This is a genomic window from Mycobacterium sp. IEC1808, from assembly GCF_002101935.1.
Classification (GTDB): Bacteria; Actinomycetota; Actinomycetes; order Mycobacteriales; family Mycobacteriaceae; genus Mycobacterium.
In genome coordinates, this window is record NZ_LQPV01000029.1 from 1 (window position 1) to 56761 (window position 56761).

At 68.3% G+C, this 56761-nt stretch carries 54 protein-coding genes and 1 pseudogene (1 of these 55 cut by a window edge); 24 read left to right on the forward strand and 31 right to left on the reverse strand.

The annotated features are described in order from the left end of the window. The 8 genes from AWB92_RS17400 to AWB92_RS17435 all read right to left on the reverse strand — a co-directional run. Positions 1–266: WXG100 family type VII secretion target (locus AWB92_RS17400; RefSeq protein ID WP_085187042.1), on the reverse strand; the 266-nt coding region annotated here is incomplete at its 3' end. Positions 267–493: 227 nt separating this feature from the next. Next, positions 494–793, reverse strand: coding sequence for a PE family protein (locus AWB92_RS17405; RefSeq protein ID WP_066912455.1), 300 nt, complete (start codon positions 791–793; stop codon positions 494–496). A 354-nt stretch (positions 794–1147) separates the two neighbouring features. Next, entirely contained in the window at positions 1148–2371 is a 1224-nt protein-coding gene (locus tag AWB92_RS17410; protein ID WP_142282150.1) for a PPE family protein, read from the reverse strand. A gap of 57 nt (positions 2372–2428) precedes the next feature. Further along, the gene (locus AWB92_RS17415; RefSeq protein ID WP_085187776.1) at positions 2429–3667 is read right to left on the reverse strand and encodes a PPE family protein; all 1239 of its coding nucleotides are present in this window, start codon (positions 3665–3667) and stop codon (positions 2429–2431) included. Between the two features lie 551 nt (positions 3668–4218). Continuing rightward, positions 4219–5430, reverse strand: a complete 1212-nt coding sequence (locus AWB92_RS17420; RefSeq protein WP_085187779.1) for a PPE family protein — start codon at positions 5428–5430, stop codon at positions 4219–4221. Between the two features lie 12 nt (positions 5431–5442). Beyond that, positions 5443–5742 carry a PE family protein gene (locus AWB92_RS17425; protein ID WP_066912455.1) on the reverse strand — a complete coding sequence of 100 codons (300 nt, stop codon included), beginning with the start codon at positions 5740–5742 and terminating at the stop codon, positions 5443–5445. A gap of 216 nt (positions 5743–5958) precedes the next feature. Continuing rightward, entirely contained in the window at positions 5959–7230 is a 1272-nt protein-coding gene (locus AWB92_RS17430; protein WP_085187782.1) for a PPE family protein, read from the reverse strand. A gap of 423 nt (positions 7231–7653) precedes the next feature. Beyond that, positions 7654–7848 (reverse strand): ferredoxin, encoded by a 195-nt coding sequence (locus AWB92_RS17435; protein WP_068103733.1) that lies wholly within the window; start codon positions 7846–7848, stop codon positions 7654–7656. Positions 7849–8099: 251 nt separating this feature from the next. Between AWB92_RS17435 and AWB92_RS17440 the strand changes: the two genes are divergently transcribed. Continuing rightward, the gene (locus AWB92_RS17440; protein WP_085187784.1) at positions 8100–9275 is read left to right on the forward strand and encodes a cytochrome P450; all 1176 of its coding nucleotides are present in this window, start codon (positions 8100–8102) and stop codon (positions 9273–9275) included. A 43-nt stretch (positions 9276–9318) separates the two neighbouring features. Here AWB92_RS17440 and eccCa read toward each other — a convergent pair whose 3' ends face one another. Together eccCa and eccB are read right to left on the reverse strand one after the other, a co-directional pair. Beyond that, complete coding sequence (gene eccCa, locus AWB92_RS17445) at positions 9319–13491, reverse strand: type VII secretion protein EccCa (protein ID WP_085187787.1); 4173 nt, start codon at positions 13489–13491, stop codon at positions 9319–9321. Continuing rightward, positions 13488–15008 (reverse strand): type VII secretion protein EccB, encoded by a 1521-nt coding sequence (gene eccB, locus AWB92_RS17450; RefSeq protein WP_068187773.1) that lies wholly within the window; start codon positions 15006–15008, stop codon positions 13488–13490. Before eccB ends, eccCa begins: the two co-directional genes overlap by 4 nt. Before the next feature lie 373 nt (positions 15009–15381). Here eccB and malQ point away from each other — a divergent pair, with 373 nt between their 5' ends. From malQ to AWB92_RS17470, 4 genes are all read left to right on the forward strand, one after another. Beyond that, complete coding sequence (gene malQ, locus AWB92_RS17455; RefSeq protein WP_085187925.1) at positions 15382–17547, forward strand: 4-alpha-glucanotransferase; 2166 nt, start codon at positions 15382–15384, stop codon at positions 17545–17547. Between the two features lie 25 nt (positions 17548–17572). After that, positions 17573–18466: an LLM class F420-dependent oxidoreductase gene (locus AWB92_RS17460; protein WP_085187790.1), complete on the forward strand. Its 894-nt coding sequence runs from the start codon at positions 17573–17575 to the stop codon at positions 18464–18466. Continuing rightward, positions 18463–18930 carry a nuclear transport factor 2 family protein gene (locus AWB92_RS17465; RefSeq protein ID WP_085187793.1) on the forward strand — a complete coding sequence of 156 codons (468 nt, stop codon included), beginning with the start codon at positions 18463–18465 and terminating at the stop codon, positions 18928–18930. The genes AWB92_RS17460 and AWB92_RS17465 overlap by 4 nt, the downstream gene beginning before the upstream one ends. A 116-nt stretch (positions 18931–19046) precedes the next feature. Then, positions 19047–19292 carry a hypothetical protein gene (locus AWB92_RS17470; protein ID WP_085187796.1) on the forward strand — a complete coding sequence of 82 codons (246 nt, stop codon included), beginning with the start codon at positions 19047–19049 and terminating at the stop codon, positions 19290–19292. A gap of 8 nt (positions 19293–19300) precedes the next feature. On the opposite strand, the gene AWB92_RS17475 is transcribed toward AWB92_RS17470, so the two are convergent. Both AWB92_RS17475 and AWB92_RS17480 read right to left on the reverse strand, forming a co-directional pair. Next, entirely contained in the window at positions 19301–19729 is a 429-nt protein-coding gene (locus AWB92_RS17475) for an SRPBCC family protein (protein WP_085187799.1), read from the reverse strand. A gap of 83 nt (positions 19730–19812) precedes the next feature. Continuing rightward, a complete protein-coding gene (locus AWB92_RS17480) occupies positions 19813–20370 on the reverse strand; it encodes a hypothetical protein (RefSeq protein ID WP_067158183.1) in 558 nt (185 codons plus the stop codon). 235 nt (positions 20371–20605) lie between these two features. On the opposite strand from AWB92_RS17480, the gene AWB92_RS17485 reads away from it, so the two are divergent. The 3 genes from AWB92_RS17485 to AWB92_RS17495 all read left to right on the forward strand — a co-directional run bounded on the left by AWB92_RS17485 (position 20606) and on the right by AWB92_RS17495 (position 23530). Continuing rightward, entirely contained in the window at positions 20606–22429 is a 1824-nt protein-coding gene (locus tag AWB92_RS17485) for a DUF4407 domain-containing protein (RefSeq protein WP_085187802.1), read from the forward strand. 119 nt (positions 22430–22548) lie between these two features. After that, positions 22549–22893: a DUF732 domain-containing protein gene (locus tag AWB92_RS17490; protein ID WP_085187805.1), complete on the forward strand. Its 345-nt coding sequence runs from the start codon at positions 22549–22551 to the stop codon at positions 22891–22893. 184 nt (positions 22894–23077) lie between these two features. Then, the gene (locus AWB92_RS17495; RefSeq protein ID WP_068112068.1) at positions 23078–23530 is read left to right on the forward strand and encodes a hypothetical protein; all 453 of its coding nucleotides are present in this window, start codon (positions 23078–23080) and stop codon (positions 23528–23530) included. A 79-nt stretch (positions 23531–23609) separates the two neighbouring features. Here AWB92_RS17495 and AWB92_RS17500 read toward each other — a convergent pair whose 3' ends face one another. Further along, on the reverse strand, positions 23610–24404 hold the full coding sequence (locus tag AWB92_RS17500) for a hypothetical protein (protein ID WP_085187808.1): 795 nt from the start codon (positions 24402–24404) through the stop codon (positions 23610–23612). Further along, positions 24404–25744 carry an FAD-binding oxidoreductase gene (locus AWB92_RS17505; RefSeq protein WP_085187810.1) on the reverse strand — a complete coding sequence of 447 codons (1341 nt, stop codon included), beginning with the start codon at positions 25742–25744 and terminating at the stop codon, positions 24404–24406. Before AWB92_RS17505 ends, AWB92_RS17500 begins: the two co-directional genes overlap by 1 nt. Positions 25745–25818: 74 nt before the next feature. Here AWB92_RS17505 and AWB92_RS17510 point away from each other — a divergent pair, with 74 nt between their 5' ends. Further along, a complete protein-coding gene (locus AWB92_RS17510) occupies positions 25819–26568 on the forward strand; it encodes an IclR family transcriptional regulator (RefSeq protein WP_142282151.1) in 750 nt (249 codons plus the stop codon). Between the two features lie 75 nt (positions 26569–26643). On the opposite strand, the gene AWB92_RS17515 is transcribed toward AWB92_RS17510, so the two are convergent. The 6 genes from AWB92_RS17515 to AWB92_RS17540 all read right to left on the reverse strand — a co-directional run bounded on the left by AWB92_RS17515 (position 26644) and on the right by AWB92_RS17540 (position 31233). Further along, the gene (locus tag AWB92_RS17515) at positions 26644–26910 is read right to left on the reverse strand and encodes an ANTAR domain-containing protein (RefSeq protein WP_085187816.1); all 267 of its coding nucleotides are present in this window, start codon (positions 26908–26910) and stop codon (positions 26644–26646) included. Positions 26911–27102: 192 nt separating this feature from the next. Then, positions 27103–28467 carry a wax ester/triacylglycerol synthase domain-containing protein gene (locus tag AWB92_RS17520; protein ID WP_085187822.1) on the reverse strand — a complete coding sequence of 455 codons (1365 nt, stop codon included), beginning with the start codon at positions 28465–28467 and terminating at the stop codon, positions 27103–27105. Positions 28468–28686: 219 nt separating this feature from the next. Further along, positions 28687–29052 (reverse strand): carboxymuconolactone decarboxylase family protein, encoded by a 366-nt coding sequence (locus AWB92_RS17525; protein WP_085187826.1) that lies wholly within the window; start codon positions 29050–29052, stop codon positions 28687–28689. Between the two features lie 6 nt (positions 29053–29058). Further along, on the reverse strand, positions 29059–29478 hold the full coding sequence (locus AWB92_RS17530; RefSeq protein ID WP_085187927.1) for a DUF302 domain-containing protein: 420 nt from the start codon (positions 29476–29478) through the stop codon (positions 29059–29061). Positions 29479–29509: 31 nt separating this feature from the next. After that, positions 29510–29779: a metal-sensitive transcriptional regulator gene (locus AWB92_RS17535; protein ID WP_085187829.1), complete on the reverse strand. Its 270-nt coding sequence runs from the start codon at positions 29777–29779 to the stop codon at positions 29510–29512. A 233-nt stretch (positions 29780–30012) separates the two neighbouring features. Further along, positions 30013–31233, reverse strand: a complete 1221-nt coding sequence (locus tag AWB92_RS17540) for a CaiB/BaiF CoA-transferase family protein (RefSeq protein WP_085187837.1) — start codon at positions 31231–31233, stop codon at positions 30013–30015. 221 nt (positions 31234–31454) lie between these two features. Between AWB92_RS17540 and AWB92_RS17545 the strand changes: the two genes are divergently transcribed. From AWB92_RS17545 to AWB92_RS17580, 8 genes are all read left to right on the forward strand, one after another. Then, a complete protein-coding gene (locus tag AWB92_RS17545) occupies positions 31455–32321 on the forward strand; it encodes a mycofactocin-coupled SDR family oxidoreductase (protein ID WP_085187840.1) in 867 nt (288 codons plus the stop codon). An 85-nt stretch (positions 32322–32406) separates the two neighbouring features. After that, positions 32407–33345, forward strand: a complete 939-nt coding sequence (locus AWB92_RS17550; RefSeq protein ID WP_085187843.1) for a thiamine pyrophosphate-dependent dehydrogenase E1 component subunit alpha — start codon at positions 32407–32409, stop codon at positions 33343–33345. Between the two features lie 4 nt (positions 33346–33349). Further along, positions 33350–34348 (forward strand): transketolase C-terminal domain-containing protein, encoded by a 999-nt coding sequence (locus AWB92_RS17555; protein WP_085187846.1) that lies wholly within the window; start codon positions 33350–33352, stop codon positions 34346–34348. Next, on the forward strand, positions 34341–34577 hold the full coding sequence (locus AWB92_RS17560) for a biotin/lipoyl-containing protein (RefSeq protein WP_085187849.1): 237 nt from the start codon (positions 34341–34343) through the stop codon (positions 34575–34577). Before AWB92_RS17555 ends, AWB92_RS17560 begins: the two co-directional genes overlap by 8 nt. Positions 34578–34594: 17 nt before the next feature. After that, positions 34595–35467: an enoyl-CoA hydratase-related protein gene (locus tag AWB92_RS17565; protein ID WP_085187852.1), complete on the forward strand. Its 873-nt coding sequence runs from the start codon at positions 34595–34597 to the stop codon at positions 35465–35467. A 7-nt stretch (positions 35468–35474) separates the two neighbouring features. Further along, entirely contained in the window at positions 35475–37010 is a 1536-nt protein-coding gene (locus tag AWB92_RS17570) for an acyl-CoA synthetase (RefSeq protein ID WP_085187855.1), read from the forward strand. A 14-nt stretch (positions 37011–37024) separates the two neighbouring features. After that, positions 37025–38398 carry an aromatic ring-hydroxylating dioxygenase subunit alpha gene (locus AWB92_RS17575; protein WP_085187930.1) on the forward strand — a complete coding sequence of 458 codons (1374 nt, stop codon included), beginning with the start codon at positions 37025–37027 and terminating at the stop codon, positions 38396–38398. Then, positions 38395–40095 (forward strand): FAD-binding protein, encoded by a 1701-nt coding sequence (locus AWB92_RS17580; protein ID WP_085187858.1) that lies wholly within the window; start codon positions 38395–38397, stop codon positions 40093–40095. The genes AWB92_RS17575 and AWB92_RS17580 overlap by 4 nt, the downstream gene beginning before the upstream one ends. Positions 40096–40146: 51 nt before the next feature. Here the strand turns inward: AWB92_RS17580 and AWB92_RS17585 are convergent, their stop codons facing one another. Together AWB92_RS17585 and AWB92_RS17590 are read right to left on the reverse strand one after the other, a co-directional pair. After that, a complete protein-coding gene (locus AWB92_RS17585) occupies positions 40147–40998 on the reverse strand; it encodes an enoyl-CoA hydratase/isomerase family protein (RefSeq protein WP_085187861.1) in 852 nt (283 codons plus the stop codon). Between the two features lie 108 nt (positions 40999–41106). After that, the gene (locus tag AWB92_RS17590; protein WP_085187864.1) at positions 41107–41652 is read right to left on the reverse strand and encodes a class I SAM-dependent methyltransferase; all 546 of its coding nucleotides are present in this window, start codon (positions 41650–41652) and stop codon (positions 41107–41109) included. A gap of 42 nt (positions 41653–41694) precedes the next feature. On the opposite strand from AWB92_RS17590, the gene AWB92_RS17595 reads away from it, so the two are divergent. The 4 genes from AWB92_RS17595 (at position 41695) to AWB92_RS17610 (ending at position 44410) form a co-directional block, all read left to right on the forward strand. Further along, positions 41695–42282, forward strand: a complete 588-nt coding sequence (locus AWB92_RS17595) for a TetR/AcrR family transcriptional regulator (protein ID WP_068189527.1) — start codon at positions 41695–41697, stop codon at positions 42280–42282. A gap of 53 nt (positions 42283–42335) precedes the next feature. Continuing rightward, entirely contained in the window at positions 42336–43001 is a 666-nt protein-coding gene (locus AWB92_RS17600) for a TetR/AcrR family transcriptional regulator (protein WP_085187867.1), read from the forward strand. A 135-nt stretch (positions 43002–43136) separates the two neighbouring features. Then, positions 43137–43559, forward strand: a complete 423-nt coding sequence (locus AWB92_RS17605) for a hypothetical protein (protein WP_173817441.1) — start codon at positions 43137–43139, stop codon at positions 43557–43559. 221 nt (positions 43560–43780) lie between these two features. Continuing rightward, positions 43781–44410 carry a cutinase family protein gene (locus AWB92_RS17610; protein WP_142282152.1) on the forward strand — a complete coding sequence of 210 codons (630 nt, stop codon included), beginning with the start codon at positions 43781–43783 and terminating at the stop codon, positions 44408–44410. On the opposite strand, the gene AWB92_RS17615 is transcribed toward AWB92_RS17610, so the two are convergent. Beyond that, positions 44407–46155 carry an amidohydrolase family protein gene (locus tag AWB92_RS17615; protein WP_085187938.1) on the reverse strand — a complete coding sequence of 583 codons (1749 nt, stop codon included), beginning with the start codon at positions 46153–46155 and terminating at the stop codon, positions 44407–44409. The genes AWB92_RS17610 and AWB92_RS17615 overlap by 4 nt on opposite strands. Before the next feature lie 132 nt (positions 46156–46287). Between AWB92_RS17615 and AWB92_RS17620 the strand changes: the two genes are divergently transcribed. After that, positions 46288–46743 (forward strand): nuclear transport factor 2 family protein, encoded by a 456-nt coding sequence (locus AWB92_RS17620; RefSeq protein ID WP_158090384.1) that lies wholly within the window; start codon positions 46288–46290, stop codon positions 46741–46743. Positions 46744–46750: 7 nt separating this feature from the next. Here the strand turns inward: AWB92_RS17620 and AWB92_RS17625 are convergent, their stop codons facing one another. From AWB92_RS17625 to AWB92_RS17635, 3 genes are all read right to left on the reverse strand, one after another. Then, a complete protein-coding gene (locus AWB92_RS17625; protein ID WP_085187876.1) occupies positions 46751–47398 on the reverse strand; it encodes a maleylpyruvate isomerase family mycothiol-dependent enzyme in 648 nt (215 codons plus the stop codon). 79 nt (positions 47399–47477) lie between these two features. Then, the gene (locus tag AWB92_RS17630) at positions 47478–47849 is read right to left on the reverse strand and encodes a DUF5073 family protein (protein ID WP_085187879.1); all 372 of its coding nucleotides are present in this window, start codon (positions 47847–47849) and stop codon (positions 47478–47480) included. Further along, the gene (locus tag AWB92_RS17635; protein WP_067158961.1) at positions 47849–48634 is read right to left on the reverse strand and encodes a heavy metal-binding domain-containing protein; all 786 of its coding nucleotides are present in this window, start codon (positions 48632–48634) and stop codon (positions 47849–47851) included. Before AWB92_RS17635 ends, AWB92_RS17630 begins: the two co-directional genes overlap by 1 nt. 184 nt (positions 48635–48818) lie before the next feature. Here AWB92_RS17635 and AWB92_RS17640 point away from each other — a divergent pair, with 184 nt between their 5' ends. Continuing rightward, positions 48819–49517 carry an ABC transporter ATP-binding protein gene (locus AWB92_RS17640; RefSeq protein WP_085187941.1) on the forward strand — a complete coding sequence of 233 codons (699 nt, stop codon included), beginning with the start codon at positions 48819–48821 and terminating at the stop codon, positions 49515–49517. Further along, the gene (locus AWB92_RS17645; protein WP_241523498.1) at positions 49514–52039 is read left to right on the forward strand and encodes an ABC transporter permease; all 2526 of its coding nucleotides are present in this window, start codon (positions 49514–49516) and stop codon (positions 52037–52039) included. Before AWB92_RS17640 ends, AWB92_RS17645 begins: the two co-directional genes overlap by 4 nt. A gap of 419 nt (positions 52040–52458) precedes the next feature. Here the strand turns inward: AWB92_RS17645 and AWB92_RS30595 are convergent. From AWB92_RS30595 to AWB92_RS17670, 5 genes and pseudogenes are all read right to left on the reverse strand, one after another. Continuing rightward, positions 52459–52941: pseudogene (locus AWB92_RS30595) on the reverse strand (PPE family protein); the annotation flags it as partial. A gap of 139 nt (positions 52942–53080) precedes the next feature. After that, positions 53081–54664 (reverse strand): PE family protein, encoded by a 1584-nt coding sequence (locus tag AWB92_RS31085; protein WP_085187882.1) that lies wholly within the window; start codon positions 54662–54664, stop codon positions 53081–53083. 242 nt (positions 54665–54906) lie between these two features. Beyond that, entirely contained in the window at positions 54907–55518 is a 612-nt protein-coding gene (locus AWB92_RS17660) for a class I SAM-dependent methyltransferase (RefSeq protein WP_241523499.1), read from the reverse strand. 14 nt (positions 55519–55532) lie between these two features. Then, positions 55533–56102, reverse strand: a complete 570-nt coding sequence (locus AWB92_RS17665; protein ID WP_085187953.1) for a DUF4389 domain-containing protein — start codon at positions 56100–56102, stop codon at positions 55533–55535. 41 nt (positions 56103–56143) lie between these two features. Next, positions 56144–56761, reverse strand: the 3' portion of a protein-coding gene (locus AWB92_RS17670) for an FAD-dependent monooxygenase (protein ID WP_085187886.1). 588 nt of this gene lie beyond the right edge of the window; the window shows 618 of its 1206 coding nt (coding positions 589–1206); its start codon lies off the right edge, out of view; the stop codon is at positions 56144–56146.

A 56761-nucleotide genomic window follows, 5' to 3' on the forward strand; every position in this document is an offset into this window, starting at 1 on the left:
TCTTGCTGCTCGTAGTTGTTCGCGTCGCGGATCAACCCGTCACGCACACCGTGCAGCATGTTCACGATGTTGCGGAACGCCTGATTCATCTGACCCATGGTGTCGTAGGAGGTCGCCTGGGCCTGGCCACTCCAGCCAGCACCGGCGATGTTCATCGACGACGCCCACATCTTGCGAGCCTCGTCCTCAACGGTCTGCGCGTGGACCTCAAAGCGGCCCGCCATCGCCCGCATCTCATGCGGGTCAGTCATAAAACGTGTTGCCATGTTGGCTTTCTCCTTAATTCTGAGTGACTTGTATTCAGTTGTGAGTGACGCTGGCCGAACGGGGACGCGCTAGCGCACCGTCAAGCCACATATAGAAAGACTTCCCCCCGTCCCGTGGCCGGCGCCTGACGTGCTGACCTCAGGCGCCAACCGCGGCGATTGAATCGACGTGAGTTCGGATCCCGGCCCAGCCGTCAGACCCGACATTCCAGAACCGCTGAACCTGATCAGCCGGCGGCCGCTGCGTTGGCGGCTTCGGTCGCGGCGTACGAGCCCGAGCTGATTCCCAGCGTGCTCACGAACTGCTCGTGAATCGCGGCTGCCTGGGCGCTGACGGCCTGGTACATCTGCGCGTGGGCGGCGAACTGGGCCGCGGTCAGCGCCGATACCTCGTCGGCCGCAGCGGGCACGACCCCGGTCGTCGGGGCGGCCGCGGCCGCGTTCTGCGCGCTCAGCGCCGAGCCGATCCCCTGCAGGCTCCCGGCCGCCGCAGCCAGGGCCTCCGGCTGTGTGGTCACGAACGACATGTTTTCCCTCCTAGATTGTCCCCCGCACTGCTCTGTGCAAGAGAGTAGATGACAGCATCCGTTTCAAGCTGATTCCGAGTCCACCTGTTCGCAATTGTTCACTGGATGGCACGGCGAATTCACTTTTAGTAACGACACAGTAACAGCGCCTGGCCGCTATCGCTGGCGTTCACAGGACCGTCACAGCAAACCTGAAAGGTCAACCCCTCCGGGTTGCTGTCGAAGGCCGGTTGGCCAGCACGTATGGAGCTTAGCACCGACGCCGTCAAATCGCGCCGGAGCAAATGTCTTTGCCGGGCCGGCGACGAGGTCCCGCCCGGGACGCGCCTGCGCACCATTGGCCTGTCCGCCCGGCTAGCCGGCCGCCGGCGGGCGGGCCATGACGACCGGTTTGAATCCGTACCGCGGTCCCGCGCCGGATCCGCCCGTGCCGGCCCCGGCCAGCGGCATGCCGCCCAGCAGGTTTCCGGGCGCCGCGTCGGGCGCCTCCCGGACGTTGCTCACCGGGATGGCCGTCGCGTGGCTGGTCGTCGAAACCGGCCCGGACCATGCGGCCGGCACCGACAGCTTGCCGATCGAGGTGGCGCTGCCCAGGTGCGCCGCCACCGGCGGGGCGCCGCCGCCGAGCAGCCCGCCCAGCCCGGGCAGCCCCTTGGGGACGGCGGCCGCGGCCGCCGGCACCGCGCCGCCGAGGGCCCCGACGGTTTTCGCGGTCTGCGTCATCGAGTTGGCCATGCCGATGCTGAAATATGGCAGACCCTCGGTGTTGTAGAGGACGCCGGCGTAGGGCGACCACGCCGACATGAAGGCGGACAGGCTGGCGCCCGGGAACGACGGTGACCCGAACAGGACCTGCCACACGGCGGACAGCGGCCCGTTTGCCGATGCCAGATACCACCATTCTTGTTGCAGCGGCGTATAGAAAGGCGACGCCAGGCTCGCCAGCTGCGCGCTGATCTGGCTGATGGCGGCGTTGATCTGGTTCTGGATTGAGCCGACCGACGTGGTCGCGGCGGACGTGGTCGCGGCCGCCTGGATCGTCGAAGCGGCGGGATTGGCCACCGTCGGTGCCGAGGTGAACGGCGTGACGTTGGAAGCCGCCGCCGAGTTGCCGGCGTAGCTGTACATCGTCGCGGCGTCCTGGGCCCAGAATTCGGCGTACTGGGCTTCCAGCTGCGCGATGATCCCGGTGTTTTGGCCGATGACATTGGTCGCCACCGCCTGGGCCAACTCGGCGCGGTTGGCCGCGATCAGCGGCGGGGGCACGATCGCGGCGAACGCGGCCTCGTAGGCCGCCGCGGCCGCGCTGGCCTGCGTGGCGGCCTGCTCGGCCTGCGCGGCGGTCGCGCTCACCCACTCCACATACGGTTGCACCGCGGCGGCCATGGACCCCGAGGCCGGCCCGAGCCACTCCTCGCCGGCCAGCTGCGTCACCACGTTCTCGTAGCCCAGGGCGGCCGCGTTCAGCTCCGCGGCCAGGGAGTTCCAGGCCGAGGCCGCGGTCACCAGTGGTGTCGAGCCCACACCGGTGTACAGGCGCGCCGAGTTGATCTCCGGCGGTAACGCACCGAAATCGATTGCCATGTCCTGACTCCTTCATCAGTCGCGGCCACGTTGGCCGCCTCGTACAGCTGGTTATCCGGCGGATGGTGGGCGGGCGAGCACGCTGCGCCTGAATCCGTATTCGCGGGGCGGAAAGGCGGAGCCCGAGCGTCGGCCGCCGGTGCCCATCGGCATGCCGCGCAGCAGCCCGTTGCCCGCACCCTGCGGGTCGGTGGCGTAGTCGACGGCGACCGCCTGGGCGGCCGATTCCTCGACCGGACCGGGAGAGCCGGCCCACCCCTGCGGCACGGACAGCCCGCCGATCTTGGTGGCCGAGGACAGATTCGCCGCGATCCCGCCATGGCCGGCGGCGCCGCTGCCGACGGCGCCCAGATGCAGGCCGGCAAACTGCGGTGTCGCGTACCAGGCGCCTTGCGCCCCGGCCGTCGTCCCACCGGGGCCGAAGGTGACCTGCTGCGCGATGGAGCCGAAGAATTGCATCAGCCCGGTGGAGAAATAGGCGAGACCCACGGTGGTGCGCGACAGCGCGGTTCGGTTCGACACGTTGAGGGCGACGACCTGCTGCACGATCCACCAGTTGTACGGGTTCAGCTGCGAAGCCAGCGCCCCGGCCGAAAGCTGTTGCAGCGCTTGGTTTATCGACGTGAAGACGGACGTAATGGAAACCGCGTCGGGGGTCAGCGCAAGCCCCGGGGTGGCCGCGGCCGCCTGGGGCGCACCGGTGCCCGCGGGCGTGGCGATGGCCTGACCGACTGCGACCGCCTGGGCGGCCAGCCCGCCTTGGTCGGTGGCCTGTGCCGGCTCGGTGAACGGGGTCAACTGTGTCGCGGTCGCCGAGGCAGCCGCGTAGCCGTACATCGCCATGGCGTCTTGGGCCCACATCTCGGCGTACTGGGCCTCGGTGGCGGCGATGGCCGGAAAATTCTGTCCGAAGAAGTTGGTCGCAATCAGCGTGGCCAACAAAACCCGGTTCGCCGCGATCAGCGGTGGCGGCACCGTCAACGTGAATGCGGTTTCGAACGCGGCGGCTGCGGCTCTGGCCTGGTTCGCGGCGTCCTCGGCGAGCGCCGCGGCGGCGCTGAGCCACGAGACATAGGGCGCGGCGGCGGCAAGCATCGATCGCGATGCCGGGCCCAACCAGGGTGCGCTGGTCAACTCGGTGATCACCGACGAGTAGCCCGTCGCCGCCAAACTCAGCTCGCTGGCCAGCCCATCCCAGGCCGAAGCCGCGGCCATCATCGAGCCGGAACCCGGGCCGGCATAGATCCGGCCCGAGTTGATCTCTGGCGGTAGCGCCCCGAAGTCCAACACCTATGAACCACCGGACTCGAACGACATGTTTTCTCCGCAAGTTCGGGCTAATGACGACTGATGCAAGGAATGTTTAGGAGGCTGTTCGCTAGAGAGGAGGCTAAGGCCCGTAATCCCCGCCCGGCGCCGGCCGAGTTGCCACGCCCAAGCGGCGACACCGGCCCGGCGGGTGGTCGGAGGGCGACGGGGGCCTCGCTCGGTGAGCGGCAGCTCGCCCCAAGCAGCGGTCGCTACCTGCGGAAATGAGTCGACGACGTGCCCAGCGCGCATCCCGAGCGGGCCCGTTTTCGGAGGGGTCGGCGGGCCGAAAGTGACGGGGCCGGGTAAAAATCCGGCCGCAGTTAAAGCCGCAGAAGGGGTTGCCAGACGGGCGGCTCAGCTAACGGGATCGCGTTAGCGGAGTCCGGATCGGCGCCCGATTGCCGGGCCGGCAGTCAACGCGTCGTCGATCGGCGAACGGGGCCGCGCGGCGACCGATCAGGCCCCAAAACGCCGTCGTGGGCGCAGGCAATGTGCCTGCGCCCACGACGCCAGTTGTGACGGAAAGGCGGCTAGCCACCCAGGGGCGGCCGGGCCATGACGGTGGGACGGAACCCGTACCGGGGTCCCGCACCGCTGGCGGCACCGGAGCCGACACCCGCCAGCGGCATGCCGCCCAGCAGGTTGCCGGGTCCCCCGGCCGCCTCCGGCGCAGCGCTGATGCTGCTGACCGGAATGGCGTGGGCTGCGGCCGCCGTCGGGGCGGTGGCCCCGGTCCACGAGACCGGCACCGACAACTTGCCGATCGACGTCGCGCTGCCGAGGTGCGCCGCCGCGCCGCCGGCGCCGCCGCCCAGCAGGCCGCCCAGCCCGGGCAGGCCCTTCGGGACGGCGGCCGCCGCCGCCGCCGGGCCGGTGATGGCGCCCAGGGTCTTGGCCATCTGAACACCGAAGTTGCCCATACCAACGCTGAAGTACGGCAGACCCTCGGTGTTGTAGAAGAAGCTCGCGTAGTTCGAGTAGCCACCCAGCGCGGTACCGATGTTCGACGGCAGAATCGTCTGACCGGTCAACAGGAACCAGACCTCGCTGATCAACGGGTTGGAGTTCGAGAACTGCGAGACAAACGAGTTCGTCGTGGCCGGAGAGCCGAGCGCGCCCAGCGCCTGCTGAATCTGGGTGAGATAACTCTGCAGGGTCTGCTGGATCGAGGCCGCCGGTGCCGCGGACTGAGTGACGGCCGCAGCTGCCGGGTTGGCAACGGTGGGCGCGTTTTGGAACGGCGTCACCTTGGCCGCCGCCGCGGACTGGTTGGCGTAGCTGTACAACGCCGAGGCGTTCTGCGCCCAGAACTCGGCGTACTGCGCCTCCAGCTGCGCGATGATCCCGTTGTTCTGACCCAGGATGTTGGTCGCCTGGGCCTGGGTCAGCATGGTGCGGTTGATGGCGATCTCCGGCGGGGGCACCACCGAGGCCAACACCGTCTCGTAGGCCGCCGCGGCCGACTGGGCCTGCGCGGCCGCCTCCTCGGCTTGACCGGCTGTCGTCGTCATCCACTGCAGATACTGCTGAGCGGCCGACGCCATCGACGCCGACGCCGGCCCCATCCACTCCTCGCTGGCCAGCGCCGTCACGATGTTGTCGTAGCCCATCGCCGCCGAAGTCAGCTCGGCGGCAACGCCGTTCCACGCCGAGGCGGCCGCCATCAGCGACGACGAACCCGGGCCCGAGTAGATCATCGCGGAACTGACTTCGGGAGGTAGTGCTCCGAGATCCATTGTCATGTCCTAAACCCCCTAGCCGGCCGCGGCCGCGTTGGCCGCCTCGGTCGCCGCGTAGGACCCGGAGCTGATGCCCAGGGTGCTGACGAACTGCTCGTGGATGGCCGCGGCCTGAGCGCTGACGGCCTGGTACATCTGGGCGTGCGCGGCGAACTGGGCCGCGGTCAGCGCCGACACCTCATCGGCGGCAGCGGGCACCACCCCGGTCGTCGGGGCCGCCGCCGCGGCGTTCTGGGCGCTCAACGCCGAGCCGATACCCTGCAAACTGCCTGCCGCCGCCGCCAAAGCTTCGGGCTGGGTAGTCACAAACGACATTTTCGTTTCCTCCTCAACTTTCAGGCTCGATGACCTTCAAGGAATGCTCTTCGCTGCTGAAGTTCACTTCAGACAGGGCTTGCTAGTGAGACTAATTGGATCCCGTCGGGTCGCGCCTCCTTAGCGCCAACTGTTCATTGCTGGACAACTGCTGTTCACTCGGGGCAGCCCTGGGCAGGTTTGCCGGCTGGAAGGTCATCGGTCGCCGCCTCTCGATCATCCGGCCGATGGCGGTCGGGTCAGGACGCTATAGCGGAAGCCGTACTTGGTGGTGTAGCCGTAGCCGGCGCTGCGCCGTCCGACGGCCCCGGTCGGGATGCCGCGCAGCAGGGCGTTCCCCGGTACGGCGCCGCCACCCGCGTTGACGGGCGGCGTCTCTTCGGACACGGCGCTGACCAGTGTTGCCTGCGCGGCCGGGTTGCTCCAGTTCGCGGGAACCGACAGTCCCCCGATCCTGCCGGCCTCGCCGGCGCTCGCCGAAACGGCGCCGGCGGGGTGCGCGCCGCCCAGGCCGCCGATGCCACCCAGGTGCAGGCCGGCGAACTGCGGTGTCGGGAACCAGGCACCACCGGCCCCGGCCGTCGCACCGCCGGGGCCGAACGTGAGCTGCTGGCCGATCGACCACCCGAAGTTTCCGATACCCACCCCGAAGTAGGCCTGCGCGAACTGCCGTATCTCGTTGCCCAACGGGCTGATGCCGCTGGACGGGAAGGCCAACCCGTTGTTCCGGATCCCGAACCAGTCGTTGGTCGCGGTCGGAAGCCCGTACTTGAGGAAGGATTGCAGTTGCTGCTGCAGCATCGAGAACGGCCAGTTGGTGAAGGTGTAACTCGACACCTGCTGCAGCGCGAGTTGCTGCAATGCCTGAGGGATGGCCGCGATCTGGTCCAGCACCGTCTGCGCGGCCGGCTGGGCCGTGGCCTGGGCAACGGCGGCGCTCTGGTTGGCCGCCGCGGTCGGGGTGCTCGTGTTGGGCGGCTCCGGATACGGGGTCAGCACCGTGGCGGCGGCCGAGGAGGCGGCGTAGCCGTACATCGCGGCAGCGTCCTGGGCCCACATCTCCATGTACTGGGCCTCGGTGGCCATGATCGCGGGCGTGTTCTGCCCGAAGAAGTTGGTCGCGACCAGCGTCGCCAACAGCACCCGGTTGGCCACGATCACCGGCGGCGGCACCGTCAGCGCAAACGCCTCCTCGAAAGCGCCCGCGGCTGCGCGGGCCTGGCTGGCGCTGTCCTCGGCCAGGCCGGCGGCCGTGCTGAGCCAGCTCACGTAGGGCACCACCGCGTTGAGCATCGCCGTCGACGACGGCCCGACCCAGGGAGCGCTGATCAAATCGTTGATCACCGAGTCGTAACCAGAAGCAGCTGTGCTCAGCTCCGACGCCAGCTCGTCCCACGCGGTCGCGGCGACCATGATCGACTCCGCCCCCGGACCCGCATACATCCGACCGGAATTGATTTCGGGCGGTAGCGCTCCGAAGTCGAACACCGTGTCCTCCTCAGTTGGCCATGATCGCGGCGGCGATCATCGCGGTCAGGTACAAGCCATGGTGGTTGCGGTCACAACGTTGTTGACCAGCAAACCCAGTCGATCGGACGTTCCGCGCACCGCGGCGCACCGCTTCCCTATGCCCGAAATAGGTGCTCCGGCACCAGGATTGCCTGGACTTCCGGTCAGGAACGACATGCCCATTCCGCCTCGACTAACCCGCTGTCAGCAACCGAGCGACAGCTCTTTGGTGCCTGAACTGCCGCTCGCGAACGACATTAGCTGGTCGCGCCTGGCGCTCCGACCGACGATGCCAACTGTTCATTCCCAGCCAACCAATGTTCACTCCCGGCCAGCGGCGGTTTACCAGAGACAACCGAATGTTCATCGTGCGTTTCCCCACCGGTTCGCCTTGCTGGGCCGCTAGTCCTCTTCGAGGATCAGCGCCATTTCCGGGCACGAGGCCACGCCGTCGCGCGTCAATTGTTCATCCTCGGGCCGCACCTCGTGCTCCTCGAGGATCGAATAGCCCGACTCGTCGATGGGGAACAGGTTTGGATCCACGGCGTAGCACTGGGCGTGGCCTACGCATTTGGACGTTTCGAGACGAACCTTCACAAGGTTTCCTTCTTCGTTTCCTTTGGCGGCATTCGCGAAAACCCGGAACGGACGATAGGTAGATTAGCCGGTCGATAAAGTCTAGGAGACGGTTGCCGATCGGGGCCTACACGATTGGTGTCCCCCTCGTTCCACGTGGGATATTGATGTGCCGTCGACAAGCCGGTGACGAGAGGATCCGGGCGGTCCGGCGGCGTCGACGACGACGGCGACAACACGAAAACCGAACGGACAAGCGGAGATCAGAGCGCATGAGCACTCTCGGCGAAGGCCAGCCGGCCACCTTCCACCTACCCCGGCTGGAATACACCAAGCTGCCGATGTCCGCCGACCGCGGCGTCGGATGGAAGACCCTGCGGGACGCCGGGCCGGTGGTGTTTATGAACGGCCACTACTACCTGACGCGGCGTGAGGACGTGCTCGCCGCGCTGCGCAACACCAAGGTGTTCTCGTCGCGGCTGGCGCTGCAACCCCCGGGCAGCCCATTGCCGGTCGTGCCGCTGGCCTTCGACCCGCCGGAACACACCCGCTACCGCAAGATCCTGCAGCCGTACTTCAGCCCGCAGGGACTGAGCGCGTCGCGGCCGGTGCTGCAGCGGCACGCCGCCGAGATGATCGCGGCGCTCGCCGAACAAGGCAAGTGCGACGCGATGGCGGATTTCGCGCGGCTGTACCCCTATCAGGTGTTCCTCGATCTCTACGGCCTGCCGGTCGAGGATCGTGACCTCATCATCGATTGGAAGGACGCCGTCATCGGGGAGCGGCCCTACATGACGCAAGAGGACCACGAAAAAGCCCGCAAGCTCCTGGCGTATCTCACCGACGCGATCCAGAAGCGGCGGGAAAATCCGGGCACCGACATGTTGTCCCGGGTGATGACCGGCGAGGGCAATTTCAGCGACCTGGAGCTGCTGGGCATGAGCCACCTGCTGATCCTCGCCGGCCTGGACACGGTGACCGCGTCCATCGGGTTCTCGCTCTACCACCTGGCGCGCCGGCCGGACCTGCGTGCCGCGCTGCGCGACAATCCCCGGCAGATCAGGGTTTTCATCGAGGAGATCGTGCGGCTCGAGCCGTCGGCGCCGGTGGCACCCCGGGTGACGACGGAGATCGTCGAGGTCGGGGGCATGACCCTGCCCGCGGGGACACCGGTGCGGCTGTGCATGGCCGCGGTGAACCGCGACGGCAGCGACCCGATGTCCACCGATGAGCTGTTCCTGGACGGCAAGGTGCACCGGCACTGGGGATTCGGCGGCGGGCCGCACCGCTGCCTGGGTTCCCACCTGGCGCGCATCGAGCTGACCATCATCGTGGCGGAATGGCTCAAGCAGATCCCGGACTTCGAACTGCCCGAGGATTACACGCCCGAGATCAAGTTCCCGTCGAAGACCTTCGCGCTCAAGACATTACCGCTGCGCTGGGCCTGATCTCTTTCAGGCCCAGCGCAGCGGCCAATCCCAGTAGCGGTCCCTACTTGCGGAACTCGGTCGCGGCCACCTGGACGAACACGCCGGTGTCCTCGGCCATCAGCAGGCCTCGACCGCGGGGCAGCGGGCCGCCCTTCATCTTGCCGCGGATGAAGCCCTCGTCGGGGTCGGCGTCCATCACCAGCAGCGGTGCGTTCGCCTGGTGCAGTGCCCGCAGCATCGGGTCGCTGCCCGCCGACGACCAGCCACCGAACGTGCGGGTGACGATCACGTGCAGGCCTACATCGGCGGCCCTGGTCACCCAGGCGGCCGCCTTGTGCAGCGGCGAATCGAAACCGGCCGGCAGCTGCTGGATGTCGTCGACGATGAGGAAGATCTCCGGGCCGCTCCACCACGAGTGCGCCAAGAGCTCCTCCGCCGACAGGCCGGGCGGTGGTTCGCGGCTGGCCAGCAGGGCGGACATGTCGTTCATCATCGCCTGCACGCCGTCCAGGTTGTACGCGAACTTCTCCACGTACTCCGAGCCCAGCACCGTCAGCAGCTGACGGCGCGGGTCGACCAGCCACACCTGGGCGGAGGGCCGCCCGGCCGGTGGCGGTGGCGCGCTGCTGGCGCCGGGCGCGTACAGCCGCCCGATTTCCGACATGATCGTCGCCAGCGTCGTGGTGCGGCCACACTCGCGCCGGCCCGTCACCATCAGGTGCGCGTTCTCGGCGAAATTCAAATAGACCGGCGCCAGATCCAATTCCGATATGGCCCAGACGATTCCGCCGGCACCCACCCCTTGGCGGGTGTCGCGGGCCGCCAGCTCGCGCACCTGCTCGACGCCGAAGCGCGCCGGCAGGCGGCGAATCGGCGGGGCCTGGCCGCTCGCCAGGCGGCTGACCGCCTCGACGATGCTGTCCGACGCGAACACGTTGTCGGGCGTGCTGGCCAGCGCGGGCCGCGCCACCAGCGTGTGCAGACCGGCCTGCGGGTCGGCGTCGAGGCGGACGTAGTTGACCGCCACCATGCCGCGTCCAGGCTTGACCGGGACTTCCTTGGCGAACCGGGACCGCACCAGCTTGGCGTCTTCGACTGCGGCCAAACGCAATTCGACGCGGGAGCCGAAACCGCTACGCACCGGCGGCCGCAGCTCCGACTCGCGGTCCGCGGTGACGATGACGTGCACGCCGAACGAGGGACCCTGGTTGATGATCAGGTTCACCTGCTCGATCAGCACCTCGTTTTCCTCGGCCAGCGCCCGGTAGTTGTCGATCACCAGGTAGACGTCGCCGAACCCATCGTTGGGCACCGGCCCGGCCTCGCCGCCGAACTTGCGGCGCCGGAACACCTCCATCGAAGCGATTCCGTATTCGAGGAAGCTGCGCTTGCGCTCGCGAACCAGCGCCAGCAGCTCGGCTACTGTGCGGCGCACGCCGTACGGGTCGGTCGGACCGGCCACCTCACCCACGTGGGGCAGGCGGGCCACCGTGGTAAGCGCGGTGCCGCTGTAGGCCAGGCAGTAGAACTGGACCTGCTCCGGCGTGTGGGTCAGCGCCGCCGAGCAGATCAGCGTCTGCAGCGCCGTGGTCTTACCCGAACCGCCGGCACCCAGGATCAGCACGTTGGCACCGGGCCCGGAGGTGTCGACCGTCCACGGCGGCTGGTCGTGCTTGAACGGCCGGTCGATGATCCCGATCGGGAAGACCAGGTTCTGCTCGGTGCCGTAGTCCTGCTGCCACGAGCGGCCGATGAACCGGTTGACCAGATCGTCGATCGCGATGGGTTCGTTCAGCGGCGGCTGCCACAACCGGTAGGGCTCGAAGTCGATCCGGCGCAGCTGATCAATAATCACCGTGCCGACCTTGGGCGTCCTGATGCCCTCGTCGTCGTCCTCGCCCTCGGCTTCCAGCACCTCGAGCGGCTCACCGTTAGAGCCGTTCGAGTGAACCGCCTCGATGGTCGGTCCCCCGACGCTCACCTCGAGCGGGGTGAACGAATTGGTAAACAGTTGCGGCCGAACGTAATCGATGCTGTGCACCAACGCCGGGGCCTCGTCGCCGTCGACGGTGATGCCGCGCGAGATGTAGTCCCGCCACAGGAACTCGGCCTGGAACCGGACGATGTCCTCGAGGCTCCGCCGGAAGTAACCCAGACCCGCCTGAGCCGGCAGGTTCACCGCGTTCGGCACACCGGCGGCCTGCGCCGCGCCGGCGGTGCGGGCCTTCAGCACCAACCGGTAACCCATGTTCTCCATGAGCTTTTCGGCCCGGCTCTCAATCGTCTGGGACGCCATCATCAGGTGGATCCAGTAGGCGCGGCCCTGACGGCCGATCGAGTCCAGCACGTCGACGGCGGTCGGCATGATGCGGAACCACTCGTAGAACTCGTCGATGACGACCACCAGCATGGGCAGCGGCGGCATGTCCTGGCCGCGGGCCCGCATCCGGGAGCGCACGCTGTTGTATTCCTTGGCGTCGTCGACTCCGGCGCTGTCGCAGATCGCCTTGCGGCGCGCGATCTCGCCCCACAGCGCGTCCAGGAAGCGTTCCATCAGGGCCTGGTCTTCTTCCAGGTCGGTGATGATGCGCGACACGTGCGGCACACCGGCGAACGGCTTGACGGCCGAACCACCCTTGAGGTCGGCCAGCACGAACTGGAGCTCCTCCGGCGGGTGGCCGAGCATCAGCGACTCGATCACGGTTCGCACCAGCGTCGACTTACCCGAACCGGTCGTACCGGACATGACGCCGTGCGGGCCGTCGCCGCCTTCGTCCAGGGACTTCATGTCCAAGAACAGCAACTCGCCGTTGTCGGATCGGTTGCCGAACGGGGCACGCAGCCGCGACCGGCCCATCGCGTCGGTGCGGCTGCCCCAGAGCGCGTCGAAGTCGATGTCGGCCGGATCGTCGATCCCGTAGTAGGCCAGGATGTCCCGGGCGCCGATGTGGGCCACCCGCTGACCGATCTCTTCGTACGCCTCGGCCAGCCGCCAGCGCGCCAGCTTCTGGGCGAACTCCTCCGACTCTCCGATGCTGAGGTGGTCGGTGAGCGCGAAGAACCACGGCTTCTCGTCGATGACCATCCAGGTGTCGCGGTCGCGCGGCAGGGCTTCGATCACGCCGCGTTCGTCGAACCGCAGCGTCCGCTCGGGGACGGACGCCCACATCGACGAGCCGGTCAGGTCGAAGAACGTCACGCCGTCGATGCCCTCGGCGCTGATCACGAACTCCCATTGCGGGTCCGCCACGTCGGCGATGATCACGGTGTGCGGCGTCGGGGTCTGCGCCGACGAGCTGGCGTGCCGGGGCGTGAATGAGCCACGGCCGGCGAACAATTCGGCCTGCTCCGCGGCGAACTCGCGCACCGAGCTGTAGACCATGCGGGCGTTGCCGGCGGCGTCCTGGCGCCGCGAGTCACCGAAGTGCGGCAGCCACTTCACCCAATCCCACTGCTCCAAGTCGGAGCTGACCACGACCATCTGCACGTGGTCGGGGCCGTGCGAAAACGCCAGCTGGCAGATGATCGCGCGCATCAGGCCCAGCACCTGCTCGCGGTCCCCGATCAGCGAGTACCACGGTTCGACCAGCAGGGAGATCATCTTCGGCAGGTTGTAGACGACGCTCTGGTAGCGGCCGAATTCCTGCAGTGCCTTACCGGTCACCGGCTCGAGCTCGATGTCGGTCGGCATGTTCTGGGGCTCACCCCAGGTCACCTCGGGACGCGTCATGCCCACGCCGACGCGGACGACACCGAAGTTGAGGTCCTTACCGTCCGGCTTGCGCTCCCACATCCGCGACGAGCCCACCGCGGCGGGCAGGGTGTCGGGCGCCGGGTGGAACCAGCGGTAGTTGGCGTCCATGCTGTCGGCCGACTCGTGCGCGGTCTCGCGCAGCATGTCGAGCATCAACATGAACTGGGCGCGCATCGCGTCCAGCTTCGGCCGGCTCATCTGCTGCTGGCCGCCGAAGCGGCCGCCGAACATCATCATCGCCATGCCGCCGATCATGAAGATCGGGAAGATCGCGCCGACGCCGCCGAAGACGTGCGAGCCGCTGGCGAAGGTCATCGCGACCATGCCGCCCAGCAGGCCGATCACGACCACGCCGACCACCACGATCCACCACGGCTTACCCTCCGGCGGCGGGATGCTCAGCGGGGTCGGGAGGACGATGTTCTCCGGCTTGATGACCGGGGGCTTCTCCGGTGTCGGGCGCGCGAATCCACGTTTCATCGGGGTACCACCAACTCTGCAGGGGTCATGTCCATGGGCAAGGTGTCGTGCTCCACCAAGGCGTCCGCCCGAGAGAGGGTCGGGCCTTGCGGCAGCAGCCGCAGCGCCACCCACGGCGCCAGGCTAGGAGCGGTCTTGAGGCCGAGGGCCTCGCGGGCCTCGCGGGTGTCGTCGACCCCGAACCGCGCGCCGGCGTCGGTCAGCCACCACAGCGATTCGGTGGTCTTGGCGCCCGGGTCGTTGCCGGTGACGGCCACGAAGTTGGCGTGATCGGGCCCGAAGTACACCTGGTCGGCCTCGCGGCCGGTGGTGTCGGCCTTCACCAGCGACACGACCTTGCTCATCTCCTTGGACGCGACGGGAATGGTCGACCCGGAGATGACCTGGATGCGGGCCCGGTTCTCACCGGAGGTCTTCTGCCACCACCAGCAGGTCGCCGGGTTCTCCCGGATGTCCATCACGTTCAGCGGGTTGTCGGGATACGACGACAGGTCCAGCTTGTTGACCACGGGCATCTTCGCCAGGGACGACGGTTCGACCGTCACCGGCTTGTTGTTGCCGGGGCCGCCGGCGTTCTGCAGGATCTGCGCCACCAGCGGGGGCAACGTCTGCACGCCGTCGGCCAACACCAACGAATACTGTTGCGGCCCACTGATTTGCGGGGTGACGATCACCGTCCCCACCGGGCCGGGCGCGCCCGCGAACGTCGCCGGGGCACCGGCGCCGGGAATCTCGGGCACCGTCAGCTCCGGGCCCACCGGCAGCGCGTCGTAGAGCGCGCGGCTCATCGGCTTCGCCATGCTGACCTGCTCGGGCGTCAAGCCCAGCGGCAACAACACCGAGCGGTTCATCGCGTCGATCTTCGACCGGCGCCCCTGCCGGACCACCCAGGCGTCGTCGCCGTACCGCAGCACCACGGCGTCCGAGCCGTTCAGGACCTGCCGGTGGCCGCTGAGGTCCGGGGTTCCGTCGATGACCGTCACGGTCACCCCGGATGGCGCCCCGACGCCGGTCGATCCGGCGACGGTGTCGCACACCAGCCACGACGACGCGGACGGGGTCTTGGGGGCGAAGTTCGACGGCGCGCCCGGGATGCCCACCAGGGGCCCGCGCGGGAGGCTCGCAATCTGGCTCGACCGGACCAGGTGCGGGTTGTCCGGCCGTCCCGTGATCAGCCGCGCCGACGCCAGGTTCAGCGCCGGGTACAACTTGTCACCGACGCGGACGTAGAGGGCGCCGGAATCGCGGTCGGCGATGATCGGCGACTCGTTGATCTGGCCCGACGGGCTGATGAACGACCACAGCAGGGCGCCCAGGCAGATCACCAACCCGGCGGAAACCGATGCCACCAGGGCCAGCGTCTGGCGGCGGCCGGGCTCGATCTCCATGCGGACCCGCCAACGGGTCAGTGCCATCGAGGTCCGCCGGGCCAGGAACTGGTAGCCGGTTACCTGGGTCTTGGTCGACAACCCAAGGCCGTACCCCGACCCCCGCTGCCCGCGACTCTCTTCCGCCACGTTAATTCACCATCCGGTCTGCTAGAACGCCTGGACATTGTCTTTGAAAAATATCCGGGCGCGAATTGCTTCGACAACCGTGACAACCGTAAGGGACGCTAACGCACCTCGCCACGCGTTCCCGTGCGCGTTCACTTGGATTCAATCTGGCCGCGCAGACGAATCCCGCCTCGTTCCGGTCGTGAGTGTCGCGAACCGTGCCAGCAGCGCCGCTGGCAGTCTTGCTGTTCCCCACTCATCCCCCGGCTGGATTCCTCACGTCTTCAATGGGCATGTTAACCGGGGACGGCCACTTAGTCCTGTCGAACGCCCAGCTTCGCCGTCCGGCTCGGCGATGAGGCGACGGAACGGCTTCTCAAGCAAGATGGGCGACATGACGGAGCTCGCGCCCTCGCTGGTCGAACTCGCCCGCCGCTTCGGCATCGCCACCGAGTACGACGACTGGACCGGTCGGCGCGTGCTCGTCGGTGAGCGCACGCTGGTGGCGGTGCTCGCCGCGCTCGGCGTCGCCGCCGGCACCGAACAAGAGCGCAACGTCGCTCTGACCGCGCAGCGGCGGTCGTATTGGGAGCGCCGGATGCCGGCGACCATCGTCGGGCGAACCGGTGAGCAGATCCGATTCTGGGTGCACGTGACGCACGGCGATCCCGCCGAAGTGTGGCTGCAGCTCGAGGACGGCACCGTGCGCGGCGGGGTGGTGCAGGTCGACAACTTCACGCAGCCGTTCGATCTGGAGGGGCGCTGGATCGGTGAGGCCAGCTTCGTCCTGCCGGCGCACCTGCCGGTCGGATACCACCGCGTCCACCTGCGTTCCGGCGACTGCGAAACGAGCACCGCGCTGATCGTCACGCCGGACTGGCTCGGGCTGCCGGAGCAGCTCGGCGCGCGCCGCGCGTGGGGTCTGGCCGCGCAGCTCTACAGCGTGCGATCGCGGCAGTCGTGGGGCGTCGGCGACCTCACCGACCTGGGCGACCTCGCGGTGTGGTCGGCGGCCCGCCATGGCGCCGACTACGTGCTGGTGAACCCCCTGCACGCCGCTGGATTTTCCGGGCCGGCCGGCGCCGGCAGCCGGATGGAGCCGTCGCCGTACCTGCCGACGTCGCGCCGCTTCTTCAACCCGCTCTACCTTCGCGTCGAGGCGATCCCCGAATACGCCGACCTGACCAAGCGGGGACGGGTGCGCCGGCTGCGTTCGGACGTCCAACACCGGGCAGGAAAAATCGACGCCATTGACCGCGACGGCGGCTGGGCGGCCAAGCGCGAGGCGCTGCGGCTGCTGCATCGGGTGCCCCGCTCGGCGGGCCGTGAGCTGGGCTACGCCGCGTTCCGCGACCGGGAAGGCCAGGCGCTCGACGACTTCGCCACCTGGTGCGCGCTGGCCGAGGAATACGGCGACGACTGGCACCGCTGGCCGGAGTCGCTGCGGCACCCCGGCGCCGCCGGCGTCGCGGGCTTCGTCGAACGGAATTCGGACGCCATCGATTTCCACCGCTGGCTGCAGTGGCAACTCGACGAGCAGCTCGCCTCGGCCCAATCCCAGGCGATACGCGCGGGGATGGCGTTGGGCGTCATGCACGACCTTGCAGTCGGCGTGCATCCCAACGGCGCCGACACCTGGGCCCTGCAGGATGTGATGGCGCTGGGCGTGACGGCCGGCGCGCCGCCGGACGAGTTCAACCAACTCGGCCAGGACTGGTCGCAGCCGCCGTGGCGTCCGGACCGGCTGGACGAGCAGGAATACCGCCCCTTTCGGGCGCTGATCCGCGCCGTGCTGCGGCACGCCGGCGGCGTCCGCATCGACCACATCATCGGCTTGTTCCGGCTGTGGTGGATCCCGGGCGGCGCCCCGCCGACCGAGGGCACCTACGTGCGCTACGACCACGAAGCGATGATCGGCATCGTCGCCCTGGAAGCCCACCGGGCCGGGGCGCTCGTCGTCGGCGAAGACCTCGGCACCGTCGAACCGTGGGTCCGCGACTACCTCTTATTACGGGGCGTGCTGGGCACCTCGATCCTGTGGTTCGAGTTGGATCGCGACGGGAACGGCGGCCCGCTGCCGGCCGAGCGCTGGCGCGAGTATTGCCTGTCTTCGGTCACCACCCACGATCTGCCGCCGACGGCCGGTTACCTGGCCGGCGACCATGTCCGGCTGCGGGAGTCCCTGGGGCTGCTGACCCGGCCGGTGGAGGTCGAGCTCGAATCCGACCGGGCCGAGCTGGCGGCCTGGATGGCCGAGCTGCGCCGGGTCGGCCTGCTCGGCGACGGCGTTGACGCTCAAGACGACCCGGAGCAGGTGATTCTCGCCCTCTACCGATACCTGGGCCGGACGCCGTCGCGGCTGTTGGGCGTGGCGCTGACCGACGCGGTCGGCGACCGGCGCACCCAGAACCAGCCGGGCACCACCGACGAGTACCCGAACTGGCGGGTCCCGCTGACCGGCCCCGACGGCCGACCGGTGCTGCTCGAGGACGTTTTCACCGATCGGCGGGCGGCCGCGCTGGCCGAGGCCGTCCGAGAGGCGATTGCGGCGCCCCGATAAACCCCACCTGTTAGCTTCGGTTGCCATGACGGCTTCCCCGAAAATCGCGGTCCTGGCCCCGGTCGCCGAAGGCGTCACCGCGGACCCGGAATGGATGGCGAGCTTCGCGGGCCACCTGGACCGGTGCGGGTTCGAATCGATCGTGGTCGTCGAGCACACCGTGCTGGCCACCCGCTACGACAGCGTCTACCCGTACGACAGCTCGGGCCGGGTCGGGCTGGCCGCCGACTGCCCGATACCCGACCCGCTCGACACGCTCGCCTTCTTGGCCGGGCACACCAGCCGGCTGCGGTTGGCCACCGGGGTACTGGTGCTGCCCAACCACCACCCGGTGGTGCTCGCCAAGCGGGCGGCGACCGTCGACGCGCTCTCGGGCGGCCGGCTGCGGCTGTGCGTCGGGGTGGGCTGGCTCAGGGAGGAGGTCGAGGCGTGCGGCACGGAATTCGACAGCCGGGGCAGGCGGGCCGACGAGCAGCTGGCCGTGTTGCGGGCGCTGTGGGCCGACATGCCGCAGGGGGTGTCGCACCACGGCGAGTTCTTCCACTTCGACGACGTGGTGTGTTATCCCAAACCCGTTGCCAGGGAACGACTTCCGATCTACATCGGGGGGCATAGCAAGGCGGCGGCCCGCCGGGCCGGGCGGTTCGGCGACGGCCTGCAGCCGCTCGGCGTGGCCGGTCCGGAGCTCGCGTCGTTGATCGCGCTGATGCGCGACGAGGCGTCGGCGGCCGGCCGAGACCCGGCGGCGCTGGAGGTATCGCTGGGCCACGCCGTCACCAAGATCGACGCCGAGCGCGCCGGCGCCCTCGCCGATCAGGGGGCCGACCGGATCGTGCTGTCGATGCCGCCGACCGCCGACATCGAGGAGGCCAAGGACGTCCTGTCGGCGTGCGCCCAGCGGCTGTCATTGAGCTCGTGACCCTCTCGGCGGCCGACCGCGCGGCCCTCAGCGAACTGGTGCACCGATACGCGGCCCATGTGGATGACCGTCAATTCGACTCGGTCGCAACACTTTTCACCGCGACCGCCGAGCTGACGGTGCCCGACCCGCCGGACGCGCTGGAACCGGTCCATTCCCACCGCGGCCGCGAGGCGATCGGCGCCGCGGTGGCCGCCGTCGCGGCGGTCACCCGAACCGAACACGCCATCGTCGGTGAGGTGTACGACGGGACCGCCCATGGCACCGCCGCCGGGCGGGTCGCGTGCATCGCGCATCACTGGAGCCACCGCGGGGACGAGGTGCTCGACGTGGTGTGGCATCTGCGCTACGACGACGAATACCGGCTGACCGACGCGGGCTGGCGGATCAGCCGCCGGGCCCTGAGCATCAACGCGATCGAGACCCGGCCGGTCCGCCGATTGCGGCCGCTCGGCCCCGAATAACTAGCGCGACCGGACACTTCAATACGGCGGCTCCACGGCAAAGTCGTTTGCTCCGAGGACATTTCGGGTAGCCGCGGGAGAGCGGTCGAACGAAAGCGACATTGGAGGAGGCGGTCATGGGGCACCTCGCGCGGCATCATTTCGCGGGTGATCGAAAGCGCTCCCCCGGCCTGCTCGTCGTCGCCGCGGCCGCCCTGGCGCTGGTGGTCTGCGTGATCAATTTCGCCCTGGGCGACGCGGTCGGGGGCGTTGACGCAGCGATCGTCGGATTGCTGGCCTTCGGCGCCGGGCTGGCGTGGCTTGCCATGGACCGCAGGCAAATCCGAGAAGCCGAACGAGGCTGGCACACCGATCGGCGGTAAACGCAGCGCTACTGCAGGTTCGCCAAGTTGTTGACCGAATTGCGAATGTCCGAGCGCAGCACCCTGGCGACCAGTCCACCGACCGGCCCGCTGAGCACCCCGCCCTTGAGGTCCGCCGTGAGGTGCAACTTCGATCCGGGATGGTCGTCGGAGATCGTCACACCTACTCCGATGCGGATCCCGCCGCGGCCCCGGCCTTGCAGCTCAACCGCTTTGGGTGCGTCGTAACAGGTGACTTCCCAGTGGATGATGTTCCGGAAGCCCTTGACCTTGATGCACGACGAAACGCAGGTGCCCTTCTCGATCGTCGACGGAACCGGCCCGCGCCAGCCACCGAAAATCGTCAACCACTCGTCGAACCGGCGCAGGTCGGACGCCAGCTTCCAGGCGGTTTCCGGCGGCACATCGGACGCCACCGAAACATCTACTCGTGCCAACGGTTCTCGCTCCTCGTCAGGCGGTCACGGACGTTGCAACCGCATACCCGCCTGTGCCGAAGGGATAAACCCGGCGCGCCGGCTTAGGGCCAGGCCTCCGCCAACTGGTGGGCCACGTCGATCACTTGTGCTGCCTGCGACTGCGGTGAGTCGATCTCCTCGGCGACGTACGCGGCGATGAAGCGACGGATCTCGCCGTCGACGCCCGCCAGGATGCGCAGCACCTCGCCGCGGAAGGATTTCGACGACACGTTAACGGTGATGTCGGAGGGGCGCGGTTTGGCGACGTCGACAATCAGCAGCAGGGGCTCGGCGGCCCGTGCCGTGGCGCGCAGCGCGATGTCTCCGGAAACCACGAACCGCTGCTTGTCGAGCCGCAGATCCAGCAGCAGGTCGAGGGCCAACGGGATGTGAATGACGAATGTGATCTCCTCCCCCAGGCGCCGGGTCACCTTGGGATCGTGGATCTTGACGTTGGCGCTGACTTTGGCGATCCCGCCGGGGCCCTGTGCGATGGGCTCCATGGCGAACTCGTTGCCCGCGATGTCGGCGAACGCGGCGGCGACACGCTCGGGCGTGACCGCGACCTCGAAGAACCTGCGGCCGAACTCTTCGTAGGTGACATAATCGTGGTTTGGCATAGGCTTATACCGTCTCACGTCCCCTGCCGGAACCGTCGCTGATCTGCTCGCGTCGCAGCAAATTCGAGCCAGGCGTGGCCCCGGTCCAGGCTGGGCGGACCCGATGGGTATCACGAGGATGTGACCCCGCACCCACCCCGTTGCGCTGTGAACATCACCACACGCGTGGCGCCTGGATTCGGTGCGCCGGCCGCCGGCCTGGGAGGCTGGACTGACTTGGAGGTGTTGAGAGCTGATGTGCGCCCAGGAAGCTACTGCGTCGCGCTCGTTCAAGTCCCGGATCCAGGGACCGCTCACTTGGCTCGGCGGCGGCCACCGGCGCGAGCTCGGTGAAAGCCACGAGCGGCAGGCCCAGGCCGAGGAAGCCCTGGCCGGCGCGGTCGTGTTGCTCGCGGCCGCGCTGGCCTGGCTGGTCGCCGGCCTCGCGTTGCGGGAGTCCACCCGCTGGCCAACGCTCGCCGTAGTGGCGCTGACGCTCGTCTTCGGCCTGCTGGTCGGTGCGGTGACCCGCGGCACGGCCGGCGGACCCCGGCGGGGCTGGCTCGGCGTCGTGGCTCGCGGGGCCGTCGCGATCGCCGTCGGGGTCGTTGTCGGCGAGCTCGCCTCCCTCGTCATCTTTGCCAGCTCGATCGACCACCGGCTCGACGAACGGGCGCTGCGCGACGCCGACTCGGCGCCGGCCGTCGTGCGGGCCTCGGCGTCGCTGCAACAAACCAGGGACGCGCGGGCCGGGCTCGAGCGCGCCGTGGCGCAGGCCCGCGAACGCCAGGACCAGGCTTTGGTCGTGGCACGCTGCGAGTACAACCCCACGCCACCCTGCCCCCAGACCCGGATCACCGGCGTGCCCGGGGCCGGGCCCGAAACCCGAACTGCGAACGAGCTTCTCGCCGACGCGCAGCACGAACTGGACAACGCGTTGGCGACCCGTGACCGCCAGGCGCCCGAACTGGACGCCCAGATCTCCCGCGAGGAGCAGACCCTGACCCGGGCGCGTCAGGACGTGGCCGCGGACGCCGGCCGGGGGCTCGGCGCGCGCTGGGTCGCCATGAACGAGGTCACCCTGTCCGGCGCCGGGCCGTTGGCGCTGCGACTGGCGGCGATCGCGTTCTTCGCGCTGTTGTGCCTGCTGCCGCTGATCCTGCGGCTGTGGCGCGGCGAGACGACGCACGACCGGCACGCGACCGCGCGGGCCGAGCGCGAACGGGCCGAGATGGAGGCCGAAACCGCCATCGCGATCAAACGGGCGCAGGTCCGCCGCGAGGCCGAGATCATGTGGGCCGAGCACCAACTCACCCAGGCGCGGCTCGCCATCGAGGCGCAGACCGAGATCGACCGCGAGCAGCAGCGCCGGCGGGTGATGGACGCCCTCGAGGCGCCGGTGCGCGCGTCGTCGCGGCGGACGTTCGAGCCGGTGCAAGACGACATCTACCTGCCGATCGCGGCGGAGGCGGAGGCGGCCAGCCGGGCGATCGCGCCGTTGCCCGCCGACCAGCCGGAGCCCGAGGTCGAGGTGCCACCCGAGACCCCCGCGAACCTGCCCGCCCCGGTCGAGGCGGGCGGCGAGGTCGAGCCACACGAGGAGCGGGCGACGCCGCTGATCCCGTCGCTTCCGGACGCCACCAAGGCCGCCGCCCGCTGGATTCGCCCGCTGGTCCCGCCGTTCGTCGCCCGGGTCATCGACAACACCACCCAGCCGCTGCGTACCGCGCGCCACGTGTTCGAAGAGGTTGAGGAGATCACCTTCGCGCTCAAGCGCACCCGCAAGGTGACGCTGGACTCGGAAAGCACCGATCCCGGTGAGCAGGCGCCGCGGCGGTCCGAGACCGACGAAGCCCCGCCCGCGACCGCGCGGGTCTCGTCTTCGCGCGGCGACCGTGGCGCGGGCACACCGCACCGGGTCGGCGGGCACCAGCGGCGCTCGGGGCGCCCGATCGCCGCGAAGGACGTCGAGGGCCTGGCGGTGGCGGGGCGCGACCGCAAGGCCGAGCTGACGCAGCGGGACGGGCCGGGCGAGCTGCGTGCGCCCGAGGGCCCGCGGCAGCTCCCGCCCGGGGAATGACGCCGGCTGCGCGACGCCTGACTCCCTCGGATTTTTCATCGGGCGGCCAGCTGCCGTTAAAGTCCCGTTGGCCGCAACGGATGGCGCCCTCAGCCCCGCTTTGCGAGAATCACCGAACTATGAGACTCGTACTGTTGATGGCAAGTGCCGCCCTGGTGATCGGTACCGCCGCCCCGGCGTACGCCGACCCTGACGCCAAGGATCAAAGCTTCCTCAACGCGCTTACTCAGGCCGGGCTGACCTACCTGAACGCCGACCGTGCGATCACCGCCGGCAAGCAGGTATGCAAGTCGGCCGACGACGGCATGACGGGCGAGGAAATCGTCAAGAACCTGCAGGAGAAAAATCCGGGATTCCAAGGTCCCGGGGCCGCCAAGTTCGCGGCGATCGCGGCCTCGGCGTACTGCCCGGAAAAGCTGACCCAGACCGAGGAAGGCGAATCGCCGAAGCCCGCCGGCACATAGCGACCGCCCGTTTCGCTTGGCGGCCCGACGGCACCCGCGCGGGTGCACGGCCGCGGTGCCTGGTCCGCGCGAAGGTATGATCCTCCGGATAACGACGGGGGAAGGATCTCGTGGATCTCGAGGCGGCGGAGATGGCAGGGCAGGGTCTCGCGGTGACAACCGCCAAGGCGATCGCGGCTCCGGCGTGAAGATCAGCCTGTTCCTCGCGGACGCGGCGCAGGCCGACGTCCAATCCGGGAAGGTCAATGCCCTCGGGCTCGGGTGGCGGCAGTGTCAAACACCAACGCCCGCTTTCGCTTTGGTGCTTTTCCTGGACATCGACTGGGACGAGACCAACAAACCGCACAAGCTGACGTGTCAATTGTTGACCACCGACGGTGAACCGGTGGTGGTGATGGGAACGCAAGGGCCACAGCGGATCTCTTTCGAAGCCTCGGCGGAGGCCGGGCGCCCCCCGGGGGCGATCCACGGCACGTCGGTCCGGATGCCGCTCACGCTCAACATCCCCGCGGGAATACCCCTCGAGCCCGGCCTTTACGAGTGGCGGGTGGAGGTGGAGGGCTTCGAACAGGCCACGACGGTCGAGGCATTCGTGGTGGTCGGCGCGCCACACCAGCCGGCGGCGCCGTCGATTTGATGCCCACGCCGCGAGAGTGCAACCAGCGACGCGCCACTCGAGAAACGCGTTGCCACTGGCACTCTCGTGACGGCGCGTCCTATTCGTCGGCGAAGGCCTCGTAGAGCTCGGGCAGAAAGCCCGCCAGGTGGTTCATCTCCTGCGCACAGTGCACCAGCAGGTTGCGGGCGGTCGCCTCCGGGGTGCCCAGCACCCGCGAGGCGAACGGCCGAACCGCCCGCGACGCCATGTCCGGCGCATTGCGCACGGCGATGTGCGCTCCGCCCATCCAGAACCGTGATCGCATCTCTGCGCCGTCGGGTGTCGAACGGATGTGATGGATGAACCATCCCGTATCCACCGGCGCCTCGGCCGAGCCCAGCCGAGCGCAGATCGACACGGCGTCCGCGCTGTCGGGCGGGCAGCCCAGGGTTGTCGGCTCAACGAATTGAATTGCGCCGTTGAGCAATGTCGAACCGATGTACTCACTGATCATCGACCAGCGGTCGATGTAGCGCCGGTTGTCCTGGCCGTCCTTCCAGACGGCGGACAGGTGCGCCCGCGGGTGCCACAACTTGTAGCGGCGGGTGTCGCAACCGTGCCAGCCGAACCACCACGCCCACATCGCGGGGCTGACCCCGGGCATGTCGGTGCGCACCGATACCTGAAAGCCGCCGTCATCGAGGACGCCGTAGCCGTTCTCGGTCTGGTGGTACCCCTCCTCGGCGACGGTTGCGGCGTCGTCGAACGCCAGCAGCGCCATCCCACCCTGCGGGCCATGCTGGAGCGCCTCGACGACATGCTTTGGCAGCGGGTCCATTTCGGGCTTGAAGAACTTGCCGAACGGCGTGTTCACGTCGTCGCCGCGGTAGCCCAGGTACTTCTCGTCGGACATCAGAGCCTTCCCATCCAACTGTTGAACAAGCCGTCGGGGTCATAGGTGGCGCGCGCCTTGTCCAGGCGCGCCATCGCCTCGTCGGTGGCGAACTTCGCCGGCCGGTTGCCCAGGTTTTCGTCGGCGAGCTGGATTCCGGTGGCCAGGTGCGACATCGCCGCCATGTTGGATCCGGCCCAGTCGCCGTACGTCTCGTCGTCGGCCGCGTCCTTCCACGAGCCGTACAGCGCCAGGTAGATCTCGTCTTCCACGCTGTAGGCCATGTCCTGGCGCGGCGGCGACGGCCCCCAGTTCAGCCAGAGGAAGTGCGACGGGGCGGGCGGCATGGTTTGCAGGATCGTCCGGATGCCCGGCAGCAGCTCCGCGGCGGACGCGGAGGTCCACATGTTGTCGGCCGTGTAGCGGTGATCGTTCAGATAGTGGGTCATCACGGCGGTGTACCAGGTGGGCAGGTCGCTCGGCATGTACGGGACGGCGAGGAGCGCTTTGTCCACGACGGGGCAGGTGCCGAAGATGGCGAGGGCCTGTTGCGCTTCCTCCTCCGAGTCCGCGAACGCCGGGGACGCGAAGGCGATCGCAGGGCTGTCGATGCCCATCTCCGGGAGGCTGCGCGTCGCGATGGCCTGCATCTCCACCCGGCGGTCCACCTCGGCGCTGATGCTGCGTGCCCAGGTGTAGACCTCGTCGGCGAGGTCCCACGGATAGACGTAGACGCTGGTGCCGCAGACGGCCGGGCGCGGATACAGCTTCAGGTAGAACGACGTGACGACCCCGAAGAAACCCGGGCCGGCCCCGCGGGCGGCCCAGTAAAGGTCGGCGTGATTGTCTGCGTCGCAATGGATCTGCTGGCCGTCGGCGGTAATGACGTCCAGGCCGACGACGCTCTCGCAGGCGGGACCGAAGATGCGGCTGTTCCAGCCGTAGCCACCCTGTAGCAGATAGCCGCCGAGGCAGACGCCCTTGCAGTGGCCGCCGGGGAAGAATAGGCCCTGCTCCTCCAGGTCGGCCATGAGCAGGCTGCCCCCCTTGCCCGGACCGACGACGGCGAGGCCCTTTTCGGCGTCGACCGTGGCGTGATCCAGACGGCTGACGTCGAGCAGGACGGCGCCGTCGCGCAGATGGCTGGCGGCGAAGCTGTGCCCGCCCGACACGATGCTGACCTTTTGTCCGTTGGCCGTGGCATAGCGGATGCCGGCGATGATCTCCGCGGCGTCGACGGCCTGGACGATCAGCTCGGGGTAGCGTTCGGGCACTCGCTCATGCCACACCGTGCAGAGCCGGGCGGCCTCGTACCCGTCATCGCCCCGGAAAAAGTGCCGCCCGGCTGGTAGCGCGCCCATGTGGGAACTCCTTTGGTCCGCATTTCGGGTCTTGGTAGTCCGCTATGCGGATCACTATAGTGGACGCGTGCCAAATAAGGGTGTCTGAGGGGGAGATTTTGCCGACCGGTCGCGACGAAGGAATCCAGGTCCTGCGCCGGGCCGCCGCCGCGCTGGACGAGATCGCCGCCGAGCCGGGGCGGCTGCGCCTGGTCGACCTCGGCGAGCGGCTTGGGCTGGCCAAGTCGACCGCTCGCCGCTTGCTGGTCGGCCTGGTGGAAGTGGGATTGGCGAGCGTCGATGCGCAGGGGCACTTCTCGCTCGGCGATCGCCTGCTGGGTTTCGGCGGGGCCGACGGGGAACAGATCGCGACGATCTTCCGCCCGACGATCGAACGGGTGGCGCGCGCCACCGACGGCGAAACGGTCGATCTGTCGATACTGCGGGGTCGGCGAATGTGGTTCGTCGACCAGATCGAGTCGCCGCACCGGCTGCGCGCGGTCTCGGCGGTCGGCGTCCGATTCCCGTTGGAATCGACCGCCAACGGAAAAGCGGCCCTGGCGGCCCTGGACGCCGCGGAGGCCGAGGCCGTCCTCGCTCGCTTGGGCCCCGGTGCGACCGAGGCGCTGCGTGACGAGGTGGCCGAGATCAGGCGCACCGGTGTCGCTTTCGACCGCGACGAGCACACTCGGGGAATCTCGGCCGCCGCCATCGCGCGGCGCACCGCCGGCGACAACGTGGTCGCGATCTCGGTTCCCGCTCCCACCGCACGCTTTCGCGAAAAGGAGCAGCGCATCCTCACCGCATTGCGCGCGGCGGCCGCCTCGCCCGCATGGACGCGTTGACCACGTGAACTGCTGGCTGGCGACGGCCGCGGTACCCCCCAGGACCCCGGCCGGCGCCAATTCCCTAGCCGCCGCTCAGCAGCTGACCGCCGCGGACTTGGTGAACAGAGAACCCCACTCGTGGCGAGCGGCGGACTGCGCGTCGGTGAAGCTCGGCGTCTTCTCGCCGTCGCCCGCCAGGTGGACGAGCGCCCACGCCATGGCGAATACCGGAATCTTGTGACGCAATGCGGCACTGTGCAATTCGTCCAAAGCCACGTGCGAAGGGCATCGGCGAAGTCCGATCAAGATGCCCCGCGCGGTGTCGAGCATGCCGCCGGAGTTCGGGCCGTACGCCATCATGCTTTCGATACCTCCTGTTGCGCCCGAACGGAATCCGCCACCCGCATGGCGGCCACAGAACCCGTGCGATACGCATCGTCGCGCCTTGTCCCCTAAAAGGCGCCCTATGCCCATGATTTGTGGATCGAAGGCGGTGTGCCAGAGCAGCGTTGGAATCGATATGGGCTTGTGACCGATCCGGGACAGCGCGAATCAGCCTGCGAGAGCCAGCACTTCGTCGAAGCCGGCCACCAGGGCGTCGTAGAAAACGTCGAAATCCGGTATGGCGGTGGTGTCGACGTCGATGCCCAACGCGCACTTGTCGACATAGGTGAGCAGCGTGACGTTGACCGCCGAGCCGATGGTCGGTCCGAAGGCGTACTGCGCGCGCACCGGTGCGCCGCCCAGGAACACCGGCACCGGCACCCCGGGCACGTCGCTGGCGACGAAATCGACATGGCGCAGCACCGAGCCGATGTACCAGCGGGGCATCAGGTTAAGCACCCCGGCGATCCGCTGGGTGTAGGGAACGGATTTCTCGTTGCGCACCGCGCCGGCGCGCTGATGGATTTCCTCGATGCGCGCCGCCGGGTCGGCCTCACCCGCGGGCACGTCAAAACGCATCAGCGTGATCCGGTTTCCGCCCATGTCGTCGGCCTCGGTCCGCAGGCTGATCGGCATCGTCAGATGCAGGTCACCGATTTCGACGCCGTGCTTCTCGTGATAGCGGCGCAGCCCACCGGCCACGCCTGAGACGAACGCGTCGTTGAGCGCGCCACCGCAGCGGTGGGCCGCCTCGCGCAGTTGCGGCATGGGCACCTCGTGCACCATGAGATGCCGGATCAGGCCACGGTCGGTCACCAGCGGAGAGCCAGGGTGACTTATCGGCCGCATCAGCCGATAGACCGACCCCGCCAGGGCCGTCGCCGATCTAACCGTCGCGACGGGCCGGCGCACACCGTCGTAGACGAGCCGTGGTGCCGCTTTGGCCGCGCCGGCAACGGCGTTCGCGAGTAGGCCGGCGTCGTAGCGCCAGGTGTCCCGGTAGCCGGTGACCCACGACGGCCTGGGAGCCTCCGGCTCGGGCGGCAGCGGCTCGTGCTCATACAGGTCCTCGGAGAGGTTGAACAGGTTCATCGCGATCTGCACGCCGCCGATCCCGTCGGTGAGGGCATGGTGGAACTTGCAAATCATCGCCGCGCCACCGTTTTCCAGGCCGTCGATGAACGTCGTCTCCCAGAGCGCGCGGGCCCTGTCGAAGTCCTGCATCTCGGCCAACCGAGCCATCTCGAGCAGGTCGTCGAGCGTTCCGGCCCCCGGCGCCGCACCGCGCCGAACGTGGTAGTCGAGGTCGAAGTCGGGGGCGTACTCCCAGCGGGGCGGAGCCGGGGGCGGCGAGGGCACCACCCGTTGCCGAAACATCGGGAGTTTGCGGCTGATCAGGTCGAAACGTTCGCGCACCGCGTCCCAGTCCGGGGACCGATCCAGCAGCACGACACTGACCACGGTCGATCGCAGCCGCGGATCGGATTCCATCGCCCACGTGAACGCGTCGCTGTTGCGTAAGAATGCAGTCATGGTGTGCTCCGGGCCTAAACCTACGACTCGGGGCGGCAAAGGTCAGCACATCATTGGCAGGCAATGACTTTGGTCCCTCGACGTCGGGACATTCGTCAGGGTGCCGGTGTGGATCCGGTCGGTCCCGATCGGGTACGTGACTCACGGATTTGATATCGCCGGCGCTATCAAATCCGCAGCAGGGCACATGCCCCGGAGAGCCCGACGGAGCCGCTCGGGCTATTCGCCCGGCTCCGCGTCGGCGAATTCGCAGAACGCCGTGTAAGCGCGTGCACCGTAGATGGTGGCCGGCCCGCCGTGCATCAGGATCGTCACGCCGATGGCCTCCGCGGCCTCCTCACGGGTGGCACCCGCACGGGCGGCGGCCTGGGCGTGCGATGCGATACATCCGTCGCAGCCCTGGACGATCCCGATCGCCAGCGCCATGAGTTCTTTGACCTTGCGGCTCAGCGCCCCGTCGGCCAGGGCGGCCCCGCTCAGGGCGGCGAACCCCTTGTACACCTCCGGGATTTGCTTGCGCAGCTCGCGGTGCTGGGGCAGCAACTCCTGCAGGACCTCGTGGTGATGGTGATGTTCGTCTGGCATGTCGGCCTACTCGGCTCTCACCGGCGAAGCGCTCTTGAGTGACTCGATCGCCGCCCGCAGCCGGTCCCCGACCTCCTCGGCGACCGGACGCAGCTCCGGCTCACCGGTGACCTCCACCAGTAGCCCCGGATTCATCGCCTCGACGAGCACCGTCCCGGCATCCTCCGGGTCGGCGCGCACGACAACGTTGCACGGCAGCAGCAGGCCGATCTGGCGATTGGCCTGCACGGCGCGATGCGCCAGCGGCGGGTTGCAGGCGCCGAGGATCAGGTAGTCCTCCATGTCGTGGCCGAGTTTGGCCTTCATCGTGGCCTTGACGTCGATTTCGGTCAGCACGCCGAAGCCCTGTTCGGCGAGCGCCTGGCGGGTACGCGCGACCGCGTCCTCGAACGAGGTATGCAGCGGCGTCGCAAGCGCGATATCCATCATGACTCCTTCCCTTCGTGCCCTGGTGCGCTCACGCGAGCGCCAGGAACAACTTCTCCAGTTCCGCCTCGCTCAGTGGCGCCCCACCGTCGGCGGTGCTGCCCGTGACGCATTCCCTCAGCCCGGTCGCGACGATCTTGAACCCGGCGCGATCGAGCGCGCGCGAGACCGCCGCGAGCTGGGTGACGACGTCCTTGCAGTCGCGGCCCTGCTCGATCATCGAGATCACCCCCGCGAGTTGCCCCTGCGCGCGGCGCAGGCGGTTGAGCACCGCGGCGACGCTGTCCTGATCACCAATCATGTAGATCCCTCCGTCTCCCCTTGCGGCACACACAGTACCCGAGGGGGTATTAGTCGACTTACCAGAAATATACCCCATAGGGTATCAGTTGTCATCTCCGGGCACAGAGCGAATGGGGTCGACCACGGCGACGACCACCCTCTCCTACGAGACATTCGAATCGCCGAAGAAGGACGCGGTGCGCGCCAAAATCGCCGCCCGAAAGGCCGCCGCGGCCCGGTGACGGGCGGGCCTCAGAGGATGGCCCCGAGGTCCTTCGCCCTGGCGATGTCGTCCCAGTCGACATCGAGCTCGAGCAGGATCTCTTCGGTGTGCTGCCCGTGCTCCGGGGCGCGGGCGGGAGCCGGCGGTGTCTCGTCAAATTGAACGGGCGCCGCGACGATCCGGTATTTCTCGCCGTGGTCGTCGACGTTGGTCACCACGTAGCCGTTGGGCTCCACCTGCGGGTCGTTGAGGGTCTCCCGCGGCGTCGCGAGGGCGCCCCACACCCCGGGTTCGTCCGCGAGCACCTTTCGCCAGTGCGCAAGGTCATTGCGCGCGAACGCGTTCGCGAAGATCTCGGTCGCCGCGGCCGCATTCGCGATCAGGTTGCTCGACGGCACAAACCGCTCGTCGGTGGCCAACTCGCCCAGGCCCATCCGCTCACAGAAGCCCGCCCAGAACTTGTCGGGCTGCAGGAAGACCAGCTGAATCCACCTGCCGTCCTTCGTCTTGTACCGGTTCACCAGGGGATTGATGGCCAGCCCGGGCGGGGCGCCCGGGATGCCGTCGATGTCGAAGAAATCGGCCGCCGAGATCGACGGCGCGATCGCCCACATCGCCTGCGCCAGCAGCGAAGAATCGACAATCGTCGGTTCGCCGGTGCGCTCCCGGTGAAACAACGCGGCACACACGCCGCCGGCCAGCGTCGCACCACCCTGCAGGTCGCCGAACCCCGGGCCCTGGACCGCCGGCGTGTCGGTGCCGAACGGCGTGAGTGTGTACGCCACCCCGCCGCGGGCCAGGTAGGTGGCCGCGTCGAACCCGCCGCGATCGCGGTCCGGACCGCGGACCCCGAGCCCGGTGCCGCGCGCGATGATGATCTTCGGGTTGAACGCCCGGACGTCCTCGACGGTGAGCCGGGCCCGTTCGAGCGCGCCGGGCAGCCAGTTGGTCAGGAACACGTCCGCGCTGGCCAACAAGCGGCCGAACAGGTCGCGGCCGACCTCGGACTTGATGTCGATGGCGATGCTGCGTTTGCCGCGATTGCCCAACTCGAGGATGAAGTCGGCGTCCGGGCGGGCCGCTTCGCGGGTGAAGCCACCGACCACGAGCGCGCGTCCGGGATCCCCCGCGGTGACGCCCTCCACCTTGATCACGTCGGCGCCCCAGTCCGATAGCGCCGCCCCCGCCGAAGGCACGTACGTCCACGACGCCAACTCGACCACACGGACACCGCTCAGCACCCCAGGCAAGGCAGCCGCCTTTCTTGCTATTTTAAGTATTCTAGCTACTCTAAGGGATATCGACAGCCCGGCTGCGGCCACGCGCGGTTTTCGTGGAAGAGATGCGATGGGGCAGACCCTGGGTCCGACCCCGCTCCGCGCTGCGGTTCGTGCGCGCCTTCCCGCTTCTTTGGCAGCGAATAGCTTTGGCCCCCAACGTGGGTCGCTGATTTAGGGCGAAGGAACAGGATATGGGCAGGGTGACGGGCAAGGTGGCCTTGATCAGCGGGGCCGCGCGCGGGCAGGGGCGTTCGCATGCGCGGCTGCTGGCCGCGGAGGGCGCCGACATCATCGCGGTGGATATCTGCGCAGACATCGAAACCAACGAGTACCCGCTGGCCCGGCCGGAGGATCTCGACGAGACGGCACGGCTGGTCGAAAAGGAAGGGCAGCGCGCGCACACGGCGATCGCGGACGTGCGCGACCGAGTGGCCCTGGCCGCCGCGATCGATGAGGGCGTGGCCGAATTCGGCCGTCTCGACATCGTGGTGGCCAACGCCGGCATCTGCCCGCTGACCGCGGGCCTTCCGCCCCAGGCGTTCGCCGATGCCGTCGACGTCGACCTGCTCGGGGTGCTCAACCTGGTGCACGCGAGCCTCAAACATCTGCAAGCGGGGGCGTCGATCATCGTCATCGGGTCCAACGCGGCGTTCATGTCGTCGCTGAACACCGGCGGCGGCGTGTCCGGAGGCCCCGGAGGGGCTGGCTACGCCTTCGCGAAACTGGCTGCCGCGCATTATGTCCACGACTTCGCCTTGGCGCTCGCGCCCTTCAGCATCCGGATGAACGCGGTGCACCCGACGAATGTCAACACCGACATGCTGCACAGCGCACCGATGTACCGCGCGTTCCGGCCGGACCTGTCCGAACCCAAGCGCGAGGACGCCGAACCGGTCTTCCCGGTGGTCCAGGCGATGCCCATCCCCTATGTCGAGCCCGAGGACATCAGCGAGGCCGTGTTGTTCCTCGCCTCGGACGCGGCGCGCTACGTCACCGGCCAACAGCTCCGCGTGGACGGGGGCGGCTTCCTGAAGGTCAAGCCGTGGTCGGGCACGTAAGACTTTGCAGCGCAACGGAAATGGAGGGGCCTTGGTGAGCGACGGTCGATCGGCAACCGACGTGCAGCGTCGCCTCTACGAACTCATGGTCCTGATGAAGGCAGCCGACGACAGGCTTTCCAAGGGCATCGGCACCGGCGAGTTCATGTGCGTGTACTGGCCGTCGCGCGGCCAGGAGGCCATCGCCGCCGCGATGGGGGTGTCGCTTCGGGCCGACGACCAGTTGGTGACGACCTACCGCGGGCTGCACGACCTGATCGGCAAGGGCGTCCCGCTCGAGGAGATCTACGGCGAGATGATGGGACGCACCGTCGGCGCGAGCCGCGGCAAGGGCGGGACGATGCACATCGCCAACCCCGCCAAGGGCGTCATGCTCTCGACCGGGATCGTCGGCGCCGGGCCGCCGGTGGCCGTGGGGCTGGCGATGGCCGGCAAGCGCAAGGGTCTGGACCGCGTGACGGTGGTCAGCTTCGGCGACGGCGCCACCAACACCGGCTCGTTCCACGAGGCCGCCAACATGGCCGCGCTGTGGGACCTGCCGCTGGTGTTCGTGTGCCAGAACAACCTGTTCGCCGAGATGACGGCGACCTCGGACACGATGAAGCTCGAGCACGTCGCCGAACGGGCGGCCGGCTACGGCATGCCGGGGGTGCGCGTCGACGGCAACGATCCGCTGGCGGTGAAATCGGCCCTGGACGAGGCGCTGCGGCGGGCGCGCGCCGGCGCGGGTCCCACGTTCATCGAGTGCGTGACGTTCCGCTTCCGCGGCCACTACTTCGGCGACCGGATGCCCTACATCCCCAAGGAGCAACTGGCCGCGGCCATGGCGGCCGACCCGGTGCCGCGTTTCCGCAACCACCTCGCCGAAGCCGGCATCTGCGGCGCCGACGAGCTCGATCACATCGACCAGGAGGCGTCGACGGCGGTGGATAACGCGCTGGCGACCGTCATGGCCGCGGCGTCGCCTTCGATCGACGAACTCGACCACGACGTGTACGCGACCCCGATCAGGTACCCGGTGTAAACGCATGGCCGACAAAGAGATGACGATGCGCGAGGCGCTGAACCTCGCGCTCGACGAGGCGCTCGCGGCCGACGACCGCGTCTTCCTGCTCGGTGAGGACATCGCCGATCCCGGCGCCTCGGGGCCGACGGCGGGGCTGTCGACGAAGTACGGCCACGAACGCGTGCTGGACACGCCCATCTCCGAGGCCGCGATCGTCGGCGCTGCGATCGGTGCGGCGATCGACGGGATGCTGCCGGTGGCCGAGATCATGATCATGGACTTCATCGGCATCGCCGCCGACCAACTGATCAACAACGCCGCGAAATTGCGGTTCATGACTGCCGGGCGGACGACGGCGCCGATCACCATCCGCACCCAGGTCTACGCCGGGCTGGCCACCGGCGCCACGCACTCGCAGAGCCTGGAGGCGTGGTTCATGCACATCCCCGGCATGAAGGTGATCGTGCCGTCCACCCCGCGCGACGGGAAAGGCCTTCTCACATCGGCGATCTTCGACGAGGATCCCTGCCTGTTCGTCGAGACGATCCGGCTGCAGGGCAAGAAGGGTCCCGTGCCCGTCGAACCCGGGTTCTCGGTCCCCCTGGGCCAGGCCGACATCAAGCGGCCCGGCACCGACGTAACGCTGATCGCCTACGGGCGCCCCGTGCACGATGCGCTCGCGGCGGCGGACACGCTGGCAGAACAGGGCGTCAGCGCCGCGGTCGTCGACCTTCGCACGCTGGTGCCGCTGGACGTCGAAACCATCGTCGAATCCGCGTGCCGCACAAGGAGAGTCGTGGTCGTGCACGACGCCGTCCAATTCGCCGGCCCGGGGGCCGAGATCGCCGCGACCCTGCAGTCGGAGTTGTTCGGGGAGCTGGCCGCGCCCATCGAGCGCGTCGCCGCGCGGTTCGTCCCCAACCCGGCGGCCGCGGCGCTCGAGGCGCAGGTGTACCCGTCACCGGCGCGGATCGTCGCCGCGGCCCAGCGAACCTTAGATCGGGCCAAAGTTCATGGCTGACTTCGTCATTCGCATCCCGCGCGTGTCGGTGGCCGTGTCGGAGGCCGAGCTCACCGGCCTTCTCGTCGATGCCGGCGAGCGTGTGGAGGAGGGCACGCCGATCTATGTGATCGCCACCGAGAAGGTGGAACAGGAAATCGAGGCCGGTGCCTCGGGCATCGTGCAGTGGACCGGACAGGTTGGGACCACCTACGACATCGGCGCCGAAATCGGCTTCATAACGTCATAAGAAAGGGACGCAAACACATGGATCTCAACGAGACCCGCGAGAGAATCGTCTACGAAAAAGAAGGCCCGATCGCACGCGTCACGCTCAACTGGCCCGAGAAGGCGAACGCCCAGGACCAGAAGCTGGCCGAGGAGGTCGATGCCGCGCTGCTGGACGCGGACCGCGACTACGACATCAAGGTGCTCATCCTCAAGGCCAACGGCAAGGGCTTCTGCTCTGGGCACGCCATTGGCAACAACGCCGTCGACTACCCGGCGTTCGTCGAGGGCGCCAAGGTCATGGGCACGCCGTGGAAGCCGCAGACCGACCTGTTCGTGAAGCCCGTGCTGAACCTGTGGGAGTTCTCCAAGCCGACCATCGCGGCCGTGCACGGCTACTGCGTCGGCGGCGGCACCCATTACGGGCTGACCACCGACATCGTCATCGCCGCCGAGGACGCGTACTTCTCCTATCCGCCGCTGCAGGGCTTCGGCATGCCGTCCGGCGAATGCTCAATCGAGCCATGGATTTTCATGAACTGGCGGCGAGCGGCGTACTACCTCTACCTCGCCGAGGTCATCGACGCGAAGAAGGCGCTGGAGGTCGGACTGGTCAACGAGGTCGTTCCGCGCGACCAACTGGAATCGCGGGCCGACGCCATCGCCCGCCACATCGCCCAGGCGCCGATGACGACGCTGCTGGCCACCAAGGCCAACCTGAAGCGGGCCTGGGAGCTGATGGGCATGCGGGTGCACTGGCAGAGTTCCAACGACCTCGTCGCACTGGCGTCGATCAGCAAGGACGTGCAGGAGCTGATCCAGACGGTGTTCAAGGACAAGGTGCTGCCGTCCGAGCAGGCCCGGCGCCAGGCGGCGGCGGCAGCCCAGACCGACGGCGCCGCAACGACATAGGTCTGCTGTGAACATCGCCGACCACGCGAGCACCGCCGCCGAGTCGCCGGCCCTCCTCGTCGCGGATGGCGGCACGATCACGTACGGCGACCTGTACGAAAAGAGCCAACGCGTCGCGGCCACCCTTCATACGGCCGGGCTGCGCCGCGGCGACGGCGTGGCGCTGGTGCTGCCCAACCGGCCCGAGTTCTTCGAGATCACCTGGGGCTGCCAGCTTTCCGGGCTCTACTACACCGCCGTCAACACCCACTTCACCCCCGACGAGGTCGCCTACGTCATCGAGGACTCCGACGCCCAGGCGGTGTTCGTCGACGCGTCGATGGCCGACCTCGCCGCGCACCTCCGCGCGGCCAATCCACGCGTCGGGATCCACCTGGCAGTGGGCGGCGCCCTGCCGGGCTGGCAATCCTACGACGACGCCCTGGCTGCGGCGGGCGACCCCCCACCCATGTCGGACGGGTCGGAAATGCTCTATTCGTCGGGCACCACGGGACGGCCCAAGGCGGTTCGGCGGTCGCTGCCCGCCGACGGCAACGGGTCGTGGGCCCAGTCGGTCCTGGAGCTGGCGCTGATCCACAAGTACGGAATGGACCGCTCCAGCGTGTACCTCTCCCCCGCACCGCTGTATCACGCGGCGGGGGTGAACTACACCATGGCGGTGCACCGCGTCGGCGCCCCGTCGATCCTGATGCGCAAGTTCGACGCCGAGGCGGTGCTGCGGCTGATCGAGACCCACCGCGTCACCCACGCCCAGTTCGTGCCGACGATGTTCGTGCGCATGCTCAAGCTGCCCGAGGCGGTGCGGCGCAAGTATGACCTTTCGAGCCTCGAGTGCGTGATCCACGCCGCGGCCCCGTGCCCGGTGGACGTCAAATACCGGATGATCGAGTGGTTCGGCCCCATCATCCACGAATATTACGGGGGCACAGAGGGATTCGCGGGCACGACGATCGGCCCGGAGGAGTGGCTCGCCCATCCGGGGTCGGTCGGCAAGCCGTTCAGCCCCGTTCACGTCGTCGGCGAGGACGGTGTCGAGCTTCCGGTGGGCGAGTCCGGCGAGTTGTTCTTCGAGGGCGGCCCCGAATTCGAGTACTTCAAGGACCCGGCCAAGACCGCGTCGGTCTCCAACGAGCGGGGCTGGCGATCGCTCGGCGACATGGGGTATGTCGACGACGACGGATACCTCTACCTCACCGACCGGTCAACGTTCATGATTGTCTCGGGCGGGGTGAACATCTACCCCCAGGAGGCGGAGAACCTGCTGGTCATGCATCCCAAGCTCGTCGACGCCGCGGTGTTCGGCGTGCCCAACGAGGAGTTCGGCGAGGAGGTCAAGGCCGTCGTGCAGCCGGCCGACGGCGTCACGCCCGGGCCCGATCTGGAGGCGGAGCTCATCGCGTACTGCCGGGCGCACCTGGCGGGCTATAAGTGCCCGCGCACAGTTGAATTCGAGGCCGAGCTGCCGCGCGACCCCAACGGAAAGCTGTACAAGAGGCGCATTCGCGAACGCTACTGGCAAGGGCGGGCGTCGCGGATCGTATGAACGAGGGAACGGACATGGTGACTACCGAACGCACCCACCCCGACGTGAACTGGGCGCCGCTGCCGGTGCCGTGGGCGGTTCAGCGGCCCGACCGGATCCCCAAACAGCGGTACTACGACCCGGAGTTCTACGCCCTCGAGGCCGAGTTGCTCTGGCCCCGCGTCTGGCAGATGGCCTGTCGCCTCGAGGAGATCCCGAAGCCCGGCGACTACGTCGAGTACGAGATCCTGGACGACTCCGTCATCGTCGTCCGGCTGGACGCCGACAACGTGCGGGCCTACCACAACGCGTGCCGCCATCGCGGGGTAAAGCTGGTGGAGGGCAATGGAAACCGCCGCACCTTCGTCTGCCCGTTCCACGGCTGGTGCTGGGCCATCGACGGCCGCAACACCTTCGTGCTGCGGCCCGAGGAGTTCGCCGAGGAAAACCTGAGCCCCGATGACCTGCAACTCGTCCCGGTCAGATGCGAGCTCTGGGGCGGTTGCGCGTGGATCAACCTCGACGACGACGCGCCGCCAATGCGGGACTGCTTCGAACCGTTCGCGACGATCTACGACGCGTGGAAAGTGGAATCGTTGCGCGTCGAGTGGTGGCAGGCCTGCCGGCTGCCGGTGAACTGGAAGCTGGCGACGGCCGCCTTCATGGAGGGCTACCACGTCCCGCAGACCCACCCGCAGCTGCTGCCGTCCTCGATGCCCAGCACCTCGAAACCGCCAGGGCTGGCCCAGACGAACCTGTACTTCATGCGCACCCTCGGCGAGGGCATGGCCGGAATGACCCACGAGAACGACGTCCGCATCGCCGAGGGCCTGCAGACCATGGAGTTGCCGGCCGACCCAGCAGCGGCGATGACCGCCTGGCGGTCCGCGCTCAACGACGCCATCGTCAAGTGGCATCGGGCCCGCGGCTGCGACATGCCCGACCTCAACGAGCTCGAGCGGCGCGGCATCACTGAAGCGATCAACTTCTGTTTCCCGCACTACTTTCTGCTGCCCCAGTACAGCAGCGCCTCGTCGTACCGGATCCGTCCGCTGGGTCCGGAGGAGACGCTGTTCGAGATCTGGTCGCTGACCCGCATCCCGCCGGACCAGGCCACGGCCAAGCCCACGCCACCGGAACCCATGGCGCCCGACGACCCGCGCTGGCCGCCCATCCCCGCGCAGGACTTCTCCAACCTGCCGCGTCAGCAGAAGGGCCTGCACTCCAAGGGGTTTGACTACATGCGGCTGTCGGATCGGATCGAGGGGCTGATCTCGAACTTCGAACGCGTCATCGACGGCTTCCTGGCCGGCCTGCCCTACGAGGCGCTGGTGCCCGCGATCCAGAAGACCAACACCACCATCGACGTGCCGATCGCCGACCTGGGATTCAGCTCGGAGGGGCGATGACCACCCGCTGGGACCGCTCCGTCGACCTGCTCATCGCGGGCAGCGGCGGCGGCGGCATGGTGGCCGGGCTGGCCACGATCGATTGCGGGCTCGAACCCCTGATCCTCGAGAAGCAGGCGCTGGTCGGGGGCTCGACGGGGCTCTCGGGCGGCATCGTCTGGCTGCCCAACAACCCCCTGATGCGGGCCGAGGGCATCGCGGACTCGCACGAGGACGGCATGGCCTACCTGGCCGACGTGGTCGGCGACATCGGCGCTCCCTCCTCCCCCGCACGCCGCGAGATGTTCCTCACCGCGGGCTACGAAATGATCAATTTCCTTACCCGCAAAGGTGTTCGGATGATCCGCTGCGCCGGATGGAGCGACTACTACCCGAATCACAAGGGCGGCAACGAGTCCGGCCGCGCCATCGAGGGCATCCCCTTCGACGCCGCGGAGCTTGGCAGCTGGAGCGACAAGGTACAGCCGCCGCTGGCCAAGAACTACGGTTTCGTGGTCCTCACCAACGAGTTGCGCTCGGTCCAGTACTACAACCGGTCGCCGCGCGCGTTCGCCGTGGCCACCCGGGTGTTCCTGCGTACCGCGGCCGCGCGGGCCCGTCGCCGGCAAATCCTCACCAACGGCGCCTCGCTGATCGCCCAGATGCTCAAGGCGCTCATCGAATTCGGTGACGGGCAACCCCCGCTGTGGACCAACGCCGCAATGGAAGACCTCATCGTCGAGGACGGCCGCGTCGTCGGGGCCCGCGTGACGCGCGGCGGCGTGCCGCTGAACGTGGAGGCGCGCAAGGGAGTCCTGCTGGCGGCCGGCGGATTCGGTCACAACAAGGAGATGCGCCGCCAGTACAGCGGCGATCAACCCAACGAGGCGCAGTGGTCGATCGCCAATGCCGGGGACACCGGCGAGGTGCTGCAAGCCGCCATGCGGCTGGGAGCGAAGACCGACCTGCTCGACGAAGCCTGGTGGCTGCCTTCGGTTTTCATCAAGGACGGCGGCGCCGCCGCCGCTTCGCTCGGCTCCGGCCGGCAGCGTCCCGGTGCCATCTACGTCGACGCGACCGGCCGGCGCTTCTGCAACGAGTCGAACTCCTACGTCGAGGTCGGCAAGGCGATGTACGCAAACAAGGCGGTGCCCTGCTGGATGATCTTCGACGACGGGTACGTGCGCAGGTACGTCACCAGCACCAACCCGCTCAAGCGTAAGCAGAACCTGCCGCCCGAGCTCATCGAGAGCGGCGCGGTCAAACGCGGCGACTCGATCGCCGACCTGGCCCGCCAGATCGACCTTCCCGCCGACGAATTGGCGCAAACGATCCAGCGGTTCAACCGGTTCGCCGCCAAGGGCCTGGACCCCGACTTCGGGCGCGGGCAGTCGGCCTACAACGACTGCCTCGGCGATCCGGGCTACCGGCCCAACGCCGCCGTCGGCCCGCTCGACCGCGCGCCGTACTACGCCACCCGGGTCTTCCCGGCGGACGTCGGGACGTGCGGGGGCGTCGTCACCAACGAGCACGCGCAGGTCCTCGACGAGCAGGACCTGGTGATCGAGGGCCTCTACGCCACGGGCAACACCACCGCGACGGTGATGGGCCGCACGTATCCGGGCGCGGGCGCCAGCATCGCCAGCTCGATGGTGTTCGGTTACGTGGCCGCGCGGCACGCCGCCGGGCGCCGGATCGCCGGCGAAAGGACCCGCTAGGTCTGGCGAGCAGACGCAAACGCTCCCAAAACCCGCGCATTTTGGGGGGTTTTACGTCTGCTCGTCCTGAGAACTCTCGTCGCGGCCGACGAAATCGCGTGGCTTCATGCCGGATTGCATGAGTTCGGCCCGGCGCGCCTGCACGTCGGAGGCGGCGCCCACCATGTTGGTCAAGATGTGGCTGACCTGGAGGTGGACCCGCATTCCCATCAATTCCCAAGCCCGCTTCACGTTGTTCTTGACCGCCATCAGCGTGGTCAACGGGATCTGGGAGATCCTGCGCGCCATCTCCTCCACGGTGTTTTCCAGCTCTTCGCGCGGCACAACCTTGTTGAGCAGACCCCAGTCGAGGGCTTCCTGCGCCGAGAGGGTGGGCGCCAGCAACAGCCAGTCCATGGTGCGGTGCCAGTTCATCAGCAACCACGGCTCGATCATGGTGTGCCCGCCGGGCTCGCCAAGGCTTTGGGCAAGCGGCATTTGGAAATACGCGTCCTCGGACGCGACACAGAAATCGGTCAGCAGGCCGAGATAAATGCCACCGCCCATGCAATAGCCGTGGATCGCCGAGATCGTCGGCTTGGGAAACTCCCACAGATAAAGCGTGGGCCACAGAAACAGGTCGGCCGTCCCCTTGTACAGGTCCTCGAAGGTGTTTCCGAAGTCCGGGTAGGGGTTCTCGCCCGGGCCCCAGCGCGCCACGTGCCCGCCGCAGAATCCCTTTCCGTTGGCCTTGATGATGACGACTTTGATCTCTTTGTCGCGATCGGCCTCGTGCAGGCAATCGTCGACCTCAGTGACCAGCACCGCGTCCTTGGTATTGGCCTTGTCGACCCGATTCAGGATGATCCGCGCAATCGGCGGTTCGCGTTCATAGATGATCGCTTCGAGCACGCGCCGCTCCATCGTGGTGACATTACCGGTTTTCGGGCGCACGCCCAGCGCGCCGAGACTGCGCGCAGATCGCGATTTCGCGGAAATTGGCGATCTGGCCGCAGTCTCGAAGGTGGCGGCTCACCCGCGCGCCACCAGCCACGCGTGACCGTCGCCCTCGCCGGCGTCGACAAGCTCGAGTCCGGCGAAGGCGGCGAGCAGCTCGCCCGGGGTGGCGCGGAACGGTCCTGGCGCGGCCCCGACCTCGCTCAGCGCGGCGATTGCCAGTAGCCCGCCCGGCGCCAGGCGCTCGATGATCGCCTCATCGAGGCGGCGGTCCCGGAAGTTGTGGCACAGGACGACGTCGACAGCCGGCCCGGCGGGCAGCCCGTCGTCCAGATCGAAGACGTCGAAGCGGCAGCGGTCCGCGACGCCTGCGAGCCGCGCTAACTCGCGCGCCTGCTCGATGGCGACCGGGGAGACGTCGCACGCCCAGACGTCGAGGCCGCGGCGGCCAAGCCACACGGCGCCACGTCCCTGCCCGCAGGCGAGGTCGAGGGCGCGTCCCGACGTCGGAAACAGCTCCGCGTGGCGCGCGACGAAGCGGGGCGGCCCGACCTCGCTCAGCTGCGGTGACCCGGCGCCGGCGTACCGCTCGTCCCAGCGACCCCGGTCGTCCTCGGCCATGGGCGCCACCTTAGATTGCCCGCCGGTTTCTACACTGGACCGGTGTCTAGACAGGCGGCTTCTCCGACGGACGCCGGGACGGCCCGCCGCTCCGACCGCCGGCCGGCGCAGACGATCCGCAAGGTCCTCGAGGCCGGGCTGGAGGAACTGCGGGAGTCGTCGTACGCGGCCCTGACGATGCGCGCCGTCGCGACGCGCGCCGGCGTGTCCCCGGCCAGCGCGTACACCTACTTTCCGTCGAAGAGCGCGCTGGTGGCGGCGGTGTACCTGCGCTTCCTGCAGGACCTGCCGCTGCACACCGACGTCAACGACACGACCCAGGCACGGGTCAGCGCGACCTTGCGCGACATGGCGCTGATGGTCGCCGACGAACCCGAGCTGGCGACCGCCTGCGGCGCCGCGCTGATGGCCGATGATCCCGCGGTCAAGCCGCTGCGCGAGCAGATCGGCGAAGAGGTGTCCAGGCGGATCGCGGCGGCGCTGGGTCCCGGGTGGCCGCGAGCGGTGAGGTCCGCGCTGCAGATGACGTTCTCCGGGGCCCTCCTGACGGCCCGGTTCGTCAGCTATGAAGAGATCGCGGAACAGCTCGACGAGGCCGTCGGCCTCATTCTCAAGGCGTGCGCCGCCTAAAGCCCAGTGGCCCAACCGAATCGTTATTATCCAGCTGTGAGGATCGTCTGAGCGTGCGCAGTCACGGCTGGGCAGGGAACGCGCCCGCCTCCGACGAGGAGGCGATCGAGCGCATCCTGGACGCCGCCGATCGGATCATCGACGAGCGCGGTCAGGCAATGGGAATCGCCGACGTGGCGCGCGCGCTGGGCGTGACGCGGCAGACGGTCTACCGGTACTTCCCCGGCACCCAGGCGCTGCTGGTGGCGACCGCGATGCGGTCGGCCGACGGGTTCCTCGACCACCTGGCGACCCAGCTCGAGGGCGTGACCGACCCGGTGGTGGCGATGACGGAGGCCATGGCTTTCGCCATCGAGCGGCTTGCGTCGGACAATCAGCTCGCATTCGTGTTGCGCCATCGCGGCGGACAAGGCGTCTCCATCATCTCCGATACCGCGTTGGCGTTCGGGCGTTCGATGCTGCATCGCTTCGACATCGATTGGGAGCACTACGGTTTCGACGAGGCGGGACTCGACGAACTGAACGAATTCAGCCTGCGGGTGCTGCACTCCTTCCTCACCGATCCCGGCCGGCCGCCGCGCAGCGGCGCCGACTTGAGGCGCTATCTCACCCGCTGGATCGGGCCCGCGATCGCCTATCCGCAGCTGGTGCGCACCATGGACGCGCTTAGCGGAGCCAAGCCCGCGCGGGCGCGGGGGCGGCCGTCCCGGGCGTCCTGATACCGCCGAAGTGGTTGATCCCTCACCCCGAGTTCGGCCATCCTCAACGAACCGACGTTGACGACCGACGAAGGAGGGGACGTGGTAGGGCTGGGACAACTCGCACTGAACAGTGCGCCTGTTTTCGGTGGCCTGATGCTCGCCGTTGCGGCCGGTCAATTCAGAGGCCCGGATTATCGCGAGCTCATCAAACAGGACATGGACTTGCTGGAGCGTCTCCCCGCGGAGGCAGTCGAGCGACGCGCCGAGTTGCGGCGGAGCATCGACGAGCGCATCGATGACCTGGTCGAGGTCGCCGACAGGAATCGCGCACTGCGCAAGGCTGCGCTGACCTACCGGGGCAATTGGCGGGACGTGGTGCTCTTGCTCTGCGTGGTGCTGTTCACCATCATCTGGTGGGAAGTCGATCACAGCAGGGGCAACTGGCTGCCGATGTTCGTCTTGCTGATCCTGCTGTCGGTGGTGACCGCCGCCTACGCGTTCCGCGGCGCGCTACGCGCTGCCCGTTCGCTGGTGCGCAGGCAGGGCATTCGGGACCGCGCCGGCGGATCGACTTGATCACATCTCATCCGCCGTTCGACTCGCCAACGCGATGCGTACATCGGCCGTTGTCGTGCGCCTGGTAGCGCGCTGACCTGCGACACGTCCGGACCGCCGAGTCTTGAGGCCTCACCCGGACGTCCCGCCACCCGCGGTCGCTCGCCGAGCAGGCGCCATTACGGTGTGCCAAAATTTTCCACGTGCAGTTTCCTCCCCTCGCCCGCCTCATTTGTGCTGCGGTGGCGCCGATTTGGGCGCTGCCGCTCGCGTCCGTTCCCTCCGCGTCTGCCGAGCCGTGCCCCGATGTCGAGGTGGTGTTCGCCCGCGGCACCACCGAGCCCCCCGGCGTGGGCCGGGTCGGGCAGGACTTCGTGGACACGCTGCGTTCGCGCGTCGGCACCCGATCGGTCGGCGTGTACCCGGTCAACTACCCGGCCACAACCGACTTCCCCACCGCGATCGACGGCATCACTGACGCCGGCCATCACGTGGAGTCGATGGCGGTGAACTGCCCGAAAACCAAGATGGTGTTGGGCGGATATTCGCAGGGCGCGGCCGTCATGGGCTTCGTCACCGCGAACCGGGTCCCCGATGGGGCGAACCTCGCGCAGCCGCCCGAGCCGATGCCGCCCGACGTCGCCAACCACGTCGCCGCCGTCGCCCTCTTCGGCAAGCCGTCGACCCAGTTCATGAGCATCATCAACGAGCCCCCGGTCACGATCGGTCCGCTGTACGCGCCGAAGACGATCGAGTTGTGCGTTCCCAACGATCCCGTCTGTTCGGGATCGGGATTCCCGGCCGCGCACCGGCAATACGTCGAGGCCGGGATGGTTGATCAGGCGGCGGACTTCGCCGCGGGCCGGCTCTAGGCAGCTGGCGGGCGGCGGCCCCGGACCAGACCGCCGGGCCTTTCGTCGGTCAGTTCGCCGTCGGCGACGACGGTCTGGCCCAGCACGATCGTCTCGACGTAACCGTCCGAGCGCTGGATCAACCGGCCCGCGCCGCCGGGCAGGTCCTCGACGCGCTCCGGGTAGTGCAGCCGCAGTCGATCCAGATCAATGAGGTTGACGTCCGCGCGCCGCCCGGGTGCGAGCACGCCGCGATCGCCCAGCCCGTAAAAGCCCGCGGGATCGCCGGTGAGGCGGTGCACCGCCGCCTCCAGCGACAGGCCCGGGCCCCGAGTCCGCCCGCCGACCCAGTGCGACAGCAGGTAGGTGGTCATGCTGGCGTCGCAGATGATCCCGCAGTGCGCCCCGCCGTCGCCCAGCCCCTGCAGGCTCACCGGGTCGGCCATCATGTTGTACAGGTGGTCGTAGTTGTTGCCGGCGTAGTTGAGCAGGGGCAGCAGCAGGAATTCGCGTCCCTCGGCGCCGAGCAGCACGTCGTAGGTGACTTCCCAGGGGTCGCGACGTTCCCGCTCGGCGATCGCGGCGATGCTGTCTTCGGGCGCGGGCTCGTAGTCGAGCGCTTCGCCGAGTGGATACAGGCGCTTGAACAGGTGCCTGTTGAGTTGGTCCGCCGACGGCTCCGGCGTCGGGTCGGGCACGTCGGCCAGGATTCGCGCCCGGACGTCCGGATCGCGCAGTCGTTGAACCCGCTGCGCCAAAGGCAGTTCCATCAACGGCCGATATGTCGCGCGGTGCCGGAATGGATTCATCCGCGATTGGTGTCCCATCAACATTCCGAAGGCGCGGCTGGCGACCTGCGGCCGGATCGTCGCACCGGCGGAGTTGGCTTCGTGCACCGCCGCGAACCAGTGTCGCCAGTCGTGCGGGTCCTGCTCGTTGACCATCGCCAGGAAGGTGAGCGGTATCCGGTACTGCCGCCCGAGCCGCGTGATCCAGTCAATTTCGGCGTCGATCGAGTGGCGCTGGTCGCCGCCCATCGCGCCGCCCACACCAGCCGGAACCACTTGCAGCACACCCGAACCCACCTCGGCCATGACGGCCATCAGTGCGGCGAGCTCGTCCTCCTCGGAGTAGGTTCCCGGCACGGGTTCGCCCGACGCGCTGCGATGTCCCGCCGTGCGCCCGAACGACATGCCCACCGCCCCGGCGCGCAGGCCGTCGGCGACGATTCCGCACATCGCGTCGAGATCCGCGCCCGTCGCGGTGTCGTGCGCGCGGTCACCCATGACAAAGCCGCGGACGGCGGCGTGCGGGATCTGCGCGGCCACGTCCACCGCGCGCGGCATCCGTTCGAGGGCGTCCAGATACTCGCCGAAGGACTGCCATTCCCATGTGATGCCCTCGGACAGCGCGGAGCCCGGAATGTCCTCGACGCCCTCCATGAGGTCGACGAGCCAGCCGTGCCGATCGGGACGCACCGGCGCGAAACCGATGCCGCAATTGCCCATGATTGCCGTCGTGACGCCGTGCCAGCACGACGGGGTGAGATGCGGATCCCAGGTGGCCTGCCCGTCGTAATGGGTGTGCACGTCGACGAATCCCGGTGTCACCGTTAGCCCGTCGGCCTCGACGATGCGTTTGGCGGTGCCCTCGACGCGGCCGATCTCGGCGACCATTCCGTCGGTGACCGCGACGTCGGCCGTCCGCGCCGGCGCGCCGGTGCCGTCCACCACGGTTCCGCCCCGGATGATCAGGTCGTAGGTCATGACAGCCTCCTCGCGGGCCGGCCTGCGGCGCCCACCCAGCATTCAACAGCCTTGTCCCTTTTCTCAATAGGCGACGACGCAGTACGTGCGACCATCGACGCGACAGCATTTCGCATTTGAGGAGGCCGAGTGGTGACGGACGTCGGGCGCACGGACTTCGATGCCACCGATCGACTGGCGATCATCAACTTGTTCGGGGCCTATGCCTACACGTATGACGAAAACCGGCTCGACGACTTTCGCGCCCTTTTCACCGAGTCACCGCAGCTCGTGCTGCTGCACGAGGGTAGCCCGCTGTCGGCGGACATCGACACCGTCATGGCCCTGCTTTCGGTCAGAAAACAGCGTTTCAAAGAGGAAAACAACCAACGGCGCCACGCGCTGAATTCGTTCTGGTTCGCCAGCCAGAGCGCCACCGAGGCCACCGGCCACTGCTACGTCCAGGTTTTCGCCGTCAAAGACGGCGGTTCGCCCAGCCCCGACCTGACCGGCCGCTACGAGTTCACCGCGGTCAAGCGGGACGGCGCCTGGCGGTTCAGCCGGTGGGTGGTGGCGATCGACCAGAAACAACCCGCCACCGGCGAGTGAAAGTGCGTCAGCCTGAAGGGCATCGGGCGCGTAACGCGCGGACGCCCGGGCCGGCCAGATCGTCGCAATAGGCCGGACGCCCCGCCATCGCCATCGTCAGCGCGAGCGTCGTCCCGCTGACGAGCGGGCCGGCGCCGGTCGCAAAGGAACTGTCGGTCGCCTCCAGCCGGAGACCATCGATGGCGCTGCGGCTACGCACCGCAAAGTCCCGGCGCGCATAGAACTCCGCCACCGGGACGACGACGTCCACCGGTGGCGTGCGAAGGAGCCCGAGGGGCCGCCGGATGTCTTGGGCGTGCACCACAACCTCACCCAGAAATGCGGCGGTCGGTCCCAGCGGCGCGGTGGTGCTCGTGATGACCCGCCGGAATCGCTCGAGCGTCTCGGCGGGAGTCGCGCCGCGGTGCTCGGCCAAACGGCGCTCGTTGTGCAGGTCGAAGTCGAATCGAGCGCCGACGGCACTGGCGAACCAGCGCAGCGGGCCGGTGCTCGCGGCGGCGGTGAGGTGGGCGACCACCTCCTCGATGACCCACCGTCCGCACAGCGACGGCAGCGCCCATTGTGCGTCGTCGAGCTCGGCGAGATCGTCCGCGAGCGCCGCGCGCTCAGCGTGGGCCGCCGACCACAGAGCGTCGCGGGTGGCACCTTCGAACATGCAGGCCTCCAATGCACGGCGGGGATGACGACGGGGTAGACCTCCGCCCGGCCCCAAAGTCATCGGGGCCCGTCGAATGTCAGAAGCTGGTGTCGAGAGCTTCGAGCGCCGCGTCGATATTGGGCATGATCGTCGGCCCGTAACCGCTCACCAGTTGCCCGAGCGACCGTGCGATGTGCGGACCGACGGCCGCGGCGGCGAGGACCTCCTCGGCGATGGCCACGCCGTTGACCACGTGGGCGGCGAGGAGCCGGCCGTCAGGGGTTACTTCGTAGCGCCAGTCACCGATCTGAACCCGTTCCGGCTGCGAGCGAAACAGGCCCCGCCGCGCCGGTGTGACGATCACCCCGGGCACGCCGCCGAACACCTTGATCACGAGCCCGACGCCGCCGGGGCCGGACAAGGCAGACCCGACGGCGCGACTGACCCGCTCGTGATCGAGGCTCGTCATCAATCGCTCAGCGGCAGCACGAACGACGGCGTCAGGGTCTGCGGCTCGCCGCTGCGACGCACCGCCGTCCCCGCCACGTAAAACTCCACCGTGTGATGTCCCCACGCGTAATTCGAGATGGCGAAATGCACCCCCACAATGCCGTTCGCGCCGTCTCGCTCCGCCTCACTCTGCATCCGTGACATCGCCAACTCCCGAGACTGGTAGCTGCCCTGCGTCCACTGCGGCATCTCGGCGTTGCGTCCCGCCTGCTTCAGCATCTGCATAAACCCTTGCACCGCAACGTGGAACACGCAGTTGCCCATCACGAAGGCGACCGGGGCGAATCCGGACCGCAGCAGCGTGGTCAGGTCCTGGCCGGAAAGGTGGCTGGTGAACGCCTGCCCGTTGGGGCGCCGAAATGCCCCGGGCTTCGCGGTGTAGCGCACGGCGGTGCCGACCGCGATGAACTCGAGGTGCTCGCCCTCCCCCTGGTGACGCCAGTCCAGGCGCACACCCACTACGCCGTCCGCCCCCAGCGAATCGGCCTCGGCCTGCATCCGCGACATCGCATTCCAGCGCGCGCGGTACGTCGCCTCGGTGAGCACCGGCAGCTCGGATTGCTGCCTGATGCCGGTGAACTGATAGCCCACGTGATAGACCGAAACGCCCATCACGAGTTCGATCGGTTCGAACCCCGCCCCGTGCAGCAGGGCGAATTCGTTGATCGACAGATCGGTTGTGAACACCTTGCCTGCGTGCGACAGCCGTTCGCTGGCGACTGGGTCGAGCGGGTTCGGTTGCATTGGCAAACACCTTCCTGCGGTCCGGAGCACAGCGTAGGACGCGGGTCGACGTTTCACATCCCAAACTCGCCGGGCACGTTCTGGGTCGCCCCGATGAACCGATCATGGCCGGCGCCCGTTATCTGAAGTACCAGCGCTATTGGGGTGCGGCGTGAGCGCGGGGAGGATCATGTTTCCACGGGTGCTGACCATTGAGCTGCGCGACGTGGTGCGCGAATACCGGGTCGGCGGCCAGTCCGTGCGGGCCCTCGACGACATCAGCCTGCGCCTGGAGGGCGGGCACTTCGTTTCGGTGGTGGGGCCGTCGGGCGCCGGCAAGAGCACCCTGCTGCACCTGTTGGGCGCCCTGGACTCCCCCGATTCGGGGTCGATCGAATTCGACGGCGACGAGATCGGCCGGCTCAGCGACGAGCAGCAGTCGGAGTTTCGCCACCATCGCGTCGGCTTCATATTTCAGTTTTTCAATCTGTTGCCGACGCTGTCGGCGTGGGAGAACGTCGCGGTGCCGAAGCTGCTCGACGGCGTGCGGCTGGGCAAGGCGAAACCGGACGCGATTCGGCTGCTGGAGCGCGTCGGGCTCGGCAACCGGACCGAGCACCGGCCCGCCGAGCTGTCCGGCGGCCAGATGCAGCGGGTCGCGGTCGCGCGCGCTCTGATGATGGACCCCCCGCTGATCCTCGCCGACGAACCCACCGGAAACCTCGACTCCGCAACGGGCGGGTCGATTCTGGCGCTACTCGGCGAGGTGGCCCATGAGCCCGGCCGTGGCCGGCTGGTAGTGATGGTGACCCACAATTCGGACGCCGCCGCGGCGACCGATCGAGTCATCACGCTGCAGGACGGCCGTGTCGGCGCCGACCAGCGCTCGGGGGTCATGGTGTGACGGCGGTGTCGGGGATCGCCGCCGCGGCGAGCCGGCTGCGCCTGTTCAGCCTGCGCGAACTCGCGGTGCATCGCCGGCGCACCAGCGCAACCGTCGCCGTAATGGCGGTATCGGCAATGTATCTGGTCGCGGTGTTCGGCATCTTCGGCTCGATCAGCGGATCGGTCAATCGGCTCGCCGACGGCATCGCGGGCATCGCCTCGTTGGAGGTGTCGGGCATCACCGACGCGGGCTTTCCCGAGGCGATCGCCGCCGACGTCGCCGCGGTTCCCGGGGTCGCGACGGCGGCACCGATGATCCGGACGACGGCGTCCACGTCGTCGGGTCCGGTCCTGCTGTTCGGCGCCGACGAGCGCCTGGCCGCCCTGGGCGGCGCGCTCAAGGATGCGCTGAAAAACGGGTCGCCGGGAGCGCCCGGGAATCCGTCCGGCCCAACAGGTCCGGCGGACGCGGTTCGCGTCGGGCCCGGTGTCGGCCACGCCAAAGGCGATACGTTCCAGTTGGGGTCGCGGTCGGTGACCGTCGGCGAGGTCCTCGCGGGCAAACAGGTCGCCGCGCTCAACGGTGGGCACTACGTCCTTGCCCCACTTGCCTTGGCGCAGAACATCACCGGTCGCGACGGCCAGCTTGACTCCATCCTGATCACCACCAAACCCGGCGCTGATCTCGCAAGGGTCCGCGCCGCGATCACCACCGCCGTGAACGGCCGCGCCATCGTCGCCGACCCCAGCATGCGGGCCACCCGGGCGGGCGACGGTGTCAAGCTGATGAACTACATGGCCCTGATGGGGGCGATGGTCGCCCTGATGGTCGGCGCCTTCCTGATCTACACGACGATGACCATGGCGATCAGCCAACGGCGGCCGGTCATTTCGATGCTGCGCGCGATCGGCGGCCGCCGCGCGACCATCGTCCGCGACATGCTCGCGGAGGCCGCGATCCTCGGTGTCATCGGCGGGGCGCTCGGCTCGGCCCTCGGGATTCTTCTGGGCCGCATCGCGATTGGCCGCTTGCCGCCGGCCATGACGCAGGGGCTGGAGGCCCGCATCGAGTACTGGCTGCCCGGCTACGCGATACCGGCCGCCCTCGCGGCGACCGCCCTCACCAGCGTCGTGGCATCGGCGATGGCTGCGCGGCAGGTGTACAAGGTCGCGCCCATCGAGGCGTTGGCGCCTGTCGGGGTTTCGGCCGCGGACCGCGTGCCGCGGTGGCTGCGCGGCGCGAGCGGGGTTGGCGCCCTGGCGGTCTTCGCGGTCTCTGTCGCCGTCGTCGTCGACCAGCGGGGCGTCCTCGCGTTCGTCGCGATGGCGGCGGTGTTCTCCGCCGAGATAGCGCTTGGATTCGCGCTCAGTGCGCCCATCGTCAACGCCACCGCCGCGACGGCCCGGGTGTTCGGCTCCGTCGGGGCCCTCGCGGCGGCGACCATCGAGCGCGCGCCGCGACGGGTGTGGGCAACGGTGATGACGGTGCTGATCGCGGTCGTCACCACCGTCACCATCACGGGCACCAACGCCGACATGATCCGTTCGGCGCGGGGCATCTTCGCGCCGGTCGCCGACGTCCCGGTCTGGGTGAGCGCGAACTCCCCCGACGGCTACCCCACGGATGCTCTGCCGCAAGGCCTTTCGGCGAAGGTGGCCGCGTTGCCGGGCGTCCGGCACGTCACCGAGGGCGCGCTGGGATTCGCCGAAGTGGGTGGCACCCGGGTGATGCTCGACGGCTTTTCCCCGGGCACAGCCGACCCGCTGTACCGCGCGCTCGACCCACGGACCCGCGACCAGGTGCTCGCCGGCGGGGGCGTGGTGCTCTCCCAGAACCTGGGCAAGACGCTGCACGTTCGGGTCGGCGGGCAATTGCGAATGCAGACGCCGCACGGGGTGCGCCAGGCAACGGTGCTGGCGCTGGTGCCGTACTTCTCGACCGTCATCGGCACCGTCGGGATGGGCCTCGACCAACTGCGCGGGTGGTTCGACCGCCCGATTACGACCACGCTGGAGATCGCCGCGGCGCCCGGCGTGGACGCCGGTCGCCTCCTCTCCGACGTGCGTCGCGCGGTGCCCGGGCCGAACTACGTTTACGACGGCCGCGCCAAGCTGGCTGGGCTGGAGGCCCCGATGCACCAGAGCATGTTCATCGCGAATGCGGTATGGATCATCGTCGTGTTGGTGGCCGCGGTCGCGCTGCTCAACACGCTGACGCTCTCGGTGCTGGAACGGCGCCGCGAAATTGGGGTGCTGCGCGCGATGGGATCGAGCCGGCGGTTCACGCTGGGCATGGTGCTCGCCGAGGCGGCCGGCATCGGCGTTGTCGGCGGCGTGCTGGGGCTGGCGTTCGGGATGACGGACCAATGGCTGTTCAGCCTCGTGAGCGGCGACATGATGAACTTCCAGGTCACCTTCCGTCCCAGCTGGATGGCGGGTGCGTTCACGCTCGGTGCGCTGGCGATCAGCCTGCTCGGCTCGGTGCCACCGGCACGGCGCGCGGCGCGGCTCAACATCATCGACGCGGTCAGCGTCGAGTAGCCGAGCAGCAGGACTCGCGGGTACTCCCCTCCGGTACCCGCGGACGCTCAGAGGCCGAGCGGAAGCAGCGCGGTAAACAGCGGGGCTATGGGATCCGTGATGGGAAGGGCGAACGAACCGTTCAGGAACGGGGCCACCGGACTCTGGAACGTCAGGATCGTCTGCCCGACCGCACCCATGCCCGTTGTCGGCTCAGCCCCGGAGGTCGCCGAAGCCGTGAAGAGCGGGCTCGCGAAATTAGCCGCAACAAAGTGGTTGTCGTCAGGGTCGGCAATCGCCGTGGCCGTCAACAACCCGCCGAAATTGGTGGTTTGGCTCATGAAATCCGGGTCGCCGGCGACCGGATTGGTGACCGGGCTGAGGCCCAGCGCCGACGCGAGCTGGGTGGCGAGGTTATGCAACGGCGCCAGCGCCGCGCCGGCGGCCGAGGCACCGGAGTGATAGCCGACCATCGCGGCCACGTCCTGGGCCCACATCTGTTCGTACTCGGCCTCGGCGGCCGCGATCGCGGGCGCGTTCTGCCCGAAGAGGTTCGACATCACCAACTGCACGAACCCGTTCCGGTTGGCGGTGACCTGCAACGGATGCACCGTGGCCGCCAGGGCCGACTCGAACGCTCCCGCCACCGCGCGGGCCTGACCGGCCGCGCCCATCGCCTGGCTCGCCGCCGCACTCAACCACCGTGTGTAAGGGGCCGCCGCGGCCGTCATCGCCGCCGCCGCCGGACCTTGCCACGCCTGCTGGGTCAGGCCCGACGTGACCGACGAAAACGACGACGCCGCCGACCCCAACTCGGAGGCCAAACCATCCCAGGCCGCCGCCGCCTGCAACATCGGACCGGAACCCGCGCCCGAGAACATTCGCGCCGAATTGATTTCCGGTGGCAATACCGAGAAATTCATGACCACAGTCCCTTCCCTGAGGGCCGCGACGACCGTGCCGGCGCAGTCATCACCGACAACACGCAGCGTGTAGAACGACACGAAATAGGGACCGGATTAGTTCAATGCCGCTCCGGACACGGCATTCGGGTCGGGCAACCTATGCGGCGGGCGTGATCGCCAGCGCGAGCTGCTCGGGCGCGAAGACCAGCAGGGCGGTGGCCAGCCCGCTGGTTGGCGTGCCGAAGACGTCAACGTCGAGAGGGAGCTGGGTGTTGACCAGCAGCGCGGCAGCAATACCGGCGAGACCGGTGCCTGTCGCGGTTCCGGTTATCACCCCGGTTATCGGGGTTTCCGGTACGAGAAGTCCATCCAGCGGAATGTCTATGTTTGCGTTGCCGTTCGTGAACGAGAGCGTGCCCCCCAATGGCAACGGGCCAAGGCTGACTGTTTGGTTCGGAATGGCGATTGAGAGCGCCAAGTTCGTTTGCCCATTGAGGAAGGCATCGGTGACGACGGCCGGGGCGTCGACGAGTGTGCCGACCGCGCCGGCCAGGTTGCCGGTTTGCAACTCGCCGACGAATTGCGATGCGCTTGCCGACACTGCGCCGAATGCGTTGACCGGCGCGCCCACGGCGTCGATGAGAAGCGCCGCCGGCAGCCCGATGTCCGTTGTAAGCGTGGCACTGAGACCGCCCGTCCCGAGCACGAGTAACGCGGTCGCGTTGACGGAGGTGTTCGTGAGCGTATCGACGACGTTGGTGAAGTTCTGCGAGACCTGTGCCGGGATGGAACCGGGTGGCAGCAGGTTGGTGAAGTTCTGAGCCATCATGCCCGGAATGGTGAGGATCGGTAACAGGTCTCCCAGGCTTCCCGCCGGGGTGACGCTGATGGCAATCCCGGGCGGAACAAGGGGATCGCCGGTTTCGGTCGTATCCACGCCGGTGAAGAACAGATTCAGGAAGCCCTGCGCAATGTCGCTCACCGCGCCGTTGACGTTCCCCGCCAGCAGGGCCTGCACGGCGGATTGGAAGGCCGACGGCAATTGCTCCAGGCCGATGACAAAGTCGCGGGCCGCGTTCTGCAGGGACGTCGCGATGATCTGGGCGTAGGCCAATTGGTTCGCAATGATCTGCTGCACGAGGGGGGCCGGGTCGAAGGCCAGCAGCGCCTGAATGGCCGCCTGGATGTTCGCCGGCAGGCTCGCCAACACGGCAGGAAGATTCTGGAGCACGTGTTCGACGGCTGTGGCGATCATCTGCGCGTAGCCGATCTGGTTGATGAGGAATCGGCGCAAGAACGGCGCCGGATTGGCGGCTATGGCGCCGCCGAGGATTTGCAAGTTCGCGGCCGTGTTGGCGAACAGCGTTTCGTAGGGGCCGGCAATCGACGAAAACCCGGTGCCCGCGGCCGGCGTTCGCGCACGAGCACCACACTGCAACGCGGCCTCCAACTGCGAAACGGTGGCGGCCTCGGTGCTCGCATACGTGCCCGCGGCGGCGGCCAGCGCTTGCACGAACTCCTCATGAAACGACGATGCCTGCGCGCTCAACGCCTGAAACGCCCTCCCGTGCGAGGCAAATACGGCCGTAACCGCCGCCGACACCTCATCGCCCGCCGCGGGCAGCAAAGCGGTCGTCGGGGCTGCCGCCGCCGAGCTGGCCGCACTGATCGTCGACCCGATGTTTTCCAGATCCGCCGCCGCTGCTGTCATGATGTCCGGCGCCGCGATTACAAATGACATGTCCTGCCCCAGTCGCCCGATGCTGCAGATTAATCACCTGATGGCGTCAGGTGACATCGCTCGATGGGCCACCACCGTTAGGGGCACACTCCCGGACGCCGCGCGGCTCACCGGGCTTAATTCAGGGAGCCTACAACTCGATGAGCTAGCTGACAGACGAATGAACAACCAATTCGCGACAGGCTGGTGACCGCCACTGCGCCCCTGGGAAAGTCCGGCTATTCCAACCACTTCCGCGAATTTCAAGCATTGCCCTCGACTGCGGTGGCGAAGCCCTGCAGATGCGGTTTGCACGGGAACGGCACCGGAGTTCGGATGCTACGCAGCCCAGAGGTATCGAAGCCGGCCGCGGCGATGGCATCCACGGTGCGGCGGTTCGGATGGCAGCCGGCGGCAAACCACGACCATGGCCCCGCGACCAGATCCTGCAACCGGCCCGTCGCCCCCTCTCCGCGGACATGCTCGAGCACCACCAACCGGCCCCCCGGGACCAGCACCCGCCGGATCTCGCCCAGCGTGGCCGCCACGTCGTCGACCGAACACAGCACCAGCCCAATGTGGACCGAATCAAAGCTGTTGTCCGGGAAGGGAATCGACTCGCCGATGCCGTCCACGATGTCGATGGCAACACCGTGGCGATCGGCGACCCGCGACGCCATCCGCCGGAATGCGGCCACCGGCTCCACCGCGGCGACCGACGTCACCGCCGGCGGCACGAACTTCAAATCGGTCCCCGGTCCCAGACCGACCATCAGCAGCCGGCCGGTCGCGTGGGCGATCGCCGCTCGACGATATCGGTTGTAGAAGAGCCGGTCGAAAATCGGCTGACCAAACCGATATATGTATGGGAACAAAGGATTTTCGCGCGTTATCTGCCACCTAAATCCAGCCGGAACGGCGGGTATTCGTCCCTCATCAACGATACATACGCCGCCACCCGGTAGCGCCACCGAACGATCCCCATGAGCAGATCGAACATGCCGGGATTGATGGACCCGACGCACAGCAACCAGGCCGCGTTGATGACGCAAAGCACCTGCAGCAGCGGCTCCATCGCCCAGCACAGCACTATCTGCGGGAGGCCCAGCAGCCACCACTTCACCAGCACCGCCCCATTGGCAAGGCGCTCCGGGTAGTCGACCACCAGGTCACCGGGATAATCGGGCCGCGACGCCAGGGTGAAGGGCGGGTACTTGTCGGTGCTGTTCATCGGGAAGCGGTAGTTCATGACCCGCCACGACCAGCGCAGCACCCCGACGTTGAAGTCGAATATCGGGCGGGGATAGCGCCCCGTGAACAGGATCGCCACGCCGGCAACGATCGTCAGCAGCGGATACACCAGATAAAGAAGGATCAATATCGGGTAGTGCGGGACGGCCAGCACACACCACTTGACGAGCCAGAGCCACCGTGAGGGCGCCTCCAGATCCCCGCGCACCCGCACCGGACCGTCGGTGCCGCGCATCATCGCCGGCCCGTTCACCGGCGGGCCGCCGCGATCGGCATCGCCGTCCCGAGGCGGCGATCGATCGCCGCCGACAGCCGGCGGTGGCTCGTGCACCGCAGAAACGTGGTCAACATCCAGGTGTGTACCCGGTCGGGAATCATCGTCGCCGGCCACAACACCGACTCCCCGTGGGCCACCTGTAGCGATGCGACCCAGGACACGGCGCGGACGCGTCGACGCCGGGCTTTCTCGTACCGGCGCAAGGCCGCGGAAATCTCGGCGCTCCCCCCCTCACGGACATCCGCTAGCTCCCTGCACAACACCATGGTGTCCAGCAACGCCTGATTGGTTCCCTGCGCGAGGGTGGGCGGCATGGTGTGGGCGGCGTCGCCGAGCAGCGTCACCGGACCGGTGCCCAGCGGGCGAAGCGTCGGGTGCCGAAAGTGCGGGTAGGGCGAACCCACCAGGTCCTCGTCGGTGAGCCTGCCCAGGACAAGGTCGACGGTGTCCGACCACCCGGAAAAATTCGACCGGATCAGGTCGATCGGACGGCGGGGCCTGACGAAATCGCGGGACCAGGGCAGGTCGAACCACCACTGGACACGGCAACCTCCGGCCGGCCATACCCCGGTGTTGCCGCGCTCGCCGAT

Excerpts from the sequence above, each read along its gene's own strand:
- AWB92_RS17460 (WP_085187790.1), top strand. The coding sequence starts at position 17,573 with ATGACGGCTTCCCCGAAAATCGCGGTCCTGGCCCCGGTCGCCGAAGGC.
- AWB92_RS17405 (WP_066912455.1), bottom strand. The coding sequence starts at position 793 with ATGTCGTTCGTGACCACACAGCCGGAGGCCCTGGCTGCGGCGGCCGGG.
- AWB92_RS17550 (WP_085187843.1), top strand. The coding sequence starts at position 32,407 with ATGGTCCTGATGAAGGCAGCCGACGACAGGCTTTCCAAGGGCATCGGC.
- AWB92_RS17515 (WP_085187816.1), bottom strand. The coding sequence starts at position 26,910 with ATGATGGCGTACGGCCCGAACTCCGGCGGCATGCTCGACACCGCGCGG.
- AWB92_RS17440 (WP_085187784.1), top strand. The coding sequence starts at position 8,100 with ATGAGCACTCTCGGCGAAGGCCAGCCGGCCACCTTCCACCTACCCCGG.
- AWB92_RS17555 (WP_085187846.1), top strand. The coding sequence starts at position 33,350 with ATGGCCGACAAAGAGATGACGATGCGCGAGGCGCTGAACCTCGCGCTC.
- AWB92_RS17635 (WP_067158961.1), bottom strand. The coding sequence starts at position 48,634 with ATGCAACCGAACCCGCTCGACCCAGTCGCCAGCGAACGGCTGTCGCAC.
- AWB92_RS17420 (WP_085187779.1), bottom strand. The coding sequence starts at position 5,430 with ATGACAATGGATCTCGGAGCACTACCTCCCGAAGTCAGTTCCGCGATG.
- AWB92_RS17470 (WP_085187796.1), top strand. The coding sequence starts at position 19,047 with ATGGGGCACCTCGCGCGGCATCATTTCGCGGGTGATCGAAAGCGCTCC.
- AWB92_RS17565 (WP_085187852.1), top strand. The coding sequence starts at position 34,595 with ATGGATCTCAACGAGACCCGCGAGAGAATCGTCTACGAAAAAGAAGGC.
- AWB92_RS17525 (WP_085187826.1), bottom strand. The coding sequence starts at position 29,052 with ATGCCAGACGAACATCACCATCACCACGAGGTCCTGCAGGAGTTGCTG.
- AWB92_RS17545 (WP_085187840.1), top strand. The coding sequence starts at position 31,455 with ATGGGCAGGGTGACGGGCAAGGTGGCCTTGATCAGCGGGGCCGCGCGC.
- AWB92_RS17625 (WP_085187876.1), bottom strand. The coding sequence starts at position 47,398 with ATGTTCGAAGGTGCCACCCGCGACGCTCTGTGGTCGGCGGCCCACGCT.
- AWB92_RS17575 (WP_085187930.1), top strand. The coding sequence starts at position 37,025 with ATGGTGACTACCGAACGCACCCACCCCGACGTGAACTGGGCGCCGCTG.
- AWB92_RS17585 (WP_085187861.1), bottom strand. The coding sequence starts at position 40,998 with ATGGAGCGGCGCGTGCTCGAAGCGATCATCTATGAACGCGAACCGCCG.
- AWB92_RS17425 (WP_066912455.1), bottom strand. The coding sequence starts at position 5,742 with ATGTCGTTTGTGACTACCCAGCCCGAAGCTTTGGCGGCGGCGGCAGGC.
- AWB92_RS17615 (WP_085187938.1), bottom strand. The coding sequence starts at position 46,155 with ATGACCTACGACCTGATCATCCGGGGCGGAACCGTGGTGGACGGCACC.
- AWB92_RS17485 (WP_085187802.1), top strand. The coding sequence starts at position 20,606 with ATGTGCGCCCAGGAAGCTACTGCGTCGCGCTCGTTCAAGTCCCGGATC.
- AWB92_RS17560 (WP_085187849.1), top strand. The coding sequence starts at position 34,341 with ATGGCTGACTTCGTCATTCGCATCCCGCGCGTGTCGGTGGCCGTGTCG.
- AWB92_RS17505 (WP_085187810.1), bottom strand. The coding sequence starts at position 25,744 with ATGGGCGCGCTACCAGCCGGGCGGCACTTTTTCCGGGGCGATGACGGG.
- eccCa (WP_085187787.1), bottom strand. The coding sequence starts at position 13,491 with ATGAAACGTGGATTCGCGCGCCCGACACCGGAGAAGCCCCCGGTCATC.
- AWB92_RS17605 (WP_173817441.1), top strand. The coding sequence starts at position 43,137 with ATGCTCGCCGTTGCGGCCGGTCAATTCAGAGGCCCGGATTATCGCGAG.
- AWB92_RS31085 (WP_085187882.1), bottom strand. The coding sequence starts at position 54,664 with ATGTCATTTGTAATCGCGGCGCCGGACATCATGACAGCAGCGGCGGCG.
- AWB92_RS17490 (WP_085187805.1), top strand. The coding sequence starts at position 22,549 with ATGAGACTCGTACTGTTGATGGCAAGTGCCGCCCTGGTGATCGGTACC.
- AWB92_RS17580 (WP_085187858.1), top strand. The coding sequence starts at position 38,395 with ATGACCACCCGCTGGGACCGCTCCGTCGACCTGCTCATCGCGGGCAGC.
- malQ (WP_085187925.1), top strand. The coding sequence starts at position 15,382 with ATGACGGAGCTCGCGCCCTCGCTGGTCGAACTCGCCCGCCGCTTCGGC.
- AWB92_RS17535 (WP_085187829.1), bottom strand. The coding sequence starts at position 29,779 with ATGATTGGTGATCAGGACAGCGTCGCCGCGGTGCTCAACCGCCTGCGC.
- AWB92_RS17590 (WP_085187864.1), bottom strand. The coding sequence starts at position 41,652 with ATGGCCGAGGACGACCGGGGTCGCTGGGACGAGCGGTACGCCGGCGCC.
- AWB92_RS17530 (WP_085187927.1), bottom strand. The coding sequence starts at position 29,478 with ATGGATATCGCGCTTGCGACGCCGCTGCATACCTCGTTCGAGGACGCG.
- AWB92_RS17480 (WP_067158183.1), bottom strand. The coding sequence starts at position 20,370 with ATGCCAAACCACGATTATGTCACCTACGAAGAGTTCGGCCGCAGGTTC.
- AWB92_RS17520 (WP_085187822.1), bottom strand. The coding sequence starts at position 28,467 with ATGACTGCATTCTTACGCAACAGCGACGCGTTCACGTGGGCGATGGAA.
- AWB92_RS17630 (WP_085187879.1), bottom strand. The coding sequence starts at position 47,849 with ATGACGAGCCTCGATCACGAGCGGGTCAGTCGCGCCGTCGGGTCTGCC.
- AWB92_RS17500 (WP_085187808.1), bottom strand. The coding sequence starts at position 24,404 with ATGTCCGACGAGAAGTACCTGGGCTACCGCGGCGACGACGTGAACACG.